At 37.5% G+C, this 57,671-nt stretch carries 57 protein-coding genes and 3 tRNA genes (1 of these 60 running past the window's edge); 34 read left to right on the top strand and 26 right to left on the bottom strand.

All coding sequences use genetic code 11. The annotated features are described in order from the left end of the window. From mnmE to mutT, 9 genes are all read right to left on the bottom strand, one after another. Nucleotides 1–997 carry the 5' portion of a tRNA uridine-5-carboxymethylaminomethyl(34) synthesis GTPase MnmE gene (mnmE, locus tag PHV30_00300; GenBank protein MDD5455452.1) on the bottom strand. Its footprint begins 389 nt before the window's first position, so the window shows 997 of its 1,386 coding nt (coding positions 1–997); the start codon lies at nucleotides 995–997; its stop codon lies beyond the left edge, outside the window. Then, nucleotides 994–1,527, bottom strand: a complete 534-nt coding sequence (locus PHV30_00295; protein MDD5455451.1) for a KH domain-containing protein — start codon at nucleotides 1,525–1,527, stop codon at nucleotides 994–996. The genes mnmE and PHV30_00295 overlap by 4 nt, the downstream gene beginning before the upstream one ends. Nucleotides 1,528–1,549: 22 nt before the next feature. Then, nucleotides 1,550–2,203, bottom strand: coding sequence for a YidC/Oxa1 family membrane protein insertase (locus PHV30_00290; protein MDD5455450.1), 654 nt, complete (start codon nucleotides 2,201–2,203; stop codon nucleotides 1,550–1,552). 15 nt (nucleotides 2,204–2,218) lie between these two features. Next, nucleotides 2,219–2,425: a membrane protein insertion efficiency factor YidD gene (yidD, locus tag PHV30_00285; GenBank protein ID MDD5455449.1), complete on the bottom strand. Its 207-nt coding sequence runs from the start codon at nucleotides 2,423–2,425 to the stop codon at nucleotides 2,219–2,221. After that, nucleotides 2,403–2,747, bottom strand: coding sequence for a ribonuclease P protein component (rnpA, locus tag PHV30_00280; GenBank protein MDD5455448.1), 345 nt, complete (start codon nucleotides 2,745–2,747; stop codon nucleotides 2,403–2,405). Before rnpA ends, yidD begins: the two co-directional genes overlap by 23 nt. Nucleotides 2,748–2,757: 10 nt before the next feature. After that, on the bottom strand, nucleotides 2,758–2,892 hold the full coding sequence (rpmH, locus tag PHV30_00275; GenBank protein MDD5455447.1) for a 50S ribosomal protein L34: 135 nt from the start codon (nucleotides 2,890–2,892) through the stop codon (nucleotides 2,758–2,760). Nucleotides 2,893–3,003: 111 nt separating this feature from the next. Continuing rightward, complete coding sequence (locus PHV30_00270; protein ID MDD5455446.1) at nucleotides 3,004–3,822, bottom strand: hypothetical protein; 819 nt, start codon at nucleotides 3,820–3,822, stop codon at nucleotides 3,004–3,006. Nucleotides 3,823–3,834: 12 nt separating this feature from the next. After that, nucleotides 3,835–4,323 carry a hypothetical protein gene (locus PHV30_00265; protein MDD5455445.1) on the bottom strand — a complete coding sequence of 163 codons (489 nt, stop codon included), beginning with the start codon at nucleotides 4,321–4,323 and terminating at the stop codon, nucleotides 3,835–3,837. Nucleotides 4,324–4,352: 29 nt separating this feature from the next. Further along, complete coding sequence (gene mutT, locus PHV30_00260) at nucleotides 4,353–4,745, bottom strand: 8-oxo-dGTP diphosphatase MutT (GenBank protein MDD5455444.1); 393 nt, start codon at nucleotides 4,743–4,745, stop codon at nucleotides 4,353–4,355. Between the two features lie 89 nt (nucleotides 4,746–4,834). Here mutT and PHV30_00255 point away from each other — a divergent pair. From PHV30_00255 to PHV30_00235, 5 genes are all read left to right on the top strand, one after another. Next, nucleotides 4,835–4,917 (top strand) — tRNA-Leu (locus PHV30_00255). Nucleotides 4,918–5,138: 221 nt separating this feature from the next. Further along, nucleotides 5,139–6,770 carry a methionine--tRNA ligase gene (metG, locus tag PHV30_00250; protein MDD5455443.1) on the top strand — a complete coding sequence of 544 codons (1,632 nt, stop codon included), beginning with the start codon at nucleotides 5,139–5,141 and terminating at the stop codon, nucleotides 6,768–6,770. Then, nucleotides 6,758–7,432, top strand: a complete 675-nt coding sequence (locus PHV30_00245; GenBank protein MDD5455442.1) for a L,D-transpeptidase family protein — start codon at nucleotides 6,758–6,760, stop codon at nucleotides 7,430–7,432. The genes metG and PHV30_00245 overlap by 13 nt, the downstream gene beginning before the upstream one ends. Before the next feature lie 75 nt (nucleotides 7,433–7,507). Continuing rightward, nucleotides 7,508–8,809, top strand: a complete 1,302-nt coding sequence (locus PHV30_00240) for a hypothetical protein (GenBank protein MDD5455441.1) — start codon at nucleotides 7,508–7,510, stop codon at nucleotides 8,807–8,809. 81 nt (nucleotides 8,810–8,890) lie between these two features. Beyond that, a tRNA-Gly gene (locus PHV30_00235) sits at nucleotides 8,891–8,966 on the top strand. A gap of 199 nt (nucleotides 8,967–9,165) precedes the next feature. On the opposite strand, the gene PHV30_00230 is transcribed toward PHV30_00235, so the two are convergent. Together PHV30_00230 and PHV30_00225 are read right to left on the bottom strand one after the other, a co-directional pair. Beyond that, the gene (locus tag PHV30_00230) at nucleotides 9,166–10,752 is read right to left on the bottom strand and encodes a hypothetical protein (protein MDD5455440.1); all 1,587 of its coding nucleotides are present in this window, start codon (nucleotides 10,750–10,752) and stop codon (nucleotides 9,166–9,168) included. A gap of 378 nt (nucleotides 10,753–11,130) precedes the next feature. Then, a complete protein-coding gene (locus tag PHV30_00225) occupies nucleotides 11,131–11,253 on the bottom strand; it encodes a hypothetical protein (protein MDD5455439.1) in 123 nt (40 codons plus the stop codon). Nucleotides 11,254–11,388: 135 nt separating this feature from the next. Here PHV30_00225 and PHV30_00220 point away from each other — a divergent pair, with 135 nt between their 5' ends. Continuing rightward, a complete protein-coding gene (locus PHV30_00220) occupies nucleotides 11,389–13,320 on the top strand; it encodes a methyltransferase domain-containing protein (protein MDD5455438.1) in 1,932 nt (643 codons plus the stop codon). 138 nt (nucleotides 13,321–13,458) lie between these two features. Here the strand turns inward: PHV30_00220 and PHV30_00215 are convergent, their stop codons facing one another. Continuing rightward, nucleotides 13,459–15,567, bottom strand: coding sequence for a glutamine synthetase III (locus PHV30_00215; protein ID MDD5455437.1), 2,109 nt, complete (start codon nucleotides 15,565–15,567; stop codon nucleotides 13,459–13,461). Nucleotides 15,568–15,635: 68 nt separating this feature from the next. Next, nucleotides 15,636–16,421 carry a hypothetical protein gene (locus PHV30_00210; GenBank protein MDD5455436.1) on the bottom strand — a complete coding sequence of 262 codons (786 nt, stop codon included), beginning with the start codon at nucleotides 16,419–16,421 and terminating at the stop codon, nucleotides 15,636–15,638. Between the two features lie 52 nt (nucleotides 16,422–16,473). On the opposite strand from PHV30_00210, the gene PHV30_00205 reads away from it, so the two are divergent. Genes PHV30_00205 through fmt form a run of 4 tightly spaced genes read left to right on the top strand, consistent with a single transcriptional unit; the run spans nucleotide 16,474 to nucleotide 19,823 of the window. After that, entirely contained in the window at nucleotides 16,474–17,760 is a 1,287-nt protein-coding gene (locus tag PHV30_00205; GenBank protein MDD5455435.1) for an aminotransferase class III-fold pyridoxal phosphate-dependent enzyme, read from the top strand. Then, nucleotides 17,753–18,499, top strand: a complete 747-nt coding sequence (rlmB, locus tag PHV30_00200) for a 23S rRNA (guanosine(2251)-2'-O)-methyltransferase RlmB (protein ID MDD5455434.1) — start codon at nucleotides 17,753–17,755, stop codon at nucleotides 18,497–18,499. Before PHV30_00205 ends, rlmB begins: the two co-directional genes overlap by 8 nt. Further along, nucleotides 18,496–18,981: a peptide deformylase gene (gene def / locus PHV30_00195; GenBank protein ID MDD5455433.1), complete on the top strand. Its 486-nt coding sequence runs from the start codon at nucleotides 18,496–18,498 to the stop codon at nucleotides 18,979–18,981. The genes rlmB and def overlap by 4 nt, the downstream gene beginning before the upstream one ends. After that, a complete protein-coding gene (gene fmt, locus PHV30_00190; protein MDD5455432.1) occupies nucleotides 18,981–19,823 on the top strand; it encodes a methionyl-tRNA formyltransferase in 843 nt (280 codons plus the stop codon). Before def ends, fmt begins: the two co-directional genes overlap by 1 nt. Before the next feature lie 3 nt (nucleotides 19,824–19,826). On the opposite strand, the gene PHV30_00185 is transcribed toward fmt, so the two are convergent. The 4 genes from PHV30_00185 to PHV30_00170 all read right to left on the bottom strand — a co-directional run bounded on the left by PHV30_00185 (nucleotide 19,827) and on the right by PHV30_00170 (nucleotide 24,212). Further along, nucleotides 19,827–21,776, bottom strand: coding sequence for a methyl-accepting chemotaxis protein (locus PHV30_00185; GenBank protein ID MDD5455431.1), 1,950 nt, complete (start codon nucleotides 21,774–21,776; stop codon nucleotides 19,827–19,829). Further along, entirely contained in the window at nucleotides 21,773–23,215 is a 1,443-nt protein-coding gene (locus PHV30_00180; protein MDD5455430.1) for a methyl-accepting chemotaxis protein, read from the bottom strand. Before PHV30_00180 ends, PHV30_00185 begins: the two co-directional genes overlap by 4 nt. Before the next feature lie 75 nt (nucleotides 23,216–23,290). After that, nucleotides 23,291–23,797: a cache domain-containing protein gene (locus PHV30_00175; GenBank protein ID MDD5455429.1), complete on the bottom strand. Its 507-nt coding sequence runs from the start codon at nucleotides 23,795–23,797 to the stop codon at nucleotides 23,291–23,293. Between the two features lie 85 nt (nucleotides 23,798–23,882). Next, the gene (locus tag PHV30_00170; protein ID MDD5455428.1) at nucleotides 23,883–24,212 is read right to left on the bottom strand and encodes a hypothetical protein; all 330 of its coding nucleotides are present in this window, start codon (nucleotides 24,210–24,212) and stop codon (nucleotides 23,883–23,885) included. A 217-nt stretch (nucleotides 24,213–24,429) separates the two neighbouring features. Between PHV30_00170 and nrdR the strand changes: the two genes are divergently transcribed. From nrdR to PHV30_00130, 8 genes are all read left to right on the top strand, one after another. After that, a complete protein-coding gene (nrdR, locus tag PHV30_00165) occupies nucleotides 24,430–24,873 on the top strand; it encodes a transcriptional regulator NrdR (protein ID MDD5455427.1) in 444 nt (147 codons plus the stop codon). A gap of 15 nt (nucleotides 24,874–24,888) precedes the next feature. Continuing rightward, entirely contained in the window at nucleotides 24,889–26,961 is a 2,073-nt protein-coding gene (locus PHV30_00160; protein MDD5455426.1) for a ribonucleoside triphosphate reductase, read from the top strand. Between the two features lie 22 nt (nucleotides 26,962–26,983). Beyond that, the gene (locus tag PHV30_00155; GenBank protein ID MDD5455425.1) at nucleotides 26,984–27,499 is read left to right on the top strand and encodes an anaerobic ribonucleoside-triphosphate reductase; all 516 of its coding nucleotides are present in this window, start codon (nucleotides 26,984–26,986) and stop codon (nucleotides 27,497–27,499) included. Continuing rightward, nucleotides 27,496–28,191, top strand: a complete 696-nt coding sequence (locus tag PHV30_00150; GenBank protein MDD5455424.1) for an anaerobic ribonucleoside-triphosphate reductase activating protein — start codon at nucleotides 27,496–27,498, stop codon at nucleotides 28,189–28,191. The genes PHV30_00155 and PHV30_00150 overlap by 4 nt, the downstream gene beginning before the upstream one ends. Continuing rightward, entirely contained in the window at nucleotides 28,188–29,006 is an 819-nt protein-coding gene (gene hisF / locus PHV30_00145; protein ID MDD5455423.1) for an imidazole glycerol phosphate synthase subunit HisF, read from the top strand. Before PHV30_00150 ends, hisF begins: the two co-directional genes overlap by 4 nt. A 94-nt stretch (nucleotides 29,007–29,100) precedes the next feature. Further along, complete coding sequence (locus PHV30_00140; protein MDD5455422.1) at nucleotides 29,101–32,319, top strand: hypothetical protein; 3,219 nt, start codon at nucleotides 29,101–29,103, stop codon at nucleotides 32,317–32,319. A gap of 71 nt (nucleotides 32,320–32,390) precedes the next feature. Continuing rightward, nucleotides 32,391–33,488: an ATP-binding protein gene (locus PHV30_00135; GenBank protein ID MDD5455421.1), complete on the top strand. Its 1,098-nt coding sequence runs from the start codon at nucleotides 32,391–32,393 to the stop codon at nucleotides 33,486–33,488. Continuing rightward, complete coding sequence (locus PHV30_00130) at nucleotides 33,464–34,192, top strand: type III pantothenate kinase (GenBank protein MDD5455420.1); 729 nt, start codon at nucleotides 33,464–33,466, stop codon at nucleotides 34,190–34,192. The genes PHV30_00135 and PHV30_00130 overlap by 25 nt, the downstream gene beginning before the upstream one ends. Before the next feature lie 162 nt (nucleotides 34,193–34,354). Here the strand turns inward: PHV30_00130 and gatB are convergent, their stop codons facing one another. From gatB to PHV30_00095, 7 genes are all read right to left on the bottom strand, one after another. Then, a complete protein-coding gene (gene gatB, locus PHV30_00125) occupies nucleotides 34,355–35,803 on the bottom strand; it encodes an Asp-tRNA(Asn)/Glu-tRNA(Gln) amidotransferase subunit GatB (GenBank protein ID MDD5455419.1) in 1,449 nt (482 codons plus the stop codon). Beyond that, complete coding sequence (gatA, locus tag PHV30_00120; protein MDD5455418.1) at nucleotides 35,800–37,248, bottom strand: Asp-tRNA(Asn)/Glu-tRNA(Gln) amidotransferase subunit GatA; 1,449 nt, start codon at nucleotides 37,246–37,248, stop codon at nucleotides 35,800–35,802. Before gatA ends, gatB begins: the two co-directional genes overlap by 4 nt. Before the next feature lie 2 nt (nucleotides 37,249–37,250). Then, nucleotides 37,251–37,538 carry an Asp-tRNA(Asn)/Glu-tRNA(Gln) amidotransferase subunit GatC gene (gene gatC, locus PHV30_00115; protein MDD5455417.1) on the bottom strand — a complete coding sequence of 96 codons (288 nt, stop codon included), beginning with the start codon at nucleotides 37,536–37,538 and terminating at the stop codon, nucleotides 37,251–37,253. A gap of 176 nt (nucleotides 37,539–37,714) precedes the next feature. Further along, on the bottom strand, nucleotides 37,715–37,912 hold the full coding sequence (locus PHV30_00110; protein MDD5455416.1) for a DUF6485 family protein: 198 nt from the start codon (nucleotides 37,910–37,912) through the stop codon (nucleotides 37,715–37,717). A 40-nt stretch (nucleotides 37,913–37,952) separates the two neighbouring features. Beyond that, nucleotides 37,953–38,528, bottom strand: coding sequence for a LemA family protein (locus tag PHV30_00105; GenBank protein ID MDD5455415.1), 576 nt, complete (start codon nucleotides 38,526–38,528; stop codon nucleotides 37,953–37,955). A 72-nt stretch (nucleotides 38,529–38,600) separates the two neighbouring features. Beyond that, nucleotides 38,601–39,344, bottom strand: coding sequence for a TPM domain-containing protein (locus tag PHV30_00100; protein ID MDD5455414.1), 744 nt, complete (start codon nucleotides 39,342–39,344; stop codon nucleotides 38,601–38,603). A gap of 4 nt (nucleotides 39,345–39,348) precedes the next feature. Beyond that, the gene (locus PHV30_00095; GenBank protein ID MDD5455413.1) at nucleotides 39,349–40,065 is read right to left on the bottom strand and encodes a hypothetical protein; all 717 of its coding nucleotides are present in this window, start codon (nucleotides 40,063–40,065) and stop codon (nucleotides 39,349–39,351) included. Nucleotides 40,066–40,375: 310 nt separating this feature from the next. On the opposite strand from PHV30_00095, the gene PHV30_00090 reads away from it, so the two are divergent. The 16 genes from PHV30_00090 to PHV30_00015 all read left to right on the top strand — a co-directional run bounded on the left by PHV30_00090 (nucleotide 40,376) and on the right by PHV30_00015 (nucleotide 56,536). Continuing rightward, nucleotides 40,376–42,487 (top strand): glutamine synthetase III, encoded by a 2,112-nt coding sequence (locus PHV30_00090; protein ID MDD5455412.1) that lies wholly within the window; start codon nucleotides 40,376–40,378, stop codon nucleotides 42,485–42,487. A 141-nt stretch (nucleotides 42,488–42,628) separates the two neighbouring features. Continuing rightward, a complete protein-coding gene (gene tig, locus PHV30_00085) occupies nucleotides 42,629–43,930 on the top strand; it encodes a trigger factor (GenBank protein MDD5455411.1) in 1,302 nt (433 codons plus the stop codon). Nucleotides 43,931–43,945: 15 nt separating this feature from the next. Then, nucleotides 43,946–44,542, top strand: a complete 597-nt coding sequence (gene clpP, locus PHV30_00080; GenBank protein ID MDD5455410.1) for an ATP-dependent Clp endopeptidase proteolytic subunit ClpP — start codon at nucleotides 43,946–43,948, stop codon at nucleotides 44,540–44,542. 9 nt (nucleotides 44,543–44,551) lie between these two features. After that, entirely contained in the window at nucleotides 44,552–45,790 is a 1,239-nt protein-coding gene (gene clpX / locus PHV30_00075; protein MDD5455409.1) for an ATP-dependent Clp protease ATP-binding subunit ClpX, read from the top strand. Further along, complete coding sequence (gene lon, locus PHV30_00070; protein MDD5455408.1) at nucleotides 45,780–48,119, top strand: endopeptidase La; 2,340 nt, start codon at nucleotides 45,780–45,782, stop codon at nucleotides 48,117–48,119. Before clpX ends, lon begins: the two co-directional genes overlap by 11 nt. 73 nt (nucleotides 48,120–48,192) lie before the next feature. Further along, nucleotides 48,193–49,158 carry a hypothetical protein gene (locus PHV30_00065; GenBank protein MDD5455407.1) on the top strand — a complete coding sequence of 322 codons (966 nt, stop codon included), beginning with the start codon at nucleotides 48,193–48,195 and terminating at the stop codon, nucleotides 49,156–49,158. After that, nucleotides 49,140–49,886: a dihydroorotate dehydrogenase electron transfer subunit gene (locus tag PHV30_00060; GenBank protein ID MDD5455406.1), complete on the top strand. Its 747-nt coding sequence runs from the start codon at nucleotides 49,140–49,142 to the stop codon at nucleotides 49,884–49,886. The genes PHV30_00065 and PHV30_00060 overlap by 19 nt, the downstream gene beginning before the upstream one ends. 106 nt (nucleotides 49,887–49,992) lie before the next feature. Continuing rightward, complete coding sequence (locus PHV30_00055; protein MDD5455405.1) at nucleotides 49,993–50,916, top strand: dihydroorotate dehydrogenase; 924 nt, start codon at nucleotides 49,993–49,995, stop codon at nucleotides 50,914–50,916. A 66-nt stretch (nucleotides 50,917–50,982) separates the two neighbouring features. After that, nucleotides 50,983–51,759, top strand: a complete 777-nt coding sequence (locus PHV30_00050; protein ID MDD5455404.1) for an MBL fold metallo-hydrolase — start codon at nucleotides 50,983–50,985, stop codon at nucleotides 51,757–51,759. 447 nt (nucleotides 51,760–52,206) lie between these two features. Further along, complete coding sequence (locus tag PHV30_00045) at nucleotides 52,207–53,013, top strand: dihydrodipicolinate reductase C-terminal domain-containing protein (protein ID MDD5455403.1); 807 nt, start codon at nucleotides 52,207–52,209, stop codon at nucleotides 53,011–53,013. A 95-nt stretch (nucleotides 53,014–53,108) separates the two neighbouring features. Continuing rightward, nucleotides 53,109–53,591 carry a cupin domain-containing protein gene (locus PHV30_00040; GenBank protein ID MDD5455402.1) on the top strand — a complete coding sequence of 161 codons (483 nt, stop codon included), beginning with the start codon at nucleotides 53,109–53,111 and terminating at the stop codon, nucleotides 53,589–53,591. After that, complete coding sequence (locus tag PHV30_00035) at nucleotides 53,588–54,706, top strand: iron-containing alcohol dehydrogenase (protein MDD5455401.1); 1,119 nt, start codon at nucleotides 53,588–53,590, stop codon at nucleotides 54,704–54,706. The genes PHV30_00040 and PHV30_00035 overlap by 4 nt, the downstream gene beginning before the upstream one ends. A 27-nt stretch (nucleotides 54,707–54,733) precedes the next feature. Continuing rightward, nucleotides 54,734–55,288 (top strand): septal ring lytic transglycosylase RlpA family protein, encoded by a 555-nt coding sequence (locus tag PHV30_00030; protein ID MDD5455400.1) that lies wholly within the window; start codon nucleotides 54,734–54,736, stop codon nucleotides 55,286–55,288. A 33-nt stretch (nucleotides 55,289–55,321) separates the two neighbouring features. Continuing rightward, on the top strand, nucleotides 55,322–55,636 hold the full coding sequence (locus tag PHV30_00025; protein ID MDD5455399.1) for a hypothetical protein: 315 nt from the start codon (nucleotides 55,322–55,324) through the stop codon (nucleotides 55,634–55,636). 84 nt (nucleotides 55,637–55,720) lie between these two features. Beyond that, nucleotides 55,721–55,795 (top strand) — tRNA-Glu (locus tag PHV30_00020). A gap of 180 nt (nucleotides 55,796–55,975) precedes the next feature. After that, a complete protein-coding gene (locus PHV30_00015) occupies nucleotides 55,976–56,536 on the top strand; it encodes a YaeQ family protein (GenBank protein ID MDD5455398.1) in 561 nt (186 codons plus the stop codon). Here the strand turns inward: PHV30_00015 and PHV30_00010 are convergent. Beyond that, a complete protein-coding gene (locus PHV30_00010) occupies nucleotides 56,520–57,170 on the bottom strand; it encodes a cyclic nucleotide-binding domain-containing protein (protein ID MDD5455397.1) in 651 nt (216 codons plus the stop codon). The genes PHV30_00015 and PHV30_00010 overlap by 17 nt on opposite strands. Before the next feature lie 54 nt (nucleotides 57,171–57,224). After that, a partial coding sequence (locus PHV30_00005; GenBank protein MDD5455396.1) for a YkgJ family cysteine cluster protein occupies nucleotides 57,225–57,671 on the bottom strand: 447 nt, incomplete at its 5' end.

Genomic DNA, 57,671 nt, shown 5'->3' with positions numbered 1-57,671 from the left:
TGTTGATAATAACGACGGTTTTTTTAGGATCAAGTTTTTTTAAAATGGCCTGGTCATCTTTATTCAGATCTCTTCCGGCATCTAACATCAATAAAACCAGATCAGCCTTGTTTATTAATTTTTTAGTTTTGCCCATACCGATTATTTCTATTTTATTCTGGCTGTTCCGCAAACCGGCAGTATCCACAAATTTAAAGGGGATACCTTCCAATTGCATCCATTCCTCGATTGTATCTCTGGTTGTCCCGGGAATATCAGTTACTATTGCCCGGTTATCTTTTAAAAGCGCGTTAAGAAGGCTGGATTTACCGACATTTGGCGCACCTGCTATAACCGTTAAAATGCCCTCTTTGAGCAGCCGGCCGGTGTTATATGTAGCTAACAAGTGGTCTATTCGGCTGACCAGGTCCTTAATAATATTTGCATAGTCAGAGGGTTTTTTTAAATCTTCTTCTTCAGGATAATCAAGATGAACCTCAAGATGACTTATAAGTTTGAGTAACTGCTCGCGGATAGTCTGAATTTTTTTGGACAATCTGCCTTCCAGCTGATGGACGAAAATGCCGGAAGCTTTTTCTGTTTTGGCCTCAATTAAATCGATCACCGACTCGGCCTGCATCAGATCTATTTTGCCGTTAATAAAAGCCCGCATGGTAAACTCGCCTTTGTCTGCCTGCCTGGCGCCTAGCCGAAGGAGCGTATCTATAAGCTTTTGAGCAACCACATACCCTCCATGGCAGTTGAGTTCAGCCATGTCTTCGCCGGTAAAAGAAAAAGGCCCTTTAAAAAATGAAAGCAGCCCTTCATCTATTTTATTTTTATCAGGACTAAAAAAAGATGTAAAACGAATCTGATTAGGAACAGGTTTATTCAGGGAGCTAACCTGTTTAACAATTTTTACAGTATCAGGACCGCTGATCCTTATAACAGCTATTCCCCCAATCCCCAACGGTGTGGAAATAGCCGCTATAGTGTCAGCAAAAGGAGCCAGGGTCATTTTGGAGAGACAATAACTTTTCTGTCCTGTTCTCTGCCTATGCTTTCTGTTTTGACTTTACCATTTTCCATCAGAGTGGTATGAACTATCCTGCGTTCCCAGGCGTTCATGGCTGGCATCAAAATCTCTCTGTTTTCAGCTATAGCTTTTTGTGCGGCTTCAAGAGCCATATTGGTTATAGAGTTAGTTCTTTTTTCCCTGTAATTATTGGCATCTAACTGTACGTTAACAGGACGTTTATATTTTTTACTTAATATATTTTTTAATAAATATTGCAGAGCATATAAGGTGTTGCCTTCTTTGCCTATTATCCTGCCCAAATCATCTCCTTTGATTTCCAGCGATACAAAAGTTGTATCAAAATTCAGTATTTTTACTACATTAAAAAATCCCATCAGGTCTAAAATTTCAGTTAACGTATCTTTAGCGATGTTATGCATATCATCATTGATGGTGTTTCCGGAATCCTCCGAAATCTGATTGTTTTCTGTTTTTTCTTCCGATCCTTTAAAAATGTCAAATAAACCCATATTAATATCTCCTTTCAAAAAGTTATTTTTTTATTGGCTTCAAATTCAGAAAGTATTGCTGAACAGCTGTAATAAATTGAGACAATGCCCAGTAAATCAGTACCCCGCTGGGCATGCTCATAGCAATGAAAAACATCAAAAAAGGCATATAGGCAAACATTTTCATTTGAGGGTCATCTTTGGAAAGTCCGGGACTCATGGTCATTTGTGAATAATAGGTTGAAAGAGCTACAAGCAAAGGTAATATCATGGTTTTGTCCGGACCACCGAGATTGTTAATCCAGAAGAAAGTAGCCTTGGCCCCTTCGGCAGTTATTAAACTTTTAAATTGAGGACTGGACAAGCTTACAAATATAGCTATAAAAAACGGTAGCTGAATAAGGGTAGGCAGGCAACCTCCAAACGGATTTACCTTATGTTCTTTATATAATTCCATGATTTTCATCTGCATCATTTGCGGGTTATCTTTATATTTCGTCTGTACTTCCTTCATTTTCGGTTGAATATTTTTCATTTCCGACATTGATTTTGTTTGTTTCACAGTTAGGGGGAATAATATTAATTTTAAAGTGATGGTAAGCAGTATAATAGCTGTCCCGTAATTTCCGGAAAACTGATAAAAAAATTGCAGTATGGGAAGCATCATGTGGTCAACCAGATATTTAATAGGATGCATAGCTAACTCCTTATACTATACCGGATCGTATCCGCCAGGATTCCAGGGATGGCATTTGCTGATACGTATCACAGATTTTTTTAAGCCTTGAAATAATCCATATTTTTCCAGGGCTAGTATTGAATATTCGGAACAAGTCGGCATGAATCTGCATTTTTTAATAGTGAACGCAGACAAAAATTGATAGGAACGCAGGATTTTAATTATAATTAGTCTTAACATTTTTTTGGTCTATTCTATTTAAAATATTCTCATAATCTTCTTTTATGTCACGGTAACTCATTTTCAGTATGCTAGATTTGGCGATGATTACATAGTCCCCAACCACAAACGGTTTGTTTAACCTGAAAATTTCTCTCACCGTTCTTTTTATTTTATTACGCCCTACAGCTAGTTTGTCTACTTTTTTACTGGCTATTATTCCTACTTTTAGTTGTTCTGATTGTTTAAAATAGATAACAAGCCCTTTTCCTGTTAACTTTTTACCATGATTTAATGTATCAGCGTATTCTTTACTTGTTTTAAGTTTAAGGTTCTTATTCAAAGAAAACAGCTTAGGCAGCTAATCTAGTCCTTCCTTTTTTTCTTCTAGCTTTAATTACATTCTGACCATTATGGGTCTGCATGCGCACCAGAAAACCATGAGTTTTGCTTCTTTTTCTGCTATTTGGCTGAAACGTCCTTTTCAAACTATGCCTCCTAAAAATAATATACTAATTCAAAAATTTAGTCCTTAAATTATAAATTCAGGGCCTAGTAAAGGTCAACAACTATTTATAGATAAGCGGAAAAAAGATGGTTTATATTGATTTTTCGTAGAAAACAGCGAAAGTTTCAAAGGGATTTTTGTAGGCATAGAGGTCTTTTTTGCCTTCGGGCGCAATCAAAACATATTTACCGTAACGGTCTTGTTTGTTTTTTATGGAATCCCAATCAAAAAATTTGACTTGTTCCAGAGCCTCTTCTTTGGTCAGCATAACTTTGCTTAATCCTATATTATACAACTGATTGCCGGGAATGAATTTCTGTTCATGATAGGCTACATCCCAGCCGCTTCTCAGCATAAACACATAGAATTCTTCAAATTTCATATTATAACTATGAACTGCGTGGCCCACTTCATGTTTTACGACATTTTCCACCTGGGACGGTTTATCCAGTTCAAAAAGGAAAATACGTTTATTGTCTTTATCATAGGCACCATATACTTTATTGTTATGATATTTTGTAAATACTCCGGCCGGCGCACTTTGCAGGTTTAACTGCAGTCCTCTGTTTTTTACAATCGAATGAACTCCCGCCAAGTCTTCAGGCGGTATTTGCCCAAGTGTGTAATAAATTATTTTTAATTCTTCCTCATCAAAAGGAATATCCGAATTATAAATTTTAACCTTAAAGTCTTTTTCTATTTTTTTAGCCAGCCATTGCAGCACTTCAGGAATGTTATGGATTTGGACCGAGAAACCCCGAACTTCGCGGTTGACATTGGGATTATTCCTCGTCTTGACCGGATTGTAGTTGGTGAGATTAAAGGAATCCGCAGGGTCAATGTTCCTTACGGAGTTATTGCTCCACACATAGCCGGAAGAAACACTATTACTCGAAACCGGTAAAATCATAAATCCCCTATCTTATTTAAACAGCTTGTACTTTACAAGGCCTTCAATTTGAGACACGGTTTTCATAAAAACTTTAGCGGAAACAATATTAAACTTTGTATTATCATCATAAGTTAACTCATAAGTGTCGGTTGTTTTTTTGTGAAACCTGGCTTTTTTGATATCCTTATGGAAGCTGCCGTCGCATGCTTCATCTACCTTGAAACCTCTTTGTTTGAATTCATTCCAGAAACTTTTGTCTACGAAACCCTCTTTTTTATTATTTTTGTGATTTACTCTAGCTCTCATGTCATCCACCCCTTTTTTAGAACCTTTATAAATATTATCGTAAAGGGATGAGAAAAATCCCAAATATTTATGAAGAATCCCAAAGGTTTTTTTCTTGCGGTTTATCATACCACAAGACAGGGCGGGTGATCCACCATGATTATCCGGTAAAGAAATTACATTGTTGACAATAGATACACTTAGAGTGTTCATCGTAGAAATTAATATCGGCATTAAAGGACCATATTATGTATCGATATTTTTTAATGTATTGATTGAAGTTTTTTTATAACAGGAATGTCAGCTTCCAGAAAATCAAAAGCAGGCAAATTACCGACAGCTACCCAGCTCAATTTTTGGTGTGTATTGTTTTTTGGTTTGTTGGAAAATTTATTCACCTGATAGGCAAGAAGTTCTATGTCAAAGTCCGGATATGAATGAAAAACCCGCAGGAATAATTCTCCGATCTCAGCAGATATGCCAAGTTCTTCAGTTAATTCCCGGTTTAGACATTTTTCAGGAGTTTCATCCTTTTCAATTTTCCCTCCCGGGAATTCCCATTTTAATTTAAATGGGTCGTCCTGTTTTCGCTGGGCTATAAGGACCTTGTTATTTTTAAGGATAATTGCCGCTGTTACTTTTATAAGAGGTTTCATAAAGTCATAGCTATTATAGGCTGAAAGGCCTGGTAAAGTCAGCAGAATTGTTTAAAGGATAATCTTTTGATATACTACAAGGGAATTAAGCGAGTGTGGTGGAATTGGTAGACACGCTAGACTTAGGATCTAGTGCTTCGGCATGGGGGTTCGAGTCCCTCCACTCGCACCAGCTTGCGTGTTCGCCTGATAAATCGGCTTCTTACTTGGCTGGCAGATGGGAATGAAAGCCGGGACTCGAACAGTCGAGGAACGCCGAGCAAGTGCGAGGAAAAGCGACCAGGATGGGAGCGGAAGTGACGAGAACTTGGTCATAGCGAGCTAGTCAGGATAGACGAGCGAAGCAATGACTCGAGTCCCTCCACTCGCACCATTACAATTTATGAGGGGTTTATGAAAAGAAGGAAAATATTAATTACATCTGCTTTACCTTACGCCAACGGTGATATACATTTAGGTCACCTTGTAGAGTACCTGCAGACGGATTTTTGGGTCAGATTTCAAAAGATGAGAGGTCACGAAGCAATCTATGTTTGCGCAGACGACACTCACGGTACCCCTATTATGATAAGCGCCAGAGAACAGGGAATTACTCCCGAAAAACTGATAGCTATGTATCATGAGAAACATTTAAAAGATTTTGAGGATTTCGAGATCAGCTTTGACAATTATTACAGTACTCACAGCCAGGAAAATAAAGAATTTGCTGAGGAATTTTATAGCTACATGAAAGAAGGAAAACACCTCGATATTAAGAAGATAAAACAGCTTTATTGTGAAAAAGACAAAATGTTTTTGCCGGACCGCTTTGTAAAAGGCACCTGCCCTAAATGCGGGGCAAAGGATCAATATGGAGATAGTTGTGATGTGTGTAGCGCGACGTATACCACGTCAGAATTAAAAGAAGCGAATTGTATCATTTGTAAAAGCAAACCAGTGGAAAAAGAAAGTGAGCATGTGTTCTTCAGGCTGAATGACTATAAGGCTTTTTTACAGGACTGGATAAAAGACCATACCCAGCCCGAAGTCAGGAATAAACTGGAAGAGTGGCTAAAAGAAGATTTAAAAGACTGGAATATATCCCGTGATGAACCTTATTTCGGCTTTACCATCCCGGGAATGCCATATAAATATTTCTATGTTTGGCTGGATGCACCCATAGGCTATATTTCTTCTACGAAAAACTGGTGTTCCAGAAATGGTCGCGATTATAAGGAGTTCTGGAAAGATGAAGGAACAGAACTTTATCATTTTATAGGCAAAGATATAGTTTATTTTCACACCCTGTTCTGGCCGGCCATGCTTAAAACCGTCGGATATAAGACGCCTGACCAGATTTTTGTTCATGGTTTTCTAACTATCAATGGGGAAAAAATGAGCAAATCCAAGGGTACTTTTATCAAAGCCAGGAATTATCTGGATTTATTGAACCCCTTATACTTGCGTTATTATTATGCCGGCAAAATGACTTCATCAATTGATGATATTGACCTTAGCCTGGAAGATTTTTTTTCCAAAGTGAATGCCGAACTTATCGGCAAAATAACCAATCTGGCGTCGCGTTCCATACAAATGCTCAATAAAGCAGGAGCGAACCTGGCAGAGCCCGATAGCGAGGGCATGGAAATGATCAGGGAAGCGCAGTCAAAAGGGGAGATAGTAGCTGAATATTATGAACAGAGAGAATTTGCCAAAGTTATTATGGAAATTCGTGGTATTGCCGAAAAAGCCAATAAATATTTTGATACAAAACAACCTTGGCAATTAATAAAATCAGATCAGGTAGCCGCGATAAAGGTACTAAGTTCTGTGATAAATATTTTCAGGATTATAGCCATTTTCTTAAAGCCTGTTTTACCTTCATATGTGCAAAAAGTTGAGACTTTATTCAATGAAAATTCCTATGCCTGGAGTGATTATAATAAGGTATTGGCTGATCAAAAGATAAACAACTACGAACACTTATTAAACAGAATTGAAAAAGACGCCATAGACAAATTGATTCAAAAAACGTGTTCCAAATAACAAGAGTACTAATTTTTATCGCTTTTGTTTCTTCTGCTTTTTCCTCTGATAATTTTTTTACCAAGCAATTCGAAAAAAATTATTTAAAAGCTGCTACTAAACAATTTGTTCTGGTTGTACAGGATAAAAAAAGTATTTCCAAAGCCCGGGTCTATGCCTACGAAAAACTTGATAATAAATGGGTACAGGCCTTTCCGGAAATGCCTGCTTGTATAGGTTATAACGGTATAACCCTAAATAAAAGAGAAGGGGACGGGATGAGCCCGGCGGGGCTTTTTTCATTCGGTTTTATGTTCGGAACAGCGCCGAATCCCGGTGTTAAGTATGAATATCGTCTCGTAACCGATAATCAATTCTGGGTAGATGATACTACTTCCGATTTATATAACACCTGGCAAACAGGCCCTGTATCCGGGAGGTGGAAATCAGCGGAAAAGCTTAATATCAAAGATTACAAATACGCCGTGGTGATAAATTATAATACTGAAAATGTTGTCAGAGGCAATGGCAGCGCGATTTTTTTGCATGTTATGACCAAACCGTCAACAACAGGATGCACTTCCATGAAAGAAGGTGATTTGTTAAAGGTGCTCAAATGGCTTACCCCTGAAAATAAACCTCTTATTATCCAGGAACCCGCGGAGTTTTTCGCAGACAAATAAAAATCAGCGGCTCAACACAAATTCTCTTTATACGTTTAATTCCGTCATTTGCGGGAATAATATATAAGACTACCCATGTATACTAAAGTAATAGCTGTTAGCGATTTCGGATTTATTAATCAAATCAAGAACTTTATTCCGTTGAAACCAAGAGTCATATCAAACAGGGTATTATCGATGCATGTTACCTGTTTTGAAATATTGGAACGGCTAAAGAAAACAGGGGTGCTCGAATATTTGGACAGAATGGAAATAAAACCGGAAAAATTTCCTAAAAACTCTATACAACTTTCGGAAATCACCGATTTTAATAACTACAACAGTTTATCATCTGAAAAATTCAGGTATGATCAGGAAACCGGTACACTTTTCACAATGGGAGTGATAACCGAGGAAGAGGGTAATATTTTAAAAAAAATATTTCCGAACTCCCGGGACCAGCAAAACATTGATAAAATAATACAAAAATCTATAGCTGGAAGCTTGTTTAGATGGGAAGGTGACAAGGTCGTTTACAACAAAGAAATGTTCGCAAAAATAAAGGGCTACACTGTTCAGACTGACCATGATATTAAAATTCAGTTTCATTTTCCGTTTAAGGATGAGATTTTCAGAAAGGCAGAAGTGCCAAATTCGGCAAAACAGATTGACCAATTTTTATCTATGGGCAGAACAGAGGACCATGAAAGGTTATTAAAGATATTTATCAGTTATTTCCAGGCTATCAAAGAAAATGGCCTCCCCAGTATCATAACATTTCATCCGCCATTTGTAGATGAACATGAAAATGAAGAGGAAATAGAAAGTGCCATCGTAAACGGCAATAAATTTTTAATATTATTGGGTAAATATATAACCGACAATAATATACCTGTGGTCATTGGCATGGAAAATCAACCCACGCCCGGTAAAAATGGATATAAGAAGGGGCAGGAAAGCGTGGGTTATAAAATGGATCATTTTGTAAAATTATTAGAAGGCACAAATGACTCAATCCAGATAACTTTTGACTCCGGACATCGCAATATAGCGGAAGATATGAGTTATTTAGGTATGTTGGCGTATTGTAAGGAAGCGGGAAAATACATAGCAAATTTTCATTTTCATTCCAATCATGGCATTTTGGAAGAACACATCAGAACACATACAACCAATGATGAGCATAATTTCCCCGAACCCAAATTGATAAACGGTTATTCTTATTATCTGCTGCGTTCTGTCCTGGAGAACGTTCCTTTAAATCTGGAAATAATGTTTTATAACTATAATGATGACCAGCTGGAACATTATGTTAAGCATCTTCGTGGAGAACTTGACCGCATTTATCAAAAAGCTAACAGGATTTATTATACAAAACCTGATAATATCCCAGAATAATTACTGTTTTTTATTGTTCAGAAAAAATTTGGTTCAAAGATTACAAAACCTATAGTATAATCTGGTTTTGTTATTAATAAAGCGGGAATAGCTCAGTTGGTAGAGCATAACCTTGCCAAGGTTAGGGTCGACGGTTCGAGCCCGTTTTCCCGCTCCAAAACTACTCTAGAAATAAATGTTCTAACAAATCAATTTTATAAATAGATTTTTGAAGGGCGAGGACCGGAGGTTCGGCTAATCCCTTAATGAGGCAGAATGCGGAATTTAGGGATTGCAACGCAGGCTGAGCTAGTCGAAGCCGAGGACAGCCCGTTTTCCCGCTCCAAAACTACTCTGGAAATAAATTTTCCAACAAATTAAATCTTTCTCAGCACCGGTAAACAAATCAGGCTGGTTAAAGCTCCTATTATTATAGTGAGATGCAGCCCGGTAAAAGAAATGCCGGCCAAATGATATTGTCCCTCCAGATAGGTGTAAATTAATCCCCCGGAAATGCTTCCGAAGGCTAATCCCAGGTTCATTACACTGGCCAGTATTGAAAAGTTGGTTGCTTCAACTCCTTTTGGAGTAACAAGAGCCGCCAGTTTTAATAAAGGTAAAAAAGAAATCATAAACATCATCTCCAGTAAAAACGATAAAAGCGCGTCCAGGTTCAGGATAGGAGGCTGTTGCATCAACACCTGCCATGATCCGAAGTGATAACCGAAAAAGTAAAAAGGATAAAGCAGGATAGCCGCAGAATACTTTATTATCCAGATATTTCCGATAGCATTGCCCAAAGCAGGAGTAGCGATGGCAAGTTGGGAAAAAGAAAGGACTACACCTATAATAACTGTCCAAAACAAAACTTTTTTTATCGGAAATGTATCAAAAAATTGTTTATATAGCCAGCCACCGATTATCCAGCTTAAAGATGTGAGCGTGGCTACATAACCCAATTTTTCCTGCGAAAGTTTGAGAGTATTTATGAAATAGTTACTCCAGGGCGCGCCGAAATTAGGTGTAAATCGCCATAGAAATAAAAAAATGGCGGCATAAAACAAGGTCATAGTGGCTTGTTTGCGTTTTATCAGGTGCACAAAATAGGACATAATCCAGATACTCCAGATGAGGATAACCCCAACAGAAGAAATGGTTTCATTTGATAATCCGGGCAACCAGGGCTTGGTGCTTAAAGCAAAAATGATAACAAGCGCGGTTAATATAAAAGCGAAAACCGCGGAAAGAATATATGCGGAAGGAAAATCATGTTTAATCTTTTCAGCAAGAGGCGGTTCTTTAAAAAGCAATGTTAAAACAAAGACCAGTAAGGGCCACAATCCTGTGAACAAGAACAGACATCTGATATCCAGGATATTAATATTGCCGATAAGCTGGGTTGAAAAAGCCATAGGGAATAGAGAAGCCAACAGTCCGGTCAGGCTGGTACCTTTAAGCCAGCCGGAAAACACAGCCCTTTCCAGAATAAAACCTGACAATAATGAGGCTATAAGTATTCCGGTTGCTTTCGCCCTCCAGCAAAGAGCCTGATATTTACCTACATTTTCAGGAGTAGATGTTTCAACCACAAGACCGTCTATGATTACATCAGAAAAACCTAAACCGATATTCATAATTATCAAGGCGCAGGTTATGAGCATAAAATTTGTACCCCAAAAAGCCAGAAAAATATAGCCTAGAGTTGTGAGCAGAGAAGAAATTAATAAATACGGTTTTCGACGTCGAGCAAAAAGAGGAAGCAGGTCTGTAAAAAATCCATAAATGGGTTTAATGCACCAGGTCAATGTAGTTAAGGCACTTAGAAAAGCCAGTTGCAACCATGAGAAATTGAAGGCATTTCTGGTAAGAATAAATTCTGCCATGCCGGTAATAACTACAATCCCCTGAACAAAATATACACTGCTTATAAGCCATCGATATTTATTGGATGCAGCTTTTATCATAATTTTACCCAATTGTACTTCTTTTTTGTTAATATAAGAATAAGGTCAAAAACTATGGTTTTAATAAATATACCATCTTGCTATAAAATTACTCGGATTAAGACCTTGACATCTATGTAAAAAGAGTTAAAATTTCATCTGTCATATTTAGAAAAAATATTATAAAATATTATATAAATAATTTATTAATGTAGTAGTCTTAATATAAAATGAGGTAGAATTAGACTTAGCAAAAATCCCGGTATAATTTAATAATTAAATGTATAACTTGGGAATTTTTTTGGCAAAATAGGTTAGAAAAATTGGAGAAATGAAAGGAGGGGAGAAATATGAAAAAAGTAATGACAGCTGTATTAGCATTAGTACTTATGGTAAGCGTTATGGGTTGTGGTAAAAAACAGGAAGCGCCTGCACCAGCAGCAGCACCAGCAGAACAAGCAGCACCAGCAGCAGCACCAGCAGATCAGGCACCAGCAGCACCAGCAGAAGCACCAGCAGCACCAGCTCCTGCAAAATAAATTTGCAAATAAATATGGAATTAAACTCAGAAGATGGGTATTTTACACATCTTCTGAGTTTTACCTAACAGAAGTAGGATCGGCTACACAAAGAAGGAGAGAAGGGTAAATATTGAAAGTGAAAGAAAGCTCAAAACAGCCGCCGATAAAAAAAAGTAAAACAAAAAACAAAGTATTGGGCCCCGTAATAAACCTCGAAGAACATGTGTCCCCTGAATGGTGGAAAAGTATATTTAACTTCAATTATCTGAAGACCGATGCAGATATAGTTGAAGATAACAGTATAACCCAACAGGAAGTTGATCAGTTTATTGATATATTAAAATTAAACCCAAGTGATTCCATTTTGGACCTTTGTTGCGGCCAGGGACGGCATTCCATGGAAATAGCGCGACGCGGCTACAAGAATATCAAAGGGATCGACAGATCACATTATTTAATTCAAAAAGCAAAAGAGAGAAGCAAAAAAGAAGGACTTGATATCAAGTTTCGCGAAGGCGATGCCCGCAAACTTCCCTATTTATCGGACAGCTTTGACGTAGTAATGATTTTAGGGAATAGTTTCGGGTATTTTGAAACTCTGGAAGATGATTTAAGAGTTCTTAAGGAAGTTCACCGAGTATTGAAACCGTGGGGACGTGTATTGATAGATGTAGCCAACGGTGAATTTTTAAAACAGAATTTTCAAGCCAGGTCTTGGGAATGGATAGATAAAAAATATTTTGTTTGCAGGGAAAGGTCATTATCCCTGGATACAAACAAACTGATATCCAGAGAGCTGGTTTCACATATTGATAAAGGCGTTATTGCTGATCAATTTTACGCTGTTCGTCTTTACAATCAGGAAAAATCTACGGAATTATTAAAAAAGGCAGGTTTCTCAGATATTTCCGTAATGGGTGAAATTGCTACCAATTCTGCTAGAAACCAAGACTTGGGTATGATGCAGCAAAGACTGATAATGAAATGTATAGTACGCAAAGAATGGACTCCTATAACCAAGAAAAAACAGATAGAAAAAAATGTGGTTGTTATTCTTGGTGATCCATCCAAGCCTGACAACTTAAAACCATCGAGTATATTTGATGATGATGATTTTTATACTATTGATCAATTGAAAGACGCTTTAAAAAAATTAAACGGATATCAATTTACTTATATAAGCAACCATGATTTGTTAATTAATGATTTAAATAAAATAAAACAAAAAATTAAAATTGATTATGTGTTTAATCTTTGTGATGAAGGGTTTAACAACGATCCGCGAAAGGAACTGCATGTTCCTTCAATTTTGGAAGTACTTGGAGTGCCTTATACAGGTTCAGGGCCTCAGGCGCTCGCTTATTGTTATGATAAATCGCTGGTGAGAGGTATCGCTAAAGAAATGGGCATACCCGTTTCCGAAGCTTTTTTTGTAAAACCAGAAGATTCTACCTTTGATTTATCATTCCCATTTCCTGTTATAGTTAAACCCAATTCAGGTGACTCAAGTTTTGGGATAACGCAAAAAAGTGTTGCCAATAATATAGAAGAACTAACTTATGCGATATCGGGCATCAGGGAAAAATTCGGCTATGAAAAGCCGATTCTGGTTGAAGAATTTCTTACCGGTAAGGATATAAGCGTAGGGATAATAGGAAACCCGCCGGAATCATATAAAGTGCTACCGATTATTGAGGAGGACTATTCTTCATTGCCTCCTGACTTGCCAAAAATATGTGGCTATGAAGCAAAGTGGCAACCGGAGTCACCTTATTTTAGTATTACTTCAATCCCGGCTGATTTACCTGCTGATACAGAAAGAATGGTTATTGAAAGTTGCTTAAAATTATATGAACGATTGGAAGTTAGAGATTATAGTCGTTTCGACTGGCGTTTAGATGCACAGGGTAACCCGAAATTGCTGGAAGTAAATCCGAATCCCGGTTGGTGCTGGGATGGCCATTTGGCCAGAATGGCGAAATTCGCAGGCATAAATTATCCAGAAATGATTACTGCAATATTAGAAGCAACAGAGCAAAGACTAGGTATAGGTAGTCCTCAGAACTAATACGTTATTTAGCATAATCCTAAAATAAGTAATAAATTATCTTATTATTTGAAACGAGCTTAATAGCTTATGTTAAAAGTTTGTTGGATAATATTATATTTAAAAATACATAATCTTTTATTGGATATGATTTAAGCGTTATAGTGAAGTAAATAAATCCTGATATCCGATAAGGGGCCAGAGCTCTTTAGCTATCAAATTTTCAGCGGAATCTATTAATGACCTTAATTCATATAAACTTTTATCTGAAATTTGTGCATAGCTGGAAGCTAATTTTTCCAGGCTGTCATTACTATTTATTGAATTATTTTTATTGATTTGCTCTTGTATTTGTGAGGTTGTTTTATGAATGTTACTATAGATTTCTTCAAGATTCTTCAGTTCTTCTATTATTGTTTTTGAATTAATATCGTTTTCCTTGAGTGTTTCTGCGCTTTTTCCTAATAATACCATTTGTTTTATCAGGACAGGTTGGATTTGCTTTTGTGCTATCTCACAAGCTATTTTCAACTCAATTTGTTTTGTGTCTATGTATTTTTGATATTTTATATATTGCCTGGCTTTTATTTCTCTTTCAGACAATATATGGAAGTCTGTGAAAAGTTTAATATTATCATGTTCAGTTAAATGTTTTAGCGCTGATGGTGTATCTTTAATGTTAGGAAGACCTCTTTTCAGTGCTTCTTTGTGCCAATCTTCCGTGTAACTGTTGCCTTCGAAATGGATTCCCTTTGTTTCTTTTAACAGGTCTTTAATAATTAGCAGGGCATTTGTTCTGGGATCACCTTTCATTTTATCCAGGCGATCGTGAATAATTTCGTATCCATATGTAACAATCAGGTTCAATACAGTTGCTGCTTCCGAGCAATTTTGAGAAGAACCTACAGCTCTAAACTCAAATTTGTTGCCGGTAAAAGCAATAGGTGAAGTTCTGTTCCTATCTGATATATCTTTGGTTATGGAGGGAAGTTGTCTGATCCCCAGGCTGATTTCAGCCATCTTTTTTTCAGTCATCTTGTTTATGTTTTCAATCTCATTAAGAAGAGATGACAGATATTCGCCTAAATATACTGACATAATATTAGGTGGAGCTTCACTTCCACCAAGACGGTCATCGTTGCCAGCATCGGAAACTGTAGCTCTTAATAGAGCGCCGTATTTTTTAACTCCCAACATTATAGAAACGACCGTCATTAACAGCGTAACATTGCGTAACGGAGATGCGGATGGTTCCAGATAATTTACACCAGTATTGTCGCCAATAGACCAGTTCAAATGTTTTCCGGAACCATTAACACCCTTAAAAGGTTTTTCGTGGAGCAAAACTACCAAGCCATGTTTTTCGGCAACATCTTTCATAATAGACATTGTTTGCAAATTATGGTCAACAGCCAGGTTCATTTCTTCATACAAAGGAGCTATTTCAAACTGGTTTGGAGAAACTTCATTGTGTCTTGTTTTGGCCGGTATACCGCGACGATATAATTCGGTGTCCAGATCTTCCATAAAATTTAAAATATTTTCTTTGATAGCGCCGAAATAATGTTCTTTTAATTGCTGACCTCTGGCCGGTTTGGTGCCAAACAATGTTTTACCGCAAATTTTTATATCGAGTCTATTTGTATAATGTTCTTTAGGTATCAAGAAATATTCCTGTTCTATACCAAGCCATACCTGTGTTCTCTTGGCGTTGCGGTTACCAAGCAATTTTTGGATTTTCATGGATACATTGTTCAGGGCTTTTTTTGATCTTAACAAGGCGGTTTTTTGATCAAGCACCTCCCCTGTCCAGGACAGAAATACAGATGGAATTACAAGAGTTTTTGTGTTTTTGCTTTCCATAAGGAAAACAGGGGATGTGGGGTCCCACGCTGTATAACCCCTGGCCTCAAAGGTAGACCTTATACCTCCGGAAGGAAAAGACGACGCATCAGGTTCGGATTGAATAAGCTGTTCTGCGGATAAACGTTCGATAATTTCTTCCTCTTCGTTGTAGCTGAGAAAAGCATAATGTTTTTCAGCTGTACCTTCCCGGAGCGGTTGAAACCAGTGGGTATAATGAGTTGCACCGTTTTCAATAGCCCATTCTTTAATGCTGTGTGCAATTTCTCCGGCTATTTCTTTTTCCAGTGATTCACCTTTGGTTATAATATCAATCAGTTGAGTATAAGCGTTCTTGCTTAAACGATTTTTCATTACTTCTTTGTTGAAAACCAATTCGCCGAAGATGTCCATTGTTTTTGACATTTTTTCTCCTAATTTACTAGTAAACTATGAACCTATTGTAATATATGGGACAAGGTTCGTACAAGATATCAAAATGATTGCATATAATTTTTGTCGAGCTCAAGTTGAGAAAGAGCATGCCATTTATCTGGTGGTTCTTGTTCTGCTCTAAGCAGACCGGCATTTAAAAATTGACGATTACCTGTATCTCCGCTATTGGTTTTGAAGCCGCTCAATTTGGTTAAAGTATCGGCATAAACCGATACTGCCTGAAAAGATAAATACTCAAAATTAAACAGCCAGGCCCTTAGCAGAAATAAATTTAAAGAAAAATTAACGAAACCTCTACGCTGGTATCTTGACCGGGTGTACATGGGGTCTAAGGAAGGAACGAAATCATTTAGTGCCTTAAAGCGATGTATTATTTCATTTTTTGGTAAATTAAGCCTGTGCCAAGGGATTCTGCGTATAGAGGGGACATTATTCATGATTATACATTCCATATGGCTGGCTTTATATAAATTTTGTTGTTCAAGAAGTTGTTTCTCGGATAGTGCATAACCTAGGCTGGCCAACTCATAACCCTCTAAAGCCGGATTTTTTTCATAAGCCCCAATATGCCATAAAATGCAATTTTCATGGGGTAGCTGATGAAAATAAAATACAAAAGTTTCATTATCCAAAGTAAATTCAGTTTGCCTGAGTTCATGTGTGCTCAAAGTGTTTGAAAAGAAATTTGTTAAATCAAAATGATGCTTGTTATGTAAATAATCAAACGTAGACATATTTATAATTCCGGGGTTCTTTTCCAAATCCTTGAACCCGGCCAAATATTCTCGCAGATTATAAGAAAAAGAAATAAGCTTATTAAACATTCCTATAAAATTATCGGTACAGCTAGTAAATAAATTCAGGTATAATAGAAACATGAACCACGAAATATTAAAAAAAGCGGATCAATATATATCCCCGGTCTTGAGCCACTTTACAAGATTAGAAGTGGATCACGCAGAAGGTCTATACCTATACACTGTTGATGGCAAGAAGTATATTGATTTTACATCTGGTATAGGGGTAGTTAATACAGGTCATGTTCATCCGAATATATATAAGGCGATTTGTGAGCAGACAAAAAAGTTGATCCATATTGCAGCGGGAATTGCATATTATGCACCACATAGCAATTTGGCTGAAAAAATTGTCAAGATAACCGGATTTAAAGAGGCATCGGTTTTTTTTACTCAGAGTGGGTCTGAAGCCATTGAGGCAAGCCTTAAGTTAGCACGGTACGTTTCAAAAAAGAAGAAATTGCTGGCTTTTAGCGGGGCGTTTCATGGAAGAACATTAGGAGCATTATCGATTACTTATAAGGAAAAATATAAAAAAGGATATGAGGACTGGCTAATAAATAGCGTAATTACAGCGAATTTTCCTTATTGTTATCGATGTCCCTATGATCAAACTTATGGAAAATGTAAATTTCAATGCATAACTGATATGAAAGAGAAAATTATTAAAAATAAAGATGACCTTGCAGCTGTGATTATTGAACCGGTTTTAGGTGAAGGTGGCTATATCCCGGCCCCGGTAGAGTTTATACAGGAATTACGCTACATCACTAATGAACATAATATTATTTTAATATTTGACGAAATTCAGTCAGGATTCGGTCGAACAGGTGAAATGTTCGCCAAGGAGCATTACGAGGTTCAGCCTGATGTAATCGCGCTGGCTAAAGCTATTGCCTCCGGATTGCCCCTGGGAGCCTGTGTAGCACGTGCTGATTTAATGAATCAATGGACCACATCAGCACATGGAGGTACATTCCCCGGAAATCCGGTGGCCTGCGCAGCAAGCCTGGCAACAATTGATACTATTGATAAGGAAAAGCTGCTGGATAATGCTTATGAAACAGGTCAATATATGAAATCTTTACTAAAAGATGCACAAAAAAAGTACCAGCAAATAGGCGATGTTAGAGGCTTTGGGCTGATGATAGGCGTGGAATTCATTAAGCCGGGGACAAAGGAACCGAACCCTGAGTTTGTGAAAAGTGTCCGAAATATTGCTTTAGTAAAGGGATTACTGCTAATAAGTTGCGGAGAAAATGACCAAGTTATTCGATTGATTCCACCGTTAATCATTAAAAAAGAGGAAATTAAAACCGCAATCGGAATATTTTTAGACTCGATCAGGGAAGCAGCCGGTGACTAATTTTATATACGGACGTAACGCAGTTCTAAATTCTTTAAAAAACGGAAAAAGAATCCACAGGATTTTGATAAGCAAGAGTTTCCAACATGATAACAAAATAAATGATCTTATTTCTTTAGCTCATTATAACAGGGTACCTATAGTATATGCGGATAAAAAAGAGATTGAAAAGATAAGCTCGACGGATAGCCATCAAGGAGTTTTGGCATATGTACCTCCTTATCAGTTTGTAGAAGTGGAGGATATTTTAGATCTGGCTGAGGAGAAAAATGAGCAGCCCTTTATTCTTATGCTGGACGAAATAGAAGACCCATATAATTTCGGGTCATTAATCCGAACATCAGTTGCTGCTGGGGTTCATGGAATTATTGTTCCGGCGAAAAAACAGGCAGAACTGTCTCCGACAGTTGTTAAGGTCAGTACCGGAGCTGTTGATAATATTTTGATCGCCAAAACTTCAAACTTGGTAAACTGTGTACAAAAATTAAAAGATAAGGGATTATGGATTATCGGCACACATCAAATGGCTAAAGAAAGTTATTTAGAAATTGACTACAAGATACCATTAGTTTTGATTATCGGTAATGAAGGGAAAGGAATGAGCCGGTTGTTAACTGAAAATTGTGATTATTTGATAAAAATACCAATGGCTACGGATGTGATTGACTCTTTAAACGCTTCTGTTGCGGGTGCGTTGGTTATTTTTAAAATAATGGAAAAAAGGAAATTCAGTAAATGAGTTCAAAAAAAATATTGATTTATAATAATCCATTGTTAAGAAAGAAGAGTAAAGCTGTTAAAAATATCACACCAGCCCTGAAAAAGCTTGTACACGACATGGCAGATACAATGTACGAGAATAATGGCGCTGGTCTGGCTGCTATACAAATAGGAGAATTAACAAGGATTTTTATCCTAGATATTTCTGAAAAGAAAGATTCATTGCAGGTATTTATTAATCCAAGAATTGTTGCCAAGGAGGGGGAAATAATCGGACCGGAAGCGTGTTTGAGCGTACCAAAGTTTGAAGGTGAAGTAAGAAGAGGCAGGAAGATTACCTTGAAAGCAAAAGATATTCATTTTGAGGATATTACTGTAGAAGCGGAAAATTATCTGGCACGTGTAATTCAGCATGAGCTTGATCATCTGGACGGTGTCTTATACATTGATAAAGTTGAACAGGGTTCATTGAAGACAGTGGAAGACATGAGAGATATGTAATGTCTTTTCAAAAAGTTTTTTTCTTTGGGACCCCCTTATTCGCGGCTAATATTTTAGACTCAATTGTTAAGAATGGAAAAATCAGGATTGACGGGGTTGTTACACAGCCAGACCGTTGCAAGGGTAGAGGATATAATCTGGAAGAATCGGAAGTAAAAAGAATAGCAAAAAAAAATAAATTACCTGTATATCAGCCAACCAATAAAACCGAACTGCAAAATCTATTTAAAGACGAATCTCCTGACCTTTCTATAGTTGTTGCTTTTGGTATGATATTTTCCAAAGAAATAGTCCAAAATTATTTACTTGTTAATATTCACGCCTCACTGCTTCCCAAATATCGAGGACCTTCTCCTATACAGACTGTTCTTCTTGGTGATGACAAAGAAACCGGTGTAACTTTGATAAGAATAGAGGAGAAGGTGGATAACGGGGATATTATAAATATGAAAAAAATAAAAATTGATGAAAAGGAGAATTTTTCAACATTATCGGAAAAGCTGGAACAATTAAGTATCAGCATGCTCTTACAGCAATTAGATATAGATTTGGTACATTGGAAATTTGTGAGACAGGATGAGACTGAAGCCAGCTATACGAAAAAGATTGAAAAACAAAACGGGTATGTAGATTTGACTAAGGACGACCCGGAAATAATTATCAAAAAAATCCGCGCCTATCATCCTTGGCCTGGAGTATACACAATAAAGAATAATAAGCGCATAAAGATTATCGATGCAAAATTGTTAGACAAACATTTGGTTATTGAAAAAGTTCAGGAAGAAGGCCGTAAAGTAATTTTATATCAGGATTATATTCTTAATAACGATAAACTGATATAACAGTTAAATTGTAAATTTTTTAACTTCTGTCATTGTTTTTTTAGCCAGTGTTGAAAGTTCACGTGAAGAACTGGTAATAGTTTTTGCTATGGAATTATTTTTATCGGCAAATTGACTTAAGTTAATCACGTTATTCTGTATTCCCTCAATTACAACTTTTTGTTGATTAATCAGGGATGATATACTCTGAATCATGCTGCTGTTTTTGGAAACGGAATCAGTCATATTGCCCATATCTTCATGAACTTCGGTGGCGGACGCTACTCCGATCTCTATTTCTTTAACCGCTTTGGATACGAGATCAGAAATCTCTTTAACATAACTGGAAACATTTTCTGCCAGTTTCCTGACTTCATCAGCAACTACAGCAAATCCTTTGCCGTGTTCTCCAGCCCTTGCTGCCTCAATGGCGGCATTCAAGGATAAAAGATTGGTCTGATTGGCAATTTCTCCAATAACATCTGTAATTTTGCTGATTTTCAGGCTATTTTCAGATATGGACTGAATTATATTCACCATGCCGGATATTTTATTTTGTCCTTTTTTTACAAGTTGAAATGTTTCTTCACTTACGGCATTTGCTGTAGAAGCATTATCAACAATATATTCAATTGATTTATGCGCGTCGTTGGTTGCTTCCTTTATATCGGAAATTGACCGGATCAATATATCTGCCGATTGGACCATTTCACCTACAACCTGATTGGAAAGATCAGTAGAATTGACTACGGAGATGGAATAATTCGCAATGTTTTGTAATGAACTGGCCAGAGTTTCCAGGGAGTTATTAATATTCTGGATAAGTTTATTAATATCCCCATAAGAATTAGAACATATCCTTTGTTTTAAATCATTTTTAGATACAGCGTCCATGACTACATTGATACTATCAATATTAACACCGAGCATCTCTATCGAACTATTTATGTTTTCTTTCAATATATCAAGCTCACCATTCAAAGAAACCATAATTTTTTGTTTGAAATCACCTTGAGCCACGGCTTCCATTACTTCATTTATTGAAGTTATTGCCGAACCAAGGTCGCCGACTGTAGAATTGATATTGGTTTTCATAGTATGTAAGTCACCTTTTAAATCTATAAAAACTCTTTTAGAATAATCACCATGTGCCAATGCTTCCATAACCTGATTTACACCCGAAACGGCCAGCTTCAGATTGTTCATAAAGACATTAAAAGCATTGATTATTTGCTTGAATTCATCATTATTTTTGTAATCAATTTGAATTGAAAAATCGCCGGTTTTAATTATTTTATCGACATTCGATGAAAACAAGAATAAAGGTTCAAGAATACTTTTAATAATTAAATAGATGAAAACAACCAGGAAACACATTGCGGTAAGAGAAACAAAAACCAGCAGGAAAAGATTAGCCTGATAAGTTTTTTGTGAATTTTTATAAGCTTCAAGAGTTATATCGCTTTGTTTTTTAATAATATAGGTATTAAGAAAATCAATCATGGCATTAAAAGTTTTTTGCGCATGCGGATAAAACTCCTGGGCAGAGTATACATCACCGGCTATAGCCGCAGCGCTTATTTTTTTATATAAAGATTTGTAGGTCTCAGTATTTTCCGTAAATTTTTTGAATTGATCGGAATTTTTATTTATTACATTATTATTATTTATTAAATCAAGAATATTCTGAAAAGCTGTATTAAAAATGTTAAATCCCGTGTCAGCTTCGCTATTAATGATACTTGAGTTTTCTCCCATCATGGCCAGAATTCCTAATTTTAAAAGAGTAGAGTTCGCTAAAGAAAAAGATTCCGAAATTTTGGAAATATTTTCCATGGTTTTTACTTTATTTTCGTAAATGTCCTTAATTAGAGATTTTTGTTTGTATGTAACACTGACTGCAATAAAAATCATGATCATAAAGAATGCCAGCACCAACAAAATCATTGAATACAATTTCTTTTTTATTGTCATAGTTTTTTCTTCCCTTCGATTAAGTTTAGCAATTCTGTAGATATGGTTTTTATTTTCTCAGACTGAGCATTCATTTCCTGAGCAGCCGCAGCTGATTCTTCGGCTCCTGCGGAATTTTGTTGTGCGACCCTGTCAATGCTGACCATTATTTCATTTAGCATCGTTATGCCACGTGATTGATCTTTTGACTCATTGGATATCTGCGAAACTAGAATATTCATTTTATTAATATTCTCTGCAACGTTTTTAAATTCCTCCCTGACTTTATTAACGCGATTTATGGCGCCTAAAAGTTTTTTATCACTTTCATCGATTTGAGCATTTGTGTGTTCTGTTTCTGCTGTGGTCTTCAAGGCCAGGCTCCTTACCTCATCCGCAACAACGGAAAAGCCAGCACCTGCCTCACCAGCTCTTGCTGCCTCAACCGAAGCATTTAAAGCCAGTAAATTGGTTTGGAAGGCAATATTGTCTATAGTCTTGACTATGTTATGAATTTCCTCGCTGGATTTTTTTACTTCTTCTATTGCCTGAGACATTTCCTGAACTGAATTCGCGCAGTTGTCATTGGTTGTTTTAGTTAGGCTGGATAGCCCCGAGGCCTGGAGCGCGTTTTTTTCATTTTTGGAAGTAAGGGTTGATAACTGACCTAAAGAGGATAATGTTGCAGCAATAGAGGAAGCCTGATTAGATGCTCCTGTTGCCAGAGATTTCCCTGAAGCGAAAACCTGCGCGGCAGAAGCAGATAGCTGGATAATTATGTCATTTAATTGATAAGTAGATTTTTTTATAACATTTAGGATACTCTTGGAAACAAAAAAAATAAAGGCATACAAAAGAATCGCACTGGCAATTGACACAACAATCAAAAGAAAAATATTTTGTTGAGATGTTCTTATTGAATATTTATAGAGTTTGTATGTATTATCACTTTGATTTTTTATAATAAAATTTTCTAGAAAAACATTAATTTTTTGATATATACTTTCTGCTTGCCCGTAGGCTTCGGCTGCTGAATATGTATCACCGGCAGTTGTGTAATTAATTATTTGTTTGTAACCAGCGATATATTTTTCCGAATTAGACAAAAACTCTTTATACAGAGGATTAGTTTCATCAATTATTTTATAGGTAGCGATAATTGAAACAAGCTCTTTTGAGGCCAGCAAGTATGCATCCAGCCCTTTGTGCCCTTCACGGGAAATAACGTCGGTGGATTCACCCATAACTGCGTAGGTGCTTAACCTTAAAAGTATAGAATTGGCTAGTGAAAACGATTGGGCCTGTTTGAAGACTTGTTCAATACCTTTTACTTCTTTTTCATATACCTGTTTGATTAATTTTTTTTGATTGTTCGCCAGGTTCAAAGCAATAGTAATAATAACAAATAAAGTTATTAAAACTATAACCAGAATAATATTTAATCTATTCTTTATAGACAAGAACTTGTCCCCCAAAAAAAAGCCTAAATAAATTTATTTAGGCTTTTTAAATAATCCAGCAAAAATTATGTCAAATTATTTTGCATACATACCGGCGCAAACAATGTATTTTTTATCTCCGAACTTGGCTAACTTGCCATAAGTTGTTTTTTTGAAAATTCCAGTACTTTCCGGCTTCTGATACATATAGTCTGTCCAGCCGCTTCCTTTTGCCAGAGCCTTGGCAACGATTTCGTCTCTGAACTTGAACCCCTTAACATCCGGTTTACCTTTGAAATTTTTACCTACCAGTGAAGGTTTTTCAGGATGTGCAAGCATTGTTATATTTTCATCATAAACAAACACATATAATTCACCTTTATGAAACTTGCCGTTTGTTTCGCCGATTATTTTTAATGCGTCGTCACCTTTTTGTGTTAATAGTTTTGCTGCTTCATCAACTATCCCAACCACCTGTTCCTTGGTGAGATTATCTTCGGGCGCTGCAATTACGTTGTCTTTTGGAGCGTCCTGAGTTTCCCCAAAAGTATATGGAAGCATTAACCCAAGCAGAACTACTATTAATAAAACCGTTTTTTTCATGCTACTCCCTCCCTTAATTTGAATATGTAATTAATAAATTATCAGATTATCGATAAAATAACAAGACAAAAAATTAACATTAAAGTTAAATTCTGTTCTGTAAATTTAGAAGTTCAAAGGAAACCAGAATTAACTCTCCGAGAGTGATTTCAGAAATATCAATTGCATAATCAGAGTATAGGGGTTCTTTTTTTACCTGGTCAAAAAAATTTTGATAATTCGGGTTTTGCTTAATATTAATTTTAAACTTAAAAGTTTTACCCAGTGGATGCCCGTCTGCTGCTACAACATCCATATTTTGAGATTCAACTACCTCCCAGAAAGCAATTAATGATGGTGAGAGCTTGTTTTTTATATCTTTAGATGCAAGATAAGAGAAATCAGGACCTTCTTTAGCTTCCAGGGAGTTAAACATAAAAAAATTATAGCATGTGTTACAATTAACTGGTAAGAAGAAAAAAGTAATTAAAAAAATAAATATATAAAATTGTTAACAGAATGTGTTCAAGTTGTTGAAAAGAAATAAAAATGCGATAGTATTCGAAAAAAGCGTGTATTTGACAACGGGTTGTTTAGTGTGTTAGTCTGGTTTATGTTTCTATAAAGCACTATATGTAGGGTATGTTAATATAATGAAATGTCCGTTTTGTGGTAGCTATCAGGATAGAGTATTAGAATCAAGAACATTGGCTGATGGAGAAGCTATTCGTAGAAGAAGAGAATGTTTATCTTGCAACGCAAGGTTCACATCCTACGAACGTTTGGAAGACAAACCATTAATGGTGAAAAAAAGAGACGGCCGTAAAGAGCTGTTTCAAAAAGAGAAGATTTTAAAAGGAATTATGAGGGCCGTGGAAAAACGACCTATCTCTATGGTGCAGGTTGAAGAAATAGTTGATGATATTACGGAAAGTATACATAGAAAACCTGAGCGAGAGATAGATTCCAGGGTATTGGGTGAGATGGTCATGAATAAGCTGGCGAAAATTGATCAGGTGGCTTATGTAAGGTTTGCGTCAGTTTATAAGCAGTTTAAAGATGTGGGGGAGTTTATTGAAGAAATAAAAAATATGTAAGGAGTAGTAACAGCAATGATCACAGAAGAAATAAAAAAAGCGATACAGGACAAAAAAGGGTTAATCAAAAAGGTTATTAAAAGAAACGGAGAAATCGTTGATTTTAAGAAAGAAAAAATAACCGAAGCTATCTTTAAAGCTGCACAATCAGTAGGTGGAACCGACATCGAAACCGCAAAGAGCCTGACAGAGAAAGTAATTGCCGAATTAACAGAAAAGTACAACAAAAAAACCATACCCGCGATTGAAGAAATACAGGACCTGGTAGAAACAGTCTTAATGAGGAACGGTCATGCCAAGACTGCAAAGGCCTATATTTTATATCGCGAACAACGTCAAAGGTTAAGAGAAAAAGAAAAGCTCATCCTGGATATTAATAAAACAATGGATGGCTATTTGAACCAATCGGACTGGAGAGTAAATGAAAACAGCAATGTGAATTATTCATTAGGCGGGCTCATATTGCATAATTCAGGATCAATAACCGCGAATTACTGGCTAAATAATATTTATCCCAAAGAAATAGCCGACGCGCACCGCAACGGCGATTACCATATTCATGATTTATCAATGTTTTCTGGCTATTGTGCAGGCTGGTCTCTCAGACAGCTGATAGAAGAAGGTTTTGGAGGGGTACCTAACAAAATAAATTCCAAACCGGCTAAACATTTAAGCACACTTATATCGCAGATGGTTAACTTTCTCGGGACCATGCAAAATGAATGGGCCGGAGCACAGGCTTTTTCCAGTTTTGATACCTATCTGGCTCCATTTGTAAGGATAGATAATCTGGATTTTGAAAGTGTCAAACAACAGATACAAAGTTTTGTGTTTAGTATTAATACACCTTCAAGATGGGGAAGCCAGGCACCATTTACCAACATTACGCTGGATTGGGTTGTACCGCAGGATCTTAAAGAGAGAGCAGTAATTATAGGTGGCAAGCAACTGAATTTTACATATGGCGATTGCCAGAAAGAAATGGATATTATAAATAAAGCTTTTATTGAAATCATGATGGAAGGCGATGCCAACGGTAGAGGATTTCCCTATCCGATCCCTACCTATAATATAACCAGAGATTTTGATTGGGATTCTCCTAATGCCAAATTATTATTTGAAATGACAGCCAAATACGGAACGCCTTATTTTCAGAATTTTATCAACAGCAATCTTGACCCACAGGATGTGAGATCTATGTGCTGCAGGTTGCAGCTGGATAAAAGAGAGCTCAGGAACAGAGGCGGAGGACTGTTCGGGGCTGATGAACTGACAGGCTCAATAGGAGTGGTAACCATAAACTTATCCAGAATAGGTTATTTGACTAAAACTAAAGAAGAATTTTTTGCCAAGCTTGAACATCTTATGAATCTGGCAAGCGAGTCACTTGTTATAAAAAGACAAGTTATTAACCGGTTAATGGATGTTGGTTTATACCCATATACAAAAAGATATTTAAAAAGTTTTAAAAACCATTTTTCTACAATCGGAATAAATGGGATGAATGAAGCTTTGCTTAATTTTTTAGGCAAAGATATCACCACACCCGAAGGTGTTGAGTTGGCCATGGAGGTGTTGGATTTTATGCGTAATACACTTATTAATCTTCAGGTGGAAACAGGAGATTTATATAATCTGGAAGCAACACCGGCAGAATCTACATCATACCGTTTAGCCAAGATTGATAAGGACAGATATCCTGATATTATAGTGGCCGGCAAAGATGACCCCTATTACACAAACTCTACTCAATTGCCGGTAGGGTTTTCCGATGATATTTTTTCTGCTCTGGACCATCAGGACCAGCTACAGAGAAGGTATACCGGCGGGACAGTTTTCCACGGGTTTTTAGGTGAAAGAATTCATGATGTAGAAGTCTGCAAACAATTGGTTAGAAAAATAGCCTACAATTATCATGTGCCCTACTTTACTATTACTCCGACATTTTCTATATGTCCGAAACACGGGTATTTAAACGGCGAGCACTTTGATTGTCCTATATGCAGAGATACTAAAAAAGAAGAGATTATCCAGAATCTGGAAAAGCTGGAAAAAGAATTGCATATAAACAAAGAAGAGGCATGTTAAAATAAAAGAAGGGGTGTTGAAAATGAGAAATATAAAAGAAATTGAAAAAGAAATTGAAACTTTAAAGAGTCAGTTGAATGATGTTAAAGGAACACCGACAGAAGTGTATAGTCGCATAGTAGGATATTACAGGCCTGTACAGAATTGGAATAATGGGAAACGTTCCGAATATGGTGAAAGAGTAGAATTTAATATTAAAGAAAAGATAGCTGAAAATCAAAAAATTACTAATAGTATTACTGAAGTTGAAAAGCCGGAAACAGGAAATGATTTTAATATTGTAGTAAATGACAGGGGAGTTATAAAAAAGTATAAACTCTTTTATTCCGATAATTGTCCGGGTTGTCCTCCTGTAAAAAACTATCTTAAACAGGTACAAATTAACGGTGAAGAAATTAACGCCAATACCAAAGAGGGTTTTGAAGAAGCTATAAAGAATAATGTTACAGGCACACCTACCGTATTGTTTTTAAATGATAGCGGTGAAGTGGTTAATGTAGCTCATACTCCCTCACAGATTGAACTGCTTATTGCATGAAGGGCTGGCAGAAGACCAGCTTTATTGATGTTGAGGGAAAAATAGCTTCTGTCTTTTTTTATGGCGGATGTAATTTCCGTTGTTCATACTGCCACAACCCGGATTTAGTTATTAATGCGGCAAAATTACCGGAAATCAGCGAAGAAGAAGTCCTGGATTATATAAAAAAAAAGATCAATATTTATGAGGCAGTGTGTATTTCCGGGGGAGAACCTACCTTAAACCCTAACCTGACAGAAATAATAAAAAAAATAAGAACTTTGAATTTAGCGGTAAAAATAGATTCAAACGGAACAAATTTATCTGTAATTAAAGAATTAATTGATCAGGACCTGATCCAATATGTAGCTCTGGATATTAAAACTTCTTACAAAAAGTACAATCAGGTATTTATTCAAGGAAAGGAAGACCCAAAACTCCTGGAACAAGTTAAAAAGACCATTGAATTTCTAAAGAAGCAGGATAAAATAGACTATGAATTCCGGTCTACGCTTTATCCTCCGTTTTTTACAGAGGATGATTTGAAGGAAATAGCAAATATGGTCAAAGGCGCAAAAAAATATTTTCTGCAACAGTTCAATCCCAAAAATACTTTAACGAATTTAAATGGGGAGCGACCTTTTACTATGGAAAGGGCCAAACAAATTTGCCAGTTTTTTAAGCCCTTTGTGGAACGCTGTGAGATAAGATGATCGCCAAAAGAATTATTCCTTGTCTGGACATTAAAAACGGACGCGTGGTGAAAGGCGTAAATTTTGTCAATTTGATTGACGCCGGAGATCCGGTTGAGTTGGCCAAACTTTATGATGACCAGAATGCAGACGAGCTTGTTTTTCTGGATATCACAGCATCCTCTGACAGAAGAAACATTGTGCTTGATCTGGTGGAAAGAGTTGCAAACCAGGTATTTATTCCTTTTACAGTGGGTGGTGGCATAAAGACAGTTGAAGATATGAGGGAAATCCTGCTGGCCGGAGCGGAAAAAATATCGATAAATACAGCCGCTATCGAAAATCCGGAACTGTTATCCAGAGGAGCGGAGAAATTTGGCGTTCAGTGCGTGGTCCTGGCTGTGGACGCTAAACGTATTCAAAGCAAAAAAGGAGCAGCGGCAAGTATTCCTGTAAATAAATTAACGCAGGATTGTTTGTGCGACGAGGAATCCCAATTTGAAATATATATTCAAGGGGGACGTACTGCCACCGGAATTGACGCGGTTAAATGGGCACAAAAAGCGGAAAAACTGGGCGCAGGGGAAATACTTTTAACCAGCATGGACGCTGATGGAACAAAAAACGGATACGATACCGCATTAACAAGTGTTATAAAAAAACATACAACTATCCCGATTATAGCTTCCGGAGGAGCAGGTACAATAGAGCACATTAAAGATATTTTAGAAGTAGCCGATGCTGCCTTGCTGGCTTCATTATTACATTATGGAAACCTCAAGGTAAAAGATATTAAAGACTATTTAAGCAGTCATTCCATAAATGTCAGGCACTAATTTGGTGTAAACATACCTCAACACTTATACTCATCCAGATAAAATACTGTTTAGAAAAAATTATTCCGGGGCATAATTTATACGGTGGTAAAAAGTGTCTGACTTACAACTTAATCAAATATCCAGCGGGTATGCCAATCAGGCCAAGAAGGCTGAGGAAGACGCGTTTTTAGAAGCCTTAAAGAAAAAAGAAGAAGAGAAAAAGCTCCAACTGGACAGGACCAAGGATAAACTTCAGGAACAGAAGCTTGAGCAAACTGAGCAAATAAAAAAGACAGATCAGGAGAACCAGCGGGAAGTTAAACTTCTGGAACAGATATCCAAAACGGTTAAAACTGATTTTGAGAAATTAAATCCTGAGCAGCTTAAACAGATACTTCCTACATTAAAAAACACAGAAGCAGAGTTAATTCAGAAAATCCTGGAATCACATCGTCTGGAAGAAATTCAGCAGAAATACAAACAAACGAAACTGGAAGACGCAGGCGTAAAACAAAAATTCAGTGAAGCTTACAAAGTTTTAAACGAAATAGCCAAGACACTAAAAATACCTGTTGAGGATATAACAACCGAGATCATCAGCAATTATCTGAAACTCAATAAAAATGAAAAAACGTTTGACCCTAAAAAACTCATGAAACAGGAAAAGACAGACACCTCAAAAGTAACCAATGACAAGGATGCCGCTTTAAAAAGCAATATTGAGAACCGTTACCAGCAACTAAAAGATTTATTAATGTCATTGAAAAACAAACAGGAGAATATTTTAAAGACTTATCAGGACAACGAAGGTCTGCAAAACCAGTTGGAGACCTTGGACAAACAAATCAACAAACTGGAAAATAAACTTTCCGACCTTAACCGTCAACTGAACAAGCTGGATGAAAAAAATTCCTATAAAAATGTAAAACAGGATAGCAAAAGTAATAATACAGTACAAACTTCAACAACAGTGTCCAAGGAAGAAACCAAAAATGAAAACAAGCAGATTAAAGATATATCGCAGGAGCAAGACCTGCCCGTAGACGAAGAATTTCTGAAGGATATATTAAAGAATAACAAAAAACCCTCTATTAAAGACAATATTGATTTGCTGAAGCAGGAAATAAGCCAGATAAAGCAACAGGATAAATCCAGAAATATAAAAAATTTGTTGGGCCAATTAAAAGAACTGCTTCCTCCACAAAGCAAAACAGCGTTGAACAAATTAGCGGAACTGGAAAAGAGGGTCGAAACCAATGTCCCGGTTGACGATGACGAGATCCGGGAATTGCTGAATGAAAATGCCGAAACCATCAACACAGACGATGACAATATCCGTGATTCAGCTAAAATGGAGCGATTTAATGAAACCCTGAAATCTTTTACAAATAAATATTTAAGCAGGACATCTAATAATGACAAAACAATTAAGGGCCAGACGGCAGAAACTAAGGAAGAAAATTTTGGCGATGACCGCATACAAAAGATAAAGCAGGAGATTCAACAGGAAATAGAGGCGATTACCGACAAGATAAATTCATTAAAAACCAGACAGTTGGACTTGGAAAAACAACTCTCCGGCGAGAATAAATTTTCAGCTGTAAAGCGCGTATTAATGGAAGAACTTTCCAGTATAAAGAATGAGATAAATTCATTGAAAACCAAGCTGGTGGTGGAACGGGAAGTAAAGGAGATTTCTTCCAAAGAATTTGATGAGATGGAACAGGAAATCGACAAAGAGATAGGCAGTCTGGAAAAAGAAACAACTCAATTGAAAGACCTGATAAAAAAAGAACCGGTGCTAGACCTGAAGAGCATGAAAGAGCAAATAACAAACCTGAAAAACGGTGAAAAAATTATTCAAAAGATCGAGAAAGAAATTGATCTGGATAATCTTCTGGAAGAAATTAATGGTGGCAACAAGGAGGATCTGAGCCAGGCCGACATTAAAAAATTGCTGCAACTTGATCCTAAAAAATTAAACAACAATGATTTGAAGAATTTAATGAAAATAATTAACAAGACTATAGATAACAGCGAAGAGATGGCGCAGGCCTCTTCCGTTTCCAGCCTGGATCAGGGCATTACCAGGGAATTGAATGTAAAGGCTAAATTAATCAATCAGCTGGTTGATCTTTTAAATCAGGTTAAGTCAAAAAAGATTGTACAGGAAACAATAGTTCAGGAGAGGGCAAGGCTTACTGTAGATGTTAGTAATGAACAACAAATTATTATTCAGGAAAAAGATATAAAGGAGAAAAAGCTGGATGAATATGTCGATCATATTCTGGACGAATTCAAACAGTTGAAAGATGAAGAATCCATGGCAAAATTTATTTTGAACATGCGACATCTTTACCTGACCAAAGAAGCTCCATTTAAAAATATTATCAAACTTTTAATGCAGAAGGGCAAAATGGACCCTGAACTTTTGAAAGAAGAATTCGGTATTGTAGTCGGAGAAAAGACCGATATTGTTTTAGGCGAGATTAAACCTGAAACCAGGGAAGTTCTGAAGAAACTTTTAAATATTGATGCCAGCGCTATGGCCAATAACGAGCAGTTGCATAGACTGCTGGATAAAGGACGAATGGACCGCAGGCAGTTTGAGAAATTTTATGGTAAAAAAGTAACGAAGTCAGGTTGGGATTATGGAGTTCTAACCTTTAATGAAACGAATCTTGGAATTCTCAAGGAAAGAGCGGAAATAAACAGTATTTTAAAATTCTGGAAATTAATGGAAAAATTCAGTACGAACGGGGAAGAGGAGAATATCAGGGAGACGGCGGAATTATTTCTGAGTAAAAATGAGTATACTGAAATTGAAAAGGGCTTAATTTCTCTTTTTTTGATTGAGTATGAGGATTCTTTAATTGACCCCGATTACCATTTGTTTGATATTTATAATAAATATTTAAAAGAAAAAACTTTTAAAAATCTGAATGATGCGGAAAGAGAAGAATTAGTAATAGCCGTGCTAATCCGTTTAATAAAAAATATTGACGTGGATAAAAATGAAAAGATGACCTATTATAATCGGCTGATGTCGTTCTGTGAAATGGACGAGAGTTCAAAAGAGTTTGAGAGAAGTGTCCATATCCTGGAGTTTTATTTCAGTAACGGCGGAAAAATGAAAAAAAGTTTTTTTGATGTGGGTAAAGAATTACAATTCTTCGAAGAGAACACCGACTGGACAGAAGCTCATGAGAAAGAAGTAGCGCAATATACTGTATCTGAATTAGTCAAAGGAATGAGTAAGCCTATAAAAGAATCTCCAAGAATTAAACTTCGTTCTCTATCAGAACGTCTGAAGGGCAAGCTTAAGAAGTAGTTCCCCTATTCCTTGACAATACACAAAATATCCAGTATTTTATGTTAAATAGCATAATGCACAAATAAACTATGAGTATATATCCTATTATTGGCAGACAACCTGAAACCGAAGTTATTCTAAGAATTCTTGATAGAGGACACAATTTAATTTTAACTGGACCATACTACAGAGGGAAGACAGCATTAGCCACGCATCTTATTGAAGAACTAATTACCAAAAAATATAATCCTGTATACTTTAATTGTCAAAACGGTTTTTCTGAACAGGCGTTTCTCGAGCTCTACAGCAAACAGATATTAAAGACCATGTCTTTTAAGCTAAAAAATATTTTTGAAGACAGCAATAAATATCTGCCCAATATTCGTCCAAAGATCAACATGAACCCTATTCATGGTGTGGATATCAGGATAGATTACAACATTACTAATAAAGATATTCAGCAATATTTAACCGAAGTGATTGATGTCCCTTATAAAATCCAGCAGGACACAAAAGAAAAGATGGTAATTATTCTTGATGAATATCATGCAGTGAATGAGTTAAAATCTGTCAATTTAACTGAAGTTATCTTGAAAAACTTGAAACCGGGTGTGTTTTATATTTTTATCAGCTCTCATCCAAAGGAACTGGATAATCTTATACCCAGGAAAAATTATGAAAAGCTGCTTATTGATGAGAATATGTTACTGCAAAAAGTGCCAGCGAATGTTATTTATTTTTCTATTGATAGCATATTGAAAGACAATAACATAAAAGCAACAACAAATATTATTGATAAATTAATCAGTATGACAGAGGGGGAGATATCCTTTATTAACAGGATCTTACGTAAATTGATAAATAAGGGCAAAATTTTCAAAAGAATAAGCCTGCTGGATATTTCCAATTCTATTCGTGAAATAGTTAATGGCTATGATGATATTTTTTATAATTTTTTTGATTCTTTATCGACCCATCAGAAGAACTTGATAATCGCCATTGCCAGACAGGGAGGGCAGCAAATTTTTAAAGGTGAATTTATTTATCGGAACGGACTGGTCTCGGTCCCTTCGGTCCAGACTTCCATTCAAGCGTTAATTAAGAAAAATTTTGTGCACAAGGAAGATGAGGAGTATAAAATTACTCATTATTTTTTTAAAGAATGGCTCAAGCAAAACTTTCTCTGAATAAACCTTATTATGACACATGTACCGTAGATATCGGTAATTCTGGCTTAAAGACAGGGTATTTCCTGAATAATAATCTCTTGAAGATTAAAAGTGTGAGGTCGCGAAGTATAAAAAGATTTCAACTGGAACCGTCAAAAAAAATAATTGTTTCTTCTGTAGTACCTGAAATAAGCAAGATATTAAAAAAGAAGTATAAAAATGCAGAATTTGTAAACCATGAACAACTGAAGATAGCAGGAATGACAGAAAATATAGGCATAGACAGGGCTATAAATCTGTTTGCAGCCGGTAAGTTATACAAGGAGAAGTCACTTTGTGTAATAGATTTCGGAACAGCCATTACTTTTACCTGTAGCAAGAATAACTCGTTTGTCGGAGGGATTATTTGTCCTGGACTGGATATGATGCTTGCAGCTATAAATAAAAAAACCGCTCAGCTGCCCTTACTAAATGAAATAAATCCGCAGCAGGATATTTTGCAAAAAAAGACGGAAGCTGCTATAAATTCCGGCATCTATCACATGGTTGTCATTTCTTTGCAGCAGATGATTTTAAAAGTTCAGGATCAGCTTGGCGGAAATCTTCTGGTAGTTGCAACCGGGGGTAATTCGCTTAAGTTTACGGAAAAAATAGAAACAATAAAGATAGTAAATCCTACATTACTGTTAGAAGGCTTGAATTTGCTGGCAAATAACAAATAAGGAAAACTGTACCAAATGGCATTTTCGTCATTCCGACCTTAGTGGAGGAATCTGAAAATGCCGTCTTTATTGGACCGGAGATTTCTCCACTCCGCTTTTCTCCCTTCGAGAACCTCAGGGAGCAGGTCGAAATGACATTTTGCAATAGTTACAATAGAACCATCAGGAAATTCCCAGAATATCATTCAGGATTTTATTCACCAACTGAGGATTGGCTTTGCCACTGGTTTTTTTCATGGTTTGTCCTACAAGAAAGCCGAAAGTTTGCATTTTGCCGGCCTTGATATCGGCGACGGCGGCCGCGTTTTCATTTATAACCGAGTTGATTATTTTTTTTAATTCTGTTTCATCGGAAAGCTGAACTAAACCTTTTTCTTTAATAATTATTTCGGGATCTTTCCCGGTTTCCATTATTGCAGGCAAAATTTCTTTAGCTATTTTTCCGCTGATAGTATTGTTATTTATTAACTCGATGATCCTGGCCAGTGCTTGAGGTTTTAATTGGGTTTGTTTAAGCAGAAGTTGTTTGTTATTCAGATAGGCGGTAATATCTCCCATTATCCAGTTCGCTATATCTTTCGGTTTGTTGAGTAATTTAATGACTGCTTCGAAAAAATCAGCGGTATATTTTTCCACGGTCATGATGGAAGCGTCATAATCATTTATTTGATAATTATTGATAAATTTTAGTTTTCTTTGCTCCGGCAGTTCGGGTAACTCTTTTTTAATCGATTCTATCCACTTGTCATCAATGGCAACAGGGACAAGGTCGGGATCCGGAAAATAGCGGTAATCATGTGCTTCTTCTTTGGAACGTAATGATTTGGTGCTGTTGGTGGCTTCGTTATAATGTCTGGTTTCCTGAATTATTTTGCCGCCGTCTTCCAATACTTCGATTTGCCGTTCAATCTCCAGGTTAATGGCTTTTTCAATGGACTTAAAAGAATTCAGGTTTTTTACTTCGGTTTTAGTCCCCAGTATGGTTTGGCCGACTGGACGAATAGAAATATTGGCATCGCATCTGAGCGAACCTTCTTCCATATTACCGTCACAGATTTCCAAGTACTGCAAGATTTGCTTAACTTTTTCAGCATACAGGCGGGCTTCTACAGCGGACCGGATATCCGGTTCACTGACAATTTCCAGTAAGGGAACGGAAGAACGGTTTAAATCTACCAGACTATGAGTGGCGCCCTTGATATTATCGCTGCCTTGATGCACAAGCTTGCCAGCGTCTTCTTCCATGTGGATACGGGTGATGCCGATCCGGGTTTTTTTATTGTCTACCTCTACATCAATATGCCCTTGAATACATATGGGTTTATCAAACTGAGAAATCTGATAACCCTTGGGCAAATCCGGATAGAAATAGTTTTTTCTGGCAAACTCGTTAACGGGTGTAATCTGGCAATTTGTGGCCAGACCAAGTTTAATAGCGAATTCAACAACTTTTTTATTAAGTACGGGTAAGACTCCTGGCATTCCGGTGCAGACCGGACAAACTTGAGAATTAGGCTGACTGCCGAATTTTGTAGAACAGTTACAAAACAGTTTGGACTCGGTTAGTAACTGAGCATGAATTTCCAGGCCGATTACCGCTTCCCATTTCATATTTTTAAGTTCCTTTTAAAATCCAGAATTTGTTCGAACTGATGCGCCACGTTGAGTAGCTTGCTTTCGGCAAATTCTTTGCCGATTAGTTGCAGTCCCATTGGTAACTTATTATACAAACCGCAAGGGATGGAAATCCCCGGAAGGCCTGCCAGATTGACCGGAATGGTCATAATATCCGATAAGTACATATCAAGCGGGTTGGCGGTTTTTTCGCCGATTTTAAAAGCCGGGGTAGGTGTGGTCGGTGAAAGTATAAGGTCATATTTGGTAAAAGCTTTATGAAAGTCATCCTTTATCAAGGTGCGGATTTGCTGCGCTTTTTTGTAGTAAGCGTCATAATAACCGCTGCTTAACACATAAGTACCGATCAGAATTCGACGTTTCACTTCCGCTCCGAACCCCTGACTACGACTGAGTTCCATCATTTCTGTCATGGTCCCGGCCGAAGAGTCCCTGTAACCGAACCGTACCCCGTCATAGCGGGCCAGATTGGAACTGGCTTCCGCGGGCGCAATAATATAATAGGTGGCCAGAGCGTATTCAAAGGAAGGTATTTTCAAAAACTCGAAAATCACTCCCTCTTCTGATAATTTATCTATTATCGGTTTATAGAAATTTTTTATATCGGCATTCAGGTTTTCATTAAATAATTCCTCCGGGATACCTATTTTGATGCCTTTCAGGGAATCATTCAGACTCAAAGCAAAGTCCTCATCATTAAGATTTTGGGAAGTGGAATCTTTTTTATCATAACCGCAGATAATATTGAGCAGGTGCGCCGTGTCTTCCACTGTTTTAGAGAAAGTACCGATTTGGTCCAGAGAAGATGCAAAAGCAATCAGACCATATCTGGACACCCTGCCATAAGTGGGCTTAAGGCCTACTATACCACAGAGGCTGGCTGGTTGGCGAATAGAGCCCCCTGTATCTGAGCCAAGGGCTAACGGTGATTGATTGCTGGCTATTGAAACCGCTGACCCTCCAGATGAACCACCAGGAACGCAGGCGGTATCCCAAGGATTCTTGGTAACACCGAAATAAGACGTTTCTGTGGAAGATCCCATGGCAAATTCATCCATATTGGTTTTTCCGATAATGGGCATATTATTGGCCAGAATTTTTTCAATAACCGTTGCGTTATAAGAAGGGACAAAATTTTCCAATATTTTGGAGGAACAGGTTGCGGGAAATCCTTCCAGGCAAAGATTGTCCTTAATTGCTATGGGGACACCTTCCAAAGGACGCAAGGGTTCCCCGGCCTTAATTTTTTTATCTACGATTTGCGCTGTTTTTAAGGCCAAGTCTTCGGTAAAGGTTAAATAAGAGTTCAGTTTTTTATTGGTATTTCGGCTCTGAGACAAGAATTCCGTTGTAACTTCACTAGAGCTTACTTCTTTGTTTTTTATTTTTTTAAATATTTCAATTGCGCTTAATTGTAACATGGTTAATCACCAAGAATCCTGGGCACCACAAAAGAGTGATCTTCTACCTGCGGGGCGTTTTTCAGGATTTTTTCTATATTTTGATAGGGTTTTATTTCATCGGCTTTGAACACATTTTGTAAGGGTATGGCATGAGCTGACGGGTTTATCTTGGAAGTGTCGATTTTTTTTAGAAGATTGGCATAATTAAAAATATTTTCCATGTCTCTGGAGTAACGTTCCAGTTCTTCTTCGGAAAATTGAAGTCGGGAAAGCCCGGCTAAATGTTTGATAGTAGCTTTATCTGTCATAACGAGCACATTTTAGCATATCAGATACTCTTAGCAAAATGGTTTGCGGTGTTGTTACTTTCGATCGACTGCAGCTCGCCGTACTAGCAGTACTGTCTCGTCGCACTCACTCAGTGCCTAACCGCAATTCCATTTTGCGTCGAGTATACCTAAACCAAAATGGTTAAGGTATATGACTAAGATGAGTTTTGTTGGATAAAGAATTCTATGGACCTGTCAAAAGTAGCTTCTGCTTTTTCAGAGAAACAGCAGGCCGGCAGCTCGCTGTTGCGCCGATGATAGGCCAGACATTCACAGCAAATGCCATGCCGGCTGCAGCCGGGATATGTACAATTGCAGCGGGTTGTATTTTTATTTTGGTTTTCACAACTCATATTAGTTAAATCATATTATCCGAAAATGGACTTGAAAAATTTATTTATTAAATTCTACTTTCGGAACTTCCTTGGCCTTTTCCTGAACCTTGAACAGATCCTTTTTTTCGAATCCCATCTGTTTGGCAAAAAGGGAAACAGGGAAGTTGCGTATTTTAATATTTAAATCTTTAACCAGCTCGTTGTAGCGCATGCGTTCAACTGCCAGACGGTTCTCGGCGCCAGCCAGTTCGTCCATGAGCCGGGTGAAGCTTTCATTGGCTTTTAAATTTGGATACTGTTCAACCACAACCAGCAATCTGCTTATGGCGTTTTCCATGCCGTTAGAAGCATTAACTTTATCATTTATAGTTTTGGCACCTGCCAGTTTGGCCCTGGATGCGGCTATGTTTTCAAAAATTTCTTTTTCATGAGTTGCGTAGCCTTTTACAGTACTAATCAGATTGGGTATCAGGTCATATCTGCGTTGCATTTGATTTTCCACCTGTGACCATTGGGTGTTGATACTTTCATCCATGCGTACCAGAGAATTATAGACATTAATATAGGAAAGAATACCAACCACAACAACAGCCAGAATAATTCCCAAAACCAGAAGCCAATTATTTTTTTTCATAGAAAACTCCTTATCTATAAATTTCAAAATATATTGTATAGAGCCTTGGCTGAAAGGACAAGCATTTTGTTATTACCAGCCTCCGCTGGCGCCTCCGCCTCCGCTCATGCCTCCACCGAAGCCACCGAAGCCTCCACCGAAGCCTCCATTACGATTCGAACGACCTCCGCCGGAGCTAAAGAGCATCATAAGTAAAAAAGGCCAGACCACATCCCAGCCCAAAGCTCTCACTATCGCAATAAAAACAAGCAGGAATATAGCAAAGAAAAAAATCCCGGCAATCATTTGTCCTTTGGATAGTTGTATGTTTTGTATTGCTGGCTCGGCCAGTTGGTTCGTATCCAAATCAGGCAAGGCAATGCCTTCCCGCTGAGCCTCGTAGATAATTAACGCTTTGGTACCGTTAAGAATGCCCAAGCCGAATTGATTTATTTTAAAGAAAGGGATTATATACTTGTCCCGGATTTCGCCAACCAGCCCATCCGGAAGAAACCCTTCAAGGCCATAACCTACTTCTATACGCATTTTTCTGTCGTTGGGTGCCACTACAAACAACAAACCGTCATTTTTACCTTTTTGCCCGATACCTAACTGGGAAAACTTTTTTACGGCGTATTCCTCGACACTTTGACCGTTCAGGCTTTTGACTGTCACTACAGCCATTTGATGCTTTGTCTGCTGGGTCCATTGTCCGATTACAGACTCAACAGCGCTCTGTTCCTGAGCAGACAGAATGCGGGCTTCATCAAAAACAAAATAAGTGTTGGCCAGAGAACAGAAAAGTAAAAAAAACAAAACCAGGATATTTTTTCGCATAAGCTTAGGATACAATCATTGTATCCACTTCATTAGTTATTATCATAAGTTGTTTTAAGTATGAATCAAATAAAGTCAAAAGTTCCTTATTTTTAATTTTATAAGGTTTTTTCTCTTCAAATTTTCTGACAACAAGAAAAAAGGGTTGAACATCAATAGGGAATAAACCAGCTGCTTTGCTAATGATTTGCTTTTTATCATGACCGGTTATCTGGACATTTTTTAATCTCAGCATATACTTGAGGTTCAATACAAATCCAGTCAAAGACTCATATAATAAAGGCAAAAGGTTTTGCCCGCGAACAAAAAATTCGCGGCGTAAAAGAATTATATTGCGTCTTAGATTAGATTCAACCTGCAGTCGCAGGTTTATATTCTGAATATTTATAATCTTATTTAATGGTTTGCCATAAAGCGTTTCCGCGGCTTCACAGATTTCATTAAACTCTACCGGGAAAACGTCGCAGGAATGCTGAATTTCAGCTTCGGAGAGTAGTAAAGGAGGACAGATTAGAAAATATTGCCGCAATGATTTGTTATTATTTATCAGCTCTATAAAATTTAGAAACTTATTGGAGTCGGTTGTAATTATCAGCAAGGATTCCGTTTGATTTTTATCCAGCAGCAACCGACTTTGATGCTTTATGACCGAAACAAGGTGTTCGGCAAAATGGTCATTCAGCAGCTGTAGGATATCGGTAATAGACGCCAATTTTCCCATTGGTATTTTATTATATAGCACTTAGTGGTCCAGTAAAAGAAAAATATATTTATTTTAACAGCCACAATTTATACTCAGTCAATATTCGTCATTTTATAAATTAATAGAAAAAACTATTAAAATTAAATAATTATCAAGCAAATTTTTTAAATTTTTGCTTTTTTTCAAGTAATTATCTTGAAGAAATTGCAAAAACGCTAAAAATAGCTGGTAAAAAATGTTTATATTTGCGATATATTGAAAAAAATAGGTTGACAATAGCAAATGATTTTTTTATACTAATTAATCAATTATAACCAAGGAGGTCACAATGAGCCATATTAATAATCCTTTAAATCTTTACGGAACAAATGTTTTTAATGATGCGGTAATGCAGGACAGATTGCCAAAAAATGTATATCAGAAACTAAGAGAAACTATTGAGGAAGGTAAAGAAATAGACCCTTCCATAGCTGACATTGTAGCAAATGCCATGAAAGACTGGGCAATGGAAAAAGGAGCCACTCATTATACCCATTGGTTCCAGCCATTAACAGGGCTTACCGCAGAAAAGCATGATTCTTTTCTGAAACCGCTGGGGTGGGGCAAAGCGATATATGAATTTAGTGGTAAAGAGCTTGTAAAAGGTGAACCGGACGCTTCTTCCTTTCCATCCGGCGGCATACGAGCTACATTTGAAGCCAGAGGTTATACAGCCTGGGATTGTACATCTCCGGCATTTTTAAAGGATGATAGCGAAGGAACAACCTTAACAATTCCCACTGCTTTTTATTCCTATACAGGTGAAGCACTGGACAAGAAGACTCCGCTTCTCAGGTCCATGAACGCAATTTCTGACCAGGCTATAAGGGTATTAAAGATATTCGGTAACAATAAAGCCACAAGAGTTACATCTACAGTAGGGCCGGAGCAGGAATATTTTTTAATCGACAGAAATTTTTATGAAGAAAGACTTGACCTGATAACCTGCGGTAGAACTTTGTTCGGCGCACCGTCACCAAAAGGACAGGAGTTGGAAGATCAATATTTCGGCAGTATTCGTGAAAGAATTGCTGCTTATATGCATGAAGTGGATGAAGAACTCTGGAAACTGGGCGTTTCCGCCAAAACCAAACACAATGAAGTAGCACCTGCGCAATATGAAATCGCAGTCGTTTTTGAATCTACCAATATCGCAACTGACCACAATCAGCTGGTTATGGATGTGTTGAAGAATGTCGCAATCAGGCATGATCTGGTTTGTCTGTTACATGAAAAACCATTTGCCGGGATTAATGGCTCCGGGAAACATAACAACTGGTCTCTGGCTTCCAATGATGGACAGAACCTGTTAGAGCCCGGGAAAACACCACACGCTAATTTACAATTTTTGGTATTTTTAATGGCAACACTTGCGGCAGTTGACCGCTATGCTGATTTGCTCAGAACATCAACGGCCAGCGCTGCCAACGATCATCGCCTTGGCGCTAATGAAGCACCACCGGCAATCATCTCCGCATTTCTGGGAGATCAACTTACAGAAATCCTGGAAGGTATTGAAAAAGGAGTTTTCAAGGCAGCAAAAGTAAATGAGACATTGAATATTAATGTAAAAACTTTGCCGGTATTACCAATGGATAACACAGATCGTAACAGGACTTCTCCTTTTGCTTTTACCGGAAACAAATTTGAGTTCCGTATGGTAGGATCCTCAGCTTCAATATCCGGTTCTAATGTTGTATTAAATACAATAGTGGCTACAACACTGGATGAAATTGCTAGTGAGCTGGAAAAAGCTGACAAGAAAAAACTGGAAAAAGTAATTCAGGATATACTGGTTCGTTTAATAAAGAAGCATAAAAGGATTATTTTTAACGGCAACAATTATGCTGAGGAATGGTTGAAAACAGCGGAAAAAAGAGGATTGCCAAACGTTAAAACTACTCCTGAAGCGCTCAAAGCTTATATTAAACCTGAAAATATGAAAATATTTGAAAAGTTTAAAGTTTTAAGCAAAAAAGAGCTGGAATCCAGATATGAAGTTTATCTGGAAGGATATTGGAAACAAGTGAATATTGAAGCTTTGACCATGGTTAACATGGCTACGAGACAGATTGTTCCTTCTGTAAGTGAATACCTGAATGCACAATGCACTTTAGTGGCAAATCTGGAAGAATCAGGGCTTAAAAACAAAAAGCTGGCTGAAAAAGTTAAGGATTTAAACAATGACCTGGAAACATTACTTGATAAAATCGATGTGTTGCAGAAAGCAATAACAGAAGCACAAGCTCTGGATCATGCTGACAAAAAGGCAATGAAATATAAAGATAAAGTTATCCCGGCCATGAACAATCTTCGTGTGATTGCAGACCAGATGGAAGCAAAAGTAGGCAGTGGCTATTGGCCAATTCCTACCTATGCCGAAATGTTGTTTTTGAGCTAGGTAAAAATTTTCTATTGATACAGGACTAAAGGAAGGGACAAAATTTTGTCCCTTTCCTGCTTTGTAGAACCAACCAGGATATGTTAAACTTATAGAGGAAATTAATTCCGATCATTTCAATATAGAAAAGAGGAGAAGTGAATGAAAGTTGAGAACTTGAAGCGTCAGGGAAATCTGGTTTCATTTGACGTAGAAGAAAATTATATAGAACTGGAACCCTTTGTGGACAAAAAATATAAAGAGCTGGTGCAGAAGGTAAAAATTCCCGGATTTCGTCCAGGGAAAGCACCGAAGGGTACTTTTATTACACATTATGGCTATGAAAGATTGGCCAATGAAGCTTTTATGGATATGCTCAATGAGATTTATCCTAAAATTATAGCCGAACATAAAATTGATGTTATTGATTTTCCGTCTGATATAAAAGTAATTCAACTGGAACAGAGCAAGCCGATAAAAGTATCTATAGCAGTGGAAGTAAAGCCGGATATTAAACTCAGCAAGTATAAAGGCCTGAAACTGGAGAAAGAAGCAGTAAAAGTTAACAAAGAAGATGTGGAAAATGAAATTAAAAGTTTTCTGGAAGGATACGCTACTTATGAAGATGTACATGAAGGTACAGCCAAAGACAATGATATTGTAACTCTGGATGTAGAAGCTAAAGTGGATGATGAAATTTATGACAAATGGACCAAGCAAAGCGATATATATAAAGTAGGGACCGGAAGTATTTCTAAGGAATATGATGATAACTTGACGGGAATGCAGATCGGGGATTCCAAAGAGTTTGTAATATCCTTTGGTCAGGACGACAAAGTAGATGAGAAAATTGCCGGTAAAGCTGTCAATTTCAAGGTGAAATTGGAAAAGATCAAAGTTAAAAAAGTGCCGGAGCTAACTGATGATTTTGTTGCCGGCAAAACTGACAAAATGACAGTTGATGACTTCAGAAAAGCTACCGAAGAGAAGCTTAGAGCAGGAAAAGAGGTCGCGGCTGATAATAAGCTTAAAGAAGATGTAGGCAACTGGATCATCGAAAATGTTGAGGGTGAAATTCCTGAAGTTATGATCAAAAAAGAAACCGATTATATGCTTAGGCGTATGGAACTTGGTTTGCGTCAGTACAACATGCCTTTATCAACTTATTTGCAGATAACCAAGAAATCCCTTGATGACTTGAGAAAAGATTATCGTGACGAAGCGCAAAAAAACGTAAAATATTTGCTTGGTTTGGAATTCATAGCTAAAGAAGAAAATGTAGACGCTACTGAAGAAGAGATTAGAGAAGAAATAGAAGAAAATGTTAAATCTGAAAAAGATGAGCAGAAGAAGGAGCAGCTCAGGAAACAACTGGAGCAACTCAGAGAAAATATTCGCGAAACTATATTACATAGAAAAGTTATTGATTATTTGATTAATAATGCTAAAGTTAAAAGAAAATAATTTTTTAAGGAGGAACTGATTATGTTAGTACCTATGGTAATCGAACAAACCGGTAGAGGAGAACGTTCATATGATATTTATTCACGTTTGCTCAAGGAAAGAATTATCTTTCTGGGCGGCGAGATAGACGATCACACCGCAAATCTTGTGGTTTCGCAGCTGCTTTTTCTGCAGGCAGAGAACCCGGAAAAAGATATTTATATGTACATCAACAGCCCTGGTGGTGTGGTCACTGCCGGCTTGGCAATTTATGATACTATGCGCTATATTAAAACTCCGGTTTCCACTATTTGCTTCGGACAGGCTGCCAGTATGGGTGCAGTTCTTCTGGCATCAGGGACTAAAGGGAAACGTTTCGCGTTGCCAAGTTCCAGAATAATGATCCATCAACCGCTGGGTGGAGCTCAGGGCCAGGCAACCGATATTGAAATTCAGACCAAGGAAATATTACGTATGAAAAAATATTTAAATGATATTCTGGTGGATTCTACCGGAAAACCTCTGGAAACAATTCAGAAGGATACGGACAGAGACTTTTTCTTGTCTGCTGAGGAAGCCAAGGAATATGGCCTCATTGATGAAGTGCTGGTGTTGAAGGAAGTTAAAAAATAATCAGAACATATGTCAGACAAGGGAAAAATTAAATGTTCTTTTTGCGGAGTTGAAGAAAAAGAAGTTCCGTATATTTTTAAAAGTGAATACGACACCTTTAAGGACAAAGTTTATATCTGTGACAAATGTCTGGAAACAGGTCATAAAATTGTTCAGAATTCTCATGCCGGAAGCGATTTTAATTTAAATCTGGTTAAGCCCAAGGAAATAAAGTCTTTTCTGGATCAATACATAATCGGTCAGGAAAAAGCCAAGAAAGTTATTTCTGTTGCCGTATATAACCACTTTAAGCGGCTTATCAATGAAAAAAGTAAAGGAATTGTTGAAAGTATCGAGATACAAAAATCCAACATTTTGCTGGTTGGACCGACAGGCAGCGGTAAAACATTGCTGGCTCAGACATTGGCCAGGCTTCTGAACGTACCTTTTACTATTGCTGACGCAACAACGTTGACAGAGGCAGGTTATGTTGGGGAAGATGTGGAGAGCGTGATTTTCAGGTTGTTGCAGATCGCCGGGGATGACGTGGCCAAAGCAGAAAAAGGTATTGTCTATATAGATGAGATAGACAAGATATCACGCAAAAGTGAAAATCGTTCGATTACACGTGATGTTTCGGGCGAAGGTGTGCAGCAGGCTTTGTTGAAAATTTTGGAAGGTACGGTAGTAAATGTGCCGACTCATCCCGGCCGAAAACATCCGCATGATGAGTTTGTACAGGTAGATACCTCCAATATTCTGTTTATTTGTGGAGGAGCTTTTGACGGACTGGAAGAAATTGTAGACAAACGGCACAATAAAAAATTAATCGGCTTTATCAGTGAGGAAAAAAATCTTGTGGAAGTTGAAGACCGCATAGAATCTGAAGACCTGATTAAATATGGAATTATTCCGGAACTTGTCGGTAGGTTGCCTATTGTTACTCAATTGAAGGAGCTTACGGAGGACCAGCTTGTGCAGATTATGACAGAGCCCAAGAATGCTCTGGTCAAACAATATCAGAAATTAATGGAAATTGATGAGGTGAATCTGAAATTTACAAAAGGAGCTCTGAAACTTATTGCCAAACTGGCTATACAAAAGAAAATGGGTGCTCGCGCACTGCGTTCGATTACCGAAATGCTGATGCTGGACTTTATGTATGAGATACCATCACAATTAAAAAAGAAGAAAGATATAATTATTAGCACGCAGACGATCCTGGGAAAATTCCCACTGGCCAAGCAGATCGTTAAAGATGCAGCTTAAATATCCGATAATTCCTCTAAAAAATATTGTAGTTTTCCCGGGAATTATTATCCCTATTTTTATCGGCAGGGAAAAATCAATCAAGGCGCTGGAGTTTGCGCAAGCTGAGCAGAGCAAAGTAGTGTTCTGTTTGCAGAAAACTAACAGTGATGATCCTAAAACAAACGAAATCCATGAAATTGGTGTGTTGGCGGAAATTGTCAGCACAACCAAAGTTGACCCAAATACATATAAAATACTGGTAAACGGAGAAAAACGCGTAAGTGTGCTTTATGAGCGGGACGAAGAACAACAACCATATCTGGAAGGTTATGTCAAAGTGCTGGAAGACGTTCAGGATTTCGCCTCACAAGCTGAAATAACTGATTTTATTCAACGGGTATATAAACAGTTGGAAAACTATCTGTCGCTTAATAAAAATCTGCCCTCGGATATCATTAAAGAAATAGTACAAAAGAATGATGTTTTGTCGTTTATCTATGCTCTTTCGCACTTTTTAATGTTTTCAGTAAATGACAAACAGAATATTTTGTCTATTGCTGGTCTTAAGGAAAGATTGACCGTAGTTTTTGACCTGTTAATCAAAGAGATAGATATTCTGAAAGTGGAAGACAAACTGCACTCGACTATCAAGGAAAATATCGGCAAGACGCAAAAAGAATATTATTTAAAAGAAAAAATTAAAGCTATTCAGGAGGAATTGGGTGAGTCTTCTGACTATGATGAACTGGTAGAATATCAAAAGCGGATAGAAGCCGCGGAAATGCCTGCGGAGATAAAAGAAAAAGCTCAACGGGAATTAAGAAAGCTCAGCAAGATTTCCAATATATCTTCGGAAGCCGGAATTGTTAAAACTTATTTGGAATGGTTAATTGAGATACCCTGGCAACAGACTCATCAGAAAGATTTCGCTATTTCCGAGGTTGCTACGCTGTTGGACGCCAAGCATTACGGGCTGGATAAAGTTAAGGAACGTATTAAGGAATTTCTGGCTGTTTATCAGCTGACCCAGGATATTCAGGGTTCCATCCTCTGTCTGGTTGGCCCGAGCGGAGTAGGTAAAACCAGTATCGTGAAATCTATTTCCGAGGTTATGGGTAGAAAATTTATCAAAATTTCCTGCGGAGGAATGAACGATGAAGCCGAGTTAAGAGGGCACAGGCGCACATATGTAGGCGCTATGCCGGGCAGGATTATACAGGCAATACGCAACGCCCAGTCAAAAAATCCTGTGGTCCTGCTGGATGAAATAGATAAAATGACGCGTAATTTCCAGAGCAATCCCACAGCGGTTTTGTTGGAGGTGCTGGATAAGGAGCAGAATAAAAATTTTTATGACTATTATCTGGAAGTTTCATTTGACCTGAGCGATTGTTTATTCATTGCTACGGCCAATAATATTTATGATATTCCTACGCCGCTTCTGGACCGCATGGAACTTATTTATCTTTCCGGATACAGTCTGAATGAGAAGCTGGTAATCGGGCGAGATTATTTGTGGCCCAAGGTTTTGAAACAACATGGCCTAACCGGCGATCAACTAAATATTTCCGAGGAAGCGCTGGAATACATAATTACTTATTACACAAAAGAAGCCGGGCTCAGAGAACTGGAAAGATGCCTTTCCGCAATTACCAGAAAAATTGTAATCAAGGTTTTACAAGAGCGAAATAATTATGAAATTAAACCTGAACATTTGCAGGAATTATTGGGTCACCCCAAATATAAATACAGCTTGATCCCGAATGAAGCTGAAATCGGAGTAGCATTGGGGCTGGCCTATACAGAACATGGCGGATCGGTGATGCCCATAGAAGTCAGTGTTTTTCCGGGCAAGGGTAATCTTAAATTAACCGGGAAAATGGGAGATGTGATGCAGGAATCCTCACAGACCGCCATGAGTTATATTCGGCTGATCTCCAAAGATTTGGGACTAAAGAAAGATTTTTATGAAAATGTTGATTTGCATATTCACATCCCCGAGAATGCGATAACTAAAGACGGGCCTTCGGCCGGAGCGGCTATCGCTATGGCCCTGGCTTCGGCTTGTACGAAAACCGCGATAAGTAACCAGGTGGCCATGACCGGAGAAATCTCTCTGCACGGTAAAATATTACCTGTAGGGGGTTTGAAGGAAAAGCTGCTGGCTGCGGAAAGACAAAATTTGAAGAAAGTTTATGTGCCCAAAGATAATCTGGACGAGGTAGAAGAGGTTAGAAAATATTTTCGTACCCCCATCGCGGTTATCGGTATCAGTCATATTGATGAACTCTTGAGGCAGGAACTGAAAGGATACGAGGGCGCGAAAAAGTTGCAAACATGGTTGTAACTTGTGCCTGAATTTATTTGGGACTCGCAAATAATACTTGTAAAGACTAACATAAAACAATAAAATTAAAATAATGGTCTTTAAACTTTTAACAGACAGAAAAAAAACCAGAGAAATCGCTTCCTTTTATGAGAATAAAAAGAAAATTCTTTATCATCAGGACGTTTTTTTAAATACCTACCTAAAAAAATTCAGTATTTCCAAATATTTGCTGTTTGTAAGGAAGGACAACGCTTTCATCGTCGCCACCTATAAAGGATATTTAAATAACGAAGTGGAAAATTTAAGTTTTTCTGTTGATAGTATGATCGTTGATTTTCTGCAAGGACATCATTTAATGGCGGATATTGAAGTCGTGAATGAATATTACCGTGATGCGGTTTTTTTACCCAAGTCTTTTAATAGTGTAATTAAAGATGAAAAGCAGATTTGGGAAAAATTAGGTATAAATTACTTTTTCCCTGTTTTTAATGACAACAATGAAATGATTGCTTTCATGCTCTGCAAAGGCCAATTTATTAATGCCAAACCTGATGATCTGGTCAACTTTTTAAAGATTGTTTATGATTGGTCAAAAAGCTACCATAACCTCTATGTAGATAATGAAACCAGACAGGAATTAACCAAATATCAATCTTTTATGGACTATACTTACAAGTTAACCCAATGTAATGATATTGAAGCTGTAAGTGAAGAAATTCTTATTTATTTTTCTAATTTGTTTAAATCAACCAAAAGCATAATGTTTGTTTTAAATAAGGGGTTTTTTATCCCGGTAAAACATTTGCATATAGACATGATAAAATCATATCCGCGAACAGTTATCGAAAAAGTAAAAAAACAGCAATTTCTGGAAATCAGAGAAATAAAAGATTTATTTTTTGAGGAATTCGGTCGGGGGCCAGTCCGTCTGTTATTTATTAATTCCAAATGTTTTCTGGCCCTGAAACACGTTTTTACTTCACACCTGAGCGAACAATTTTTAAACGCGGTAATATCTTTGACTAACAAAATGTTAACATGCCAACAGGAAAGCTAATTGAACATAGCGCAGTTATCAGCAATACCAAGGTTGCTGAGGAAACTTATTTAATAAAAATTGGCTCTTCGCACATTGCCAAAAAAATCAATCCGGGTCAATTTATTAATATTTCTATCGGCACACAATTTACCGACCATCTGTTAAAAAGGCCTTTTTCCGTATACGACACAGGCCCGGGCCACCTAAGCATACTTTATAAAGTTAAAGGCGCCGTGACCGGACAAATGACAGATCTTAAAAAAGGAGACAAGCTGGAAATGGTTGGTCCGCTGGGTAACACATTCAGTAATTTCGGGAAGAAAACAATTCTGCTGGTAGGCGGAGGTATAGGGATCGCTCCACTGATGCTGGCTGCCAAAACACTAAAGAAAAAAAATAAGCTGATAATTTTGCATGGAGTAAGAACAAAAAAGGAAGCAATTTCCTGGGGGCAGACAAAAGTAAAAACGCATATCGATGAAAACAAAGGTCATTTTGTTTGCGAGGAAACAGAGGATTATATAAAAAAATATAGCGTGAACGCTATACTGACCTGTGGCCCTATCCCAATGATGAAAAGGATTGCCGAGGTGGCCAGGTTGTATAATGTATTTGTGGAAGCATCACTGGAAGCAAGGATGGCCTGCGGTTTTGGGGCCTGTGTAGGTTGCGCCATAGAAAGTAAACAGGGCTTTAAAAAAGTATGTACAGACGGACCGGTTTTTAAGGGAGAAGAGTTGTGGTAAGGGAAGCTCGGAGCTCAGGGCTCGGTCGCCCCGCAAAGCATGGCTGCTCTGAAAAGGTAAGGTTGAAAGTTTAAAGATTAATGTTGAATTCAGGTGAAAGAAAAATATGACAAATTTGAAAGTTAAGTTGGGTAAGCTGGAACTGCAGAACCCGATTATTACTGCCTCGGGGACGTTCGGTTATGGTGAAGAATTTGAAGATTTTTTAAATATCGACAAATTAGGCGCGATTACTTTAAAAAGCATTACTTTGAAGCCAAAAGCAGGAAATTTACCGCCGCGTATAGCTGAAACCCCATCAGGCATGATGAACTCCATCGGCTTGGAAAATAAAGGGCTGGAGTCATTAATAAACGTTACTCTGCCTAAATTAAAAAAATATAAAAAAGTAAAAGTGATTGCCAATATTGCCGGTCATACAATTGAGGAAAACGTGGAATGCGCCAGGCAGCTTAATAATCAATCACGGGTAAACGCACTGGAAGTGAATATTTCCTGTCCGAATGTGGATAACGGAGGACTGGCTTTTTGCTTTAATTTGGCCGATGTCAGGGTGCTTGTTGAAAAAATAAGGAATGTTTACCTGAAACCATTGATTGTTAAATTGTCCGCCAGCGTACCGGACATTTTGAAACTGGCTGAAACCTGTGTTAACGCCGGAGCGGATATATTGTCTTTGATAAATACAGTTCCTGCTTTGGAAGTGGATGTAGAAAAGAAGGCATTATTTTTCAAGCGTGGTTCCGCCGGTCTTTCCGGTCCGGCTATCAGGCCAATTGCCTTGAAAGCAGTGTATGATGTAGCACAGAAATTTGACGTTCCGATTATCGGCATGGGCGGGATAAGCTGTTTGGAGGATGTGTTGAAGTTTTTAATTGTTGGAGCTGACGCAGTATCCATAGGTATGATGAATTTTGTTAAACCGACGATATCCCAGGATCTGGTAATGGAACTGGAGAAGTATTTAAAAGAGAAGAAGATGAAACTGTGGGAGATGCGACTGAACTCATCCCCCGGCCCCTTCTCTTGAAAAAGAAGGGCAGTTCATAAGGATTTATCCCCCTATCTTCATAAGAGAGGGGCAAGGGGTGAGTTAATGAAGGCTACTTTGACTTTTCTGGGTACAGGTACTTCCGGTGGTGTTCCGGAAATAGGTTGTGATTGTGAGGTTTGCAGAAGCACTGATCCCAAAAATAACAGACTGCGCACATCTGCCTGGCTTCACAATAAAGATATCAGTGTTCTGTTTGATTGTTCTTCGGATTTTAGACAACAAGCATTGAAATTCGGGATAAAGCATTTGGATGCGGTTTTTGTTACCCACACACATCATGATCACATATCCGGTGTAGATGACCTGAGGTCTTTTTGTAACTATAATGAAAAAATCAAGGTTTATATAAGACAGTCTGAGGCTGAGAATTTTCGGCGAACCTATCATTATATGTTTGAACCGTTGACCCAGATAGGAGGGGGTATTCCCAATATTGATCTTTTGGAGATTTATAATAACGAAAGATTTATGATAAAGAATGTTATTTTTGAACCGTTGGAAGTTTTCCATGGGATACTACCGATTCTGGGCTATAAGTTCGGTAATGTTGTATATATAACAGATGCTAAGTCGCTACCTGAGTCGACAATTGAAAAAGCCAGTAAGATTAAATATTTGATAATTAATACCTTAAGATACAAAGCCCATGAAACACATTTAAATATTGAAGAAATGCTGGAAGTTGTAAAGAAAATCAAGCCGCATCAGACATTTTTAATACATACGACCCATCAGATGGATTATGAAAAAGTAGCCGGTGAGTTGCCTGACAAGATCAGAATGGCTTATGATGGGATGGAATTGGAAATTGAGGTTTAGATAGCTGGAGTTAATAAGGCCGAAAGGATGGAAAGGAGGGAGTCCTGTACATCCTTTCGGCGATTAAATAAACAGCTAGAAGCTGTTATTTATTCCCTAAAAAAATAAAGATCAACAAACAACCGATAACAACAATTATAAATAAAATAAAATTGAAGAGAGTAAAAACTTTATTTTCTTTAATCGGTTCTGTCATTTTATTCCTCCCTTATTTTTAAAATAAAAAAGCCACCATCTGACATAGTCAGATGGTGGCCCGGCCATCTAAATCCTCCAGCGAAATTAATCTCTGGACCCTTTAATAAATTAATTTAAATTATAAAAAAAAGCCTGGAAATAGTCAATCAGATTGTAAATGCTACTGGTCTTTAAACTTTACATACGTGTTTAAAAATGCTACTTTTAAAGCCAAGATGATAGTAAATTGAAAAGAAAGGAGCCCGCTATATGAAAGTTGGACTTATGGGTTTTGGTAAAACAGGGAAAGCGGTAGCAACAATTCTTTTGAGAAGCAAAGATACTTGTTTGGAGTGGGTTATTAGGCGCTCAAATAAGCTGGAGCATCGTTCTATTCCTGAGTTTCTTGGAGAAGAATCTGATGAACCAGGTTTAATATATTCAAGCGCAACCATTACCTGTAATGAATTGTTAAACAAACACCCTGTAGACGCAATTATTGATTTTTCATCTGAAACAGGTATTGAATATTATGGAGAAGAAGCAAAAAAAAGAAAAGTCAGTATCATTAGTGCCATTTCAAAATACCCTGATGACAAATTGGCATACTTAAAAAAACTGTCAAAACAAACCAGGGTTATACATTCACCCAATATAACACTGGGTGTAAATTTTTTAATAATTGCAGCGAAGATATTGAAAAATATATCTCCGAATACTGACATTGAAATAATCGAAGAGCACTTCAAGACTAAACCGGAAGTATCCGGAACCGCTAAAGTGATAGCCAAACAACTTGATGTACACGAGCAATCAATCAAGACAATTCGTGCCGGAGGAATTATTGGGACACATGAAATATTATTTGGTTTCCCTTATCAAACAGTTCGGTTGAAACATGAGGCAATTTCCAGAGAAGCATTTGGTAATGGTATATTATTTGCCGTAAAGAACTTGCCAGATCAGCAAACAGGATTATTTACAATGGAAGATTTGCTCTATCCATACTTCCATGTGAATGATACTGAAAAAGATTTTGAAAAGAGCCATAAAAAACCCTGGTGGAAAATGTGGTAAAAGTTGCCGGGGGATAGTTAATATGTTGCTTTTAGATGGCAATCAGAAATTGAGATTAACTTGATTCCAGTGTATGGTACGGTTAGGATATTAATATGGAAAAAGAATTTAAAAAACTGATCATTGATTCGCAAATACATCAAATTAGAACGCAACATGAAAATAACAAAGAATTTCTGGCTTTTATAGAGGATAAAAGTAAGGAGAATAAGGTTATGCTAAAGAAAAAAAATGAACTGATCATTGAAAAAAGGGAAAATATGCGGGGAGGAAAAGGAGCTATTATTTTCGAACACTATTTTACCCAGAAAGAAATACAGGCAAATTGCCGGCTATGCGCGAAAATCACAGTTCCCGTGGGTGGAAGTATCGGTCTGCATCGTCATGATAATGAAGACGAGGTTTTTATTATTCTTAAAGGCCAGGGCATTTGTGATGACGGTACAAAAAAGTCACAATTTTCAGCAGGAGACGCTTTGCTTACTGTAAGCGGCGGAAGCCATTCCATAGAAAATACAGGCAAGGAAGATATAGAGTTTATCGCTATAGTTATGCCCTATAATAAATCCGTAGAATGATTATCGGCAAGCGTCTGGTTTCGTCTTCAGCAACCTATTTTGGCCCTGGTAAAATTATGGAACTGCCTGTTTTTATCAAGTTAATGGGTACCGGCGTAGTGGTGCATGGTCGTTCCTTCATGAAAAAAAAGCAATGTGTAGATTTAAAAAAAATCCTCAAATCCCAAGTGCATTTTAATCTTTATGAAGGCTTTGAGCCGCGTTTACGGGACATTCGTGAGCTCATAGAATTCAGTAAAAAAAAGAAAGCACGCTGGATAGCCGGAATAGGAGGCGGGGCTGTAATGGACCTGGCTAAAGCCGCGGCGGGCTTGTATCATGCCAATCAGGACCCGGAATATTATCAGAACGGCGGTATATTGGAAAGAACGGGTATTCCTTTTATCGCAGTGCCTACCACAGCAGGTTCCGGCGCTGAAGCCACTATTAACGCGGTAATCATCAACGAAAGGACCTCAGAAAAGCTTTCCCTGGCTGACGAATCTTTTATCGCGGACAAGATTATCCTTGATCCTGAACTATTAGCGGGAATTAGTCCAACTGTATTGGCGTATTCAGGCTTGGACGCGATTACACAATCAATAGAATCATATTTTTCCAGGAACGCTAACTGGTATACAGAAACTATGGCCTTGAAATCATTTACCCTGCTGATTTCTAATATTGAAGCTGCCTATGAAGTTGTAACAAAAGGGAAGACTGCTAACCCGGAAATCTTTTCGAATATGCTTCTGGGCAGCTATTTGTCGGGCTTGGCTTTTACCAACTCCCGGCTTGGTGTGGTGCATGGGATGGCTCATCCGCTGGGAAGTTATTATCAAGCTGCTCACGGGCTGGTTTGTGCTTTATGCCTGATCCCTGCTTTAAAAATAAATCAAAAGTTTGTAGAAAAAAAGTATCAAGACCTTTCCAGGATAGCAGGCGATGATCTGATAAAAAAAATAGAAGTTTTAAAACAACTTTTTAAAATACCTGAATTTTTTAAAGGGAAAGAAATAATTAAAAAAGAACAAATCATCAATTACACAATAAATTCCGGCTCTACCAGGGCTAATCCCAAGGACATAACCCGGGAAGATGTGGAATGGTTGTTAAAGCAGCTTTTTGAGGTATAATGGTCCTCGTTAGTTTCTGGGGATAAAATGCTAAGATTCGGTTTTTTACTTTTAGTCTTTTCTTGTTTTGCTCTTGCGGCCAAGGCAGAGAGTGGCAAAGAACATTCCTATATAATTAAAGATATATTTAATATTTCCTGCGATATAAAGCAGGGTAAATATTCTCTGAATTATAAAATATTAAATTCATCTGATAATGTGGAAATTATAACAAGCTGCAACCTGTATTGGGATGAAAAATACGGGCCACAGACAGGAATAGCCTCCTCTTACGGTAAGGAATTCCAATATAAAGAGACTACAAACGGTGAACTTTATGACATGCACCAATTAACTGCGGCTCATAAAAAATTACCGTTCGGCAGTATTGTTAAAGTTACCAATCTGCAAAAAGGCAAAGCGTTCGGGAAAGTGGTGTTTGTGCGTATCAATGATCGTGGGCCTTTTGTGAAGGGGAGGATTATCGACCTTTCCAAGGCAGCTGCAAAGGTTATCGGAATGCCGGCCGGCCTTTTTAAAGTTAAGCTGGAAATAGTGAAGTGTAAGGACCTGGATATTTCCAAAATAGTTATAACCGAATAGATATAATTATCGACCATATGTTAAAATTTATTTATGCGGATAGTTAAAGGTTTATTATTCGGACTGCTAGCAGGAATTCTGGATGTTCTACCTATGCTTGTGCAGAGATTAAGCTGGGACGCTAATATTTCCGCTTTGTCTTTATGGATAATTTCTGGGTATTTAATAACCGTAACTGATATTAAAATTAACTCTGTGCTAAAAGGTTTGCTGGTATCTTTTCTGATCCTTATGCCATGTGCGGTACTAATTGGCGCAAAGGAACCTTCAAGTTTAATCCCAATTAGTATTATGACAATAATTCTTGGCAGTGGTCTGGGTTACGTTACAGGCAGGTTCAACAAGTAAACCTTATCTGCTGATACTTTCTTGGAATTGTTACAAAATTAGCTTCCTGCTATAATACTTCGGAACCGGAAACATAACCGATAAGGCCCCATCGTCTAACGGTTAGGACACCAGCCTCTCACGTTGGTAATACGGGTTCGATTCCCGTTGGGGCTACCAATTTATACTTATAACTAATTGTTTTCCAATGGGGCTCTGTGTCGTTTAGTTATTTTGAGTTTGCAGTGTTATTGGTTTTACATACTGTCGTGACGTAGCTATAGATGAAGACATACATTCAACAAATTACCAAAGAAATTTTGATTATAATAATACTGAGCAAGATGTTATTATTACTTCATGGCGCTCAAAGCTACTATCTATAAAGCTGAACTTATTATAACTGACATGAGCAGAAATTATTATGAGCAACACAATCTTACACTGGCCAAACATCCTTCTGAAACCGATGAACGCTTGATGGTTCGCTTGTTAGCCTTTGCTCTTTACGCTAATGAAAGACTGATATTTGGGAAAGGCATTGGTGCAAACGAAGAGCCGGACCTTTGGCTTAAAGATTTGACAGGCGCTGTAGAGCTATGGATCGATGTCGGACAACCTGACGAAAGGGCTGTTTTAAGAGCCTGTGGCCAAGCTAAACAGGTTGTTCTTGTACTTTACGGCCCACATACAGACCTGTGGTGGAGGCATAATCATAAAAATTTTCCCACGAAGGAGAATTTAACAGTCATTCAGTTAGCATATAAAGACACTCAAGTAATGGCTGCCATGGCTGAACGCAATATGAAGCTTACGTGCAGTATTGATGATGGTCAGATATTATTAAGCTGTGAAAGTATTAACCTGAGTATTGAACCTGTTTTTTTACAACAGCCGAACGGATTCAAGCGCCAACTTTAGCCGATGTATCTATTACTTTTTTTATAAGGTCCTTACCTATAACAGATTGAATCTTGTTCCATAAATCAGGTTTTGATGCGGCCAAATCATCCAGCTGTTTGCGGGACCAGACGGCTACTGTCAGAGGGCTGTCGGCCAACACATCGGCAGTTGCTTTCCCATGTGTTAAGTAGCTCATTTCCCCAATAAAATTACCGCGAGATAAATTGTTTATTATTTTCTTGTCCTTACAGACAGAAGCTTCTCCTGAAGTTATAAGCATAATCTGGTCTTTGGTGTCATTTTCTTTAATTATTAGGGAACCTTTTCCAAAAATTATTTTTTCGCCGGAATTCCAAAATTTCAAGAATTCCTGTGGGGTTAATATGGAAAAGAAATCCTGATATAAGTGCAATAGTTCACCATGCAGCTGAATAGGCATTCTTTCTAAAACGATTAAAATAATCCAGATAATATTTATCAGTATAAAGACTGAATACCAAAAAATTGCTACGCTATTATGAGCGTGCTGCGCATAGTAAATCATAAGTACTTGCGAGGTCATGATCATAAAACGCAGGATGAGTATGTCTTTAACTACTAAAGCCAGGAAATTTAAAAAGTAACCGACATTTAGGATTAATTCTGGTGTCATCAGAATAAATATACCACAAGAAAAACTTATGGTTAAGAAATTGCTTTTAAATTTTTACTTTTGTGCTGGAATTGTTGTTGAAAGTTGCTGAACCGCTTGCAGTACTATTTCAGATTGAATAACAACACCTGAACGTGGACCAAACCGGTATGAACAATGCGGAAATTTTTCCAGGTCAAGCACGGATTCGGGAAAGCGACGACACACATCAGGGCGATCTTTATAATTGGAACAGCGAGAATTTTTTCCCAAATATTTGCAGGTAAAAATCCACTCACCTTTTTCGTCGACTGTTTTTTGGGTCCAGTTTTCATTGCGCTTGTCCAGATTTATAAACAGCTGATAATCCTCTTCATTAGATACGGGTTTTTCTTCTTGTGCCAAACGCATGTTGGTACAGCATGTTCTCTCGGAAATTCCACCGCAGCCTGTGCATGAACCTTTGCGCTTCAAAGTGGCAATTGTAATTTTGCGCAGGACAAATTCTTTTTTGGAGTTTAG

Source organism: Candidatus Margulisiibacteriota bacterium (assembly GCA_028715625.1).
GTDB lineage: Bacteria > Margulisbacteria > Riflemargulisbacteria > GWF2-35-9 > GWF2-35-9 > JAQURL01.
Note: the sequence above shows the minus strand (reverse complement) of the source record. Positions and strands in the feature narration are given on the sequence as shown.

Bases quoted from the DNA above. Each gene is read 5' to 3' on its own strand.
- PHV30_00295 (MDD5455451.1), bottom strand. From the start codon at position 1,527: ATGGGTTTATTTGACATTTTTAAAGGATCGGAAGAAAAAACAGAAAAC.
- PHV30_00290 (MDD5455450.1), bottom strand. From the start codon at position 2,203: ATGCATCCTATTAAATATCTGGTTGACCACATGATGCTTCCCATACTG.
- yidD (MDD5455449.1), bottom strand. From the start codon at position 2,425: ATGTTAAGACTAATTATAATTAAAATCCTGCGTTCCTATCAATTTTTG.
- PHV30_00270 (MDD5455446.1), bottom strand. From the start codon at position 3,822: ATGATTTTACCGGTTTCGAGTAATAGTGTTTCTTCCGGCTATGTGTGG.
- PHV30_00265 (MDD5455445.1), bottom strand. From the start codon at position 4,323: ATGCCGATATTAATTTCTACGATGAACACTCTAAGTGTATCTATTGTC.
- mutT (MDD5455444.1), bottom strand. From the start codon at position 4,745: ATGAAACCTCTTATAAAAGTAACAGCGGCAATTATCCTTAAAAATAAC.
- metG (MDD5455443.1), top strand. From the start codon at position 5,139: ATGAAAAGAAGGAAAATATTAATTACATCTGCTTTACCTTACGCCAAC.
- PHV30_00240 (MDD5455441.1), top strand. From the start codon at position 7,508: ATGTATACTAAAGTAATAGCTGTTAGCGATTTCGGATTTATTAATCAA.
- PHV30_00230 (MDD5455440.1), bottom strand. From the start codon at position 10,752: ATGATAAAAGCTGCATCCAATAAATATCGATGGCTTATAAGCAGTGTA.
- PHV30_00215 (MDD5455437.1), bottom strand. From the start codon at position 15,567: ATGTCAAAAACAATGGACATCTTCGGCGAATTGGTTTTCAACAAAGAA.
- PHV30_00210 (MDD5455436.1), bottom strand. From the start codon at position 16,421: ATGTTTAATAAGCTTATTTCTTTTTCTTATAATCTGCGAGAATATTTG.
- PHV30_00205 (MDD5455435.1), top strand. From the start codon at position 16,474: ATGAACCACGAAATATTAAAAAAAGCGGATCAATATATATCCCCGGTC.
- def (MDD5455433.1), top strand. From the start codon at position 18,496: ATGAGTTCAAAAAAAATATTGATTTATAATAATCCATTGTTAAGAAAG.
- fmt (MDD5455432.1), top strand. From the start codon at position 18,981: ATGTCTTTTCAAAAAGTTTTTTTCTTTGGGACCCCCTTATTCGCGGCT.
- PHV30_00185 (MDD5455431.1), bottom strand. From the start codon at position 21,776: ATGACAATAAAAAAGAAATTGTATTCAATGATTTTGTTGGTGCTGGCA.
- PHV30_00175 (MDD5455429.1), bottom strand. From the start codon at position 23,797: ATGAAAAAAACGGTTTTATTAATAGTAGTTCTGCTTGGGTTAATGCTT.
- PHV30_00170 (MDD5455428.1), bottom strand. From the start codon at position 24,212: ATGTTTAACTCCCTGGAAGCTAAAGAAGGTCCTGATTTCTCTTATCTT.
- nrdR (MDD5455427.1), top strand. From the start codon at position 24,430: ATGAAATGTCCGTTTTGTGGTAGCTATCAGGATAGAGTATTAGAATCA.
- PHV30_00160 (MDD5455426.1), top strand. From the start codon at position 24,889: ATGATCACAGAAGAAATAAAAAAAGCGATACAGGACAAAAAAGGGTTA.
- PHV30_00155 (MDD5455425.1), top strand. From the start codon at position 26,984: ATGAGAAATATAAAAGAAATTGAAAAAGAAATTGAAACTTTAAAGAGT.
- PHV30_00150 (MDD5455424.1), top strand. From the start codon at position 27,496: ATGAAGGGCTGGCAGAAGACCAGCTTTATTGATGTTGAGGGAAAAATA.
- hisF (MDD5455423.1), top strand. From the start codon at position 28,188: ATGATCGCCAAAAGAATTATTCCTTGTCTGGACATTAAAAACGGACGC.
- PHV30_00135 (MDD5455421.1), top strand. From the start codon at position 32,391: ATGAGTATATATCCTATTATTGGCAGACAACCTGAAACCGAAGTTATT.
- PHV30_00130 (MDD5455420.1), top strand. From the start codon at position 33,464: ATGGCTCAAGCAAAACTTTCTCTGAATAAACCTTATTATGACACATGT.
- gatB (MDD5455419.1), bottom strand. From the start codon at position 35,803: ATGAAATGGGAAGCGGTAATCGGCCTGGAAATTCATGCTCAGTTACTA.
- gatA (MDD5455418.1), bottom strand. From the start codon at position 37,248: ATGTTACAATTAAGCGCAATTGAAATATTTAAAAAAATAAAAAACAAA.
- gatC (MDD5455417.1), bottom strand. From the start codon at position 37,538: ATGACAGATAAAGCTACTATCAAACATTTAGCCGGGCTTTCCCGACTT.
- PHV30_00110 (MDD5455416.1), bottom strand. From the start codon at position 37,912: ATGAGTTGTGAAAACCAAAATAAAAATACAACCCGCTGCAATTGTACA.
- PHV30_00105 (MDD5455415.1), bottom strand. From the start codon at position 38,528: ATGAAAAAAAATAATTGGCTTCTGGTTTTGGGAATTATTCTGGCTGTT.
- PHV30_00100 (MDD5455414.1), bottom strand. From the start codon at position 39,344: ATGCGAAAAAATATCCTGGTTTTGTTTTTTTTACTTTTCTGTTCTCTG.
- PHV30_00095 (MDD5455413.1), bottom strand. From the start codon at position 40,065: ATGGGAAAATTGGCGTCTATTACCGATATCCTACAGCTGCTGAATGAC.
- PHV30_00090 (MDD5455412.1), top strand. From the start codon at position 40,376: ATGAGCCATATTAATAATCCTTTAAATCTTTACGGAACAAATGTTTTT.
- tig (MDD5455411.1), top strand. From the start codon at position 42,629: ATGAAAGTTGAGAACTTGAAGCGTCAGGGAAATCTGGTTTCATTTGAC.
- clpX (MDD5455409.1), top strand. From the start codon at position 44,552: ATGTCAGACAAGGGAAAAATTAAATGTTCTTTTTGCGGAGTTGAAGAA.
- lon (MDD5455408.1), top strand. From the start codon at position 45,780: ATGCAGCTTAAATATCCGATAATTCCTCTAAAAAATATTGTAGTTTTC.
- PHV30_00065 (MDD5455407.1), top strand. From the start codon at position 48,193: ATGGTCTTTAAACTTTTAACAGACAGAAAAAAAACCAGAGAAATCGCT.
- PHV30_00060 (MDD5455406.1), top strand. From the start codon at position 49,140: ATGCCAACAGGAAAGCTAATTGAACATAGCGCAGTTATCAGCAATACC.
- PHV30_00055 (MDD5455405.1), top strand. From the start codon at position 49,993: ATGACAAATTTGAAAGTTAAGTTGGGTAAGCTGGAACTGCAGAACCCG.
- PHV30_00050 (MDD5455404.1), top strand. From the start codon at position 50,983: ATGAAGGCTACTTTGACTTTTCTGGGTACAGGTACTTCCGGTGGTGTT.
- PHV30_00045 (MDD5455403.1), top strand. From the start codon at position 52,207: ATGAAAGTTGGACTTATGGGTTTTGGTAAAACAGGGAAAGCGGTAGCA.
- PHV30_00040 (MDD5455402.1), top strand. From the start codon at position 53,109: ATGGAAAAAGAATTTAAAAAACTGATCATTGATTCGCAAATACATCAA.
- PHV30_00035 (MDD5455401.1), top strand. From the start codon at position 53,588: ATGATTATCGGCAAGCGTCTGGTTTCGTCTTCAGCAACCTATTTTGGC.
- PHV30_00030 (MDD5455400.1), top strand. From the start codon at position 54,734: ATGCTAAGATTCGGTTTTTTACTTTTAGTCTTTTCTTGTTTTGCTCTT.
- PHV30_00025 (MDD5455399.1), top strand. From the start codon at position 55,322: ATGCGGATAGTTAAAGGTTTATTATTCGGACTGCTAGCAGGAATTCTG.
- PHV30_00015 (MDD5455398.1), top strand. From the start codon at position 55,976: ATGGCGCTCAAAGCTACTATCTATAAAGCTGAACTTATTATAACTGAC.
- PHV30_00010 (MDD5455397.1), bottom strand. From the start codon at position 57,170: ATGACACCAGAATTAATCCTAAATGTCGGTTACTTTTTAAATTTCCTG.